At 37.4% G+C, this 57671-nt stretch carries 58 protein-coding genes and 1 pseudogene (1 of these 59 running past the window's edge); 39 read left to right on the top strand and 20 right to left on the bottom strand.

All coding sequences use genetic code 11. The features are described 5' to 3' along the window. Positions 1-155, bottom strand: partial view of a sensor domain-containing diguanylate cyclase gene (locus PZE06_RS13040; RefSeq protein WP_191963716.1) — the start only. 1303 nt of this gene lie to the left of the window's left edge; the window shows 155 of its 1458 coding nt (coding positions 1-155); its start codon is at positions 153-155; its stop codon lies beyond the left edge, outside the window. Positions 156-389: 234 nt separating this feature from the next. Here PZE06_RS13040 and PZE06_RS13035 point away from each other — a divergent pair, with 234 nt between their 5' ends. The 4 genes from PZE06_RS13035 to PZE06_RS13020 all read left to right on the top strand — a co-directional run bounded on the left by PZE06_RS13035 (position 390) and on the right by PZE06_RS13020 (position 4951). Beyond that, on the top strand, positions 390-1538 hold the full coding sequence (locus PZE06_RS13035) for a thiolase family protein (protein WP_150916013.1): 1149 nt from the start codon (positions 390-392) through the stop codon (positions 1536-1538). 39 nt (positions 1539-1577) lie between these two features. Further along, positions 1578-2348 (top strand): 3-hydroxyacyl-CoA dehydrogenase, encoded by a 771-nt coding sequence (locus PZE06_RS13030; RefSeq protein WP_150916015.1) that lies wholly within the window; start codon positions 1578-1580, stop codon positions 2346-2348. A 315-nt stretch (positions 2349-2663) separates the two neighbouring features. Then, positions 2664-4034, top strand: coding sequence for an aldehyde dehydrogenase (locus tag PZE06_RS13025; protein ID WP_150916017.1), 1371 nt, complete (start codon positions 2664-2666; stop codon positions 4032-4034). Positions 4035-4093: 59 nt separating this feature from the next. Then, positions 4094-4951, top strand: a complete 858-nt coding sequence (locus PZE06_RS13020; protein WP_150916019.1) for a hydroxymethylglutaryl-CoA lyase — start codon at positions 4094-4096, stop codon at positions 4949-4951. Here the strand turns inward: PZE06_RS13020 and PZE06_RS13015 are convergent. Together PZE06_RS13015 and PZE06_RS13010 are read right to left on the bottom strand one after the other, a co-directional pair. Then, positions 4948-5403, bottom strand: coding sequence for a CBO0543 family protein (locus tag PZE06_RS13015; RefSeq protein ID WP_225315211.1), 456 nt, complete (start codon positions 5401-5403; stop codon positions 4948-4950). The two genes, PZE06_RS13020 and PZE06_RS13015, sit on opposite strands and share 4 nt — an antisense overlap. Further along, on the bottom strand, positions 5330-6466 hold the full coding sequence (locus PZE06_RS13010) for a DUF2515 domain-containing protein (RefSeq protein WP_150916021.1): 1137 nt from the start codon (positions 6464-6466) through the stop codon (positions 5330-5332). Before PZE06_RS13010 ends, PZE06_RS13015 begins: the two co-directional genes overlap by 74 nt. A gap of 97 nt (positions 6467-6563) precedes the next feature. Between PZE06_RS13010 and shc the strand changes: the two genes are divergently transcribed. Then, on the top strand, positions 6564-8462 hold the full coding sequence (shc, locus tag PZE06_RS13005; RefSeq protein WP_150916023.1) for a squalene--hopene cyclase: 1899 nt from the start codon (positions 6564-6566) through the stop codon (positions 8460-8462). A 28-nt stretch (positions 8463-8490) separates the two neighbouring features. Here shc and PZE06_RS13000 read toward each other — a convergent pair whose 3' ends face one another. Next, positions 8491-9228, bottom strand: a complete 738-nt coding sequence (locus tag PZE06_RS13000; protein WP_150916025.1) for a hypothetical protein — start codon at positions 9226-9228, stop codon at positions 8491-8493. Between the two features lie 362 nt (positions 9229-9590). Between PZE06_RS13000 and PZE06_RS12995 the strand changes: the two genes are divergently transcribed. Together PZE06_RS12995 and PZE06_RS12990 are read left to right on the top strand one after the other, a co-directional pair. Further along, on the top strand, positions 9591-10610 hold the full coding sequence (locus PZE06_RS12995; protein WP_150916027.1) for a zinc-binding dehydrogenase: 1020 nt from the start codon (positions 9591-9593) through the stop codon (positions 10608-10610). A gap of 190 nt (positions 10611-10800) precedes the next feature. Beyond that, entirely contained in the window at positions 10801-11982 is a 1182-nt protein-coding gene (locus tag PZE06_RS12990; protein ID WP_225315213.1) for a CapA family protein, read from the top strand. 12 nt (positions 11983-11994) lie between these two features. Here PZE06_RS12990 and speE read toward each other — a convergent pair whose 3' ends face one another. Further along, positions 11995-12873, bottom strand: coding sequence for a polyamine aminopropyltransferase (gene speE, locus PZE06_RS12985; protein ID WP_483314063.1), 879 nt, complete (start codon positions 12871-12873; stop codon positions 11995-11997). A gap of 50 nt (positions 12874-12923) precedes the next feature. Then, positions 12924-13187 (bottom strand): DUF1292 domain-containing protein, encoded by a 264-nt coding sequence (locus PZE06_RS12980; protein ID WP_150916030.1) that lies wholly within the window; start codon positions 13185-13187, stop codon positions 12924-12926. Positions 13188-13311: 124 nt separating this feature from the next. Here PZE06_RS12980 and PZE06_RS12975 point away from each other — a divergent pair, with 124 nt between their 5' ends. Next, a complete protein-coding gene (locus PZE06_RS12975; protein ID WP_150916032.1) occupies positions 13312-13818 on the top strand; it encodes a GNAT family N-acetyltransferase in 507 nt (168 codons plus the stop codon). A 201-nt stretch (positions 13819-14019) separates the two neighbouring features. Here PZE06_RS12975 and PZE06_RS12970 read toward each other — a convergent pair whose 3' ends face one another. Together PZE06_RS12970 and PZE06_RS12965 are read right to left on the bottom strand one after the other, a co-directional pair. Then, positions 14020-14328 (bottom strand): spore coat protein, encoded by a 309-nt coding sequence (locus PZE06_RS12970; protein WP_150916034.1) that lies wholly within the window; start codon positions 14326-14328, stop codon positions 14020-14022. After that, on the bottom strand, positions 14321-14530 hold the full coding sequence (locus tag PZE06_RS12965; RefSeq protein WP_150916036.1) for a hypothetical protein: 210 nt from the start codon (positions 14528-14530) through the stop codon (positions 14321-14323). Before PZE06_RS12965 ends, PZE06_RS12970 begins: the two co-directional genes overlap by 8 nt. Before the next feature lie 147 nt (positions 14531-14677). On the opposite strand from PZE06_RS12965, the gene PZE06_RS12960 reads away from it, so the two are divergent. The 6 genes from PZE06_RS12960 (at position 14678) to PZE06_RS12935 (ending at position 18939) form a co-directional block, all read left to right on the top strand. Further along, positions 14678-14899 carry a spore coat protein gene (locus PZE06_RS12960; protein WP_150916038.1) on the top strand — a complete coding sequence of 74 codons (222 nt, stop codon included), beginning with the start codon at positions 14678-14680 and terminating at the stop codon, positions 14897-14899. A gap of 14 nt (positions 14900-14913) precedes the next feature. Then, on the top strand, positions 14914-15276 hold the full coding sequence (locus PZE06_RS12955; protein ID WP_150916040.1) for a spore coat protein: 363 nt from the start codon (positions 14914-14916) through the stop codon (positions 15274-15276). A 23-nt stretch (positions 15277-15299) separates the two neighbouring features. After that, positions 15300-16445: a zinc-dependent alcohol dehydrogenase gene (locus PZE06_RS12950; RefSeq protein WP_150916042.1), complete on the top strand. Its 1146-nt coding sequence runs from the start codon at positions 15300-15302 to the stop codon at positions 16443-16445. A 392-nt stretch (positions 16446-16837) separates the two neighbouring features. Next, positions 16838-17218, top strand: coding sequence for a hypothetical protein (locus tag PZE06_RS12945; protein WP_150916044.1), 381 nt, complete (start codon positions 16838-16840; stop codon positions 17216-17218). Beyond that, a complete protein-coding gene (locus PZE06_RS12940; protein WP_225315214.1) occupies positions 17202-17717 on the top strand; it encodes an endolytic transglycosylase MltG in 516 nt (171 codons plus the stop codon). Before PZE06_RS12945 ends, PZE06_RS12940 begins: the two co-directional genes overlap by 17 nt. A 982-nt stretch (positions 17718-18699) precedes the next feature. Continuing rightward, positions 18700-18939: a hypothetical protein gene (locus PZE06_RS12935; RefSeq protein WP_150916046.1), complete on the top strand. Its 240-nt coding sequence runs from the start codon at positions 18700-18702 to the stop codon at positions 18937-18939. A gap of 344 nt (positions 18940-19283) precedes the next feature. Here the strand turns inward: PZE06_RS12935 and PZE06_RS12930 are convergent, their stop codons facing one another. Beyond that, complete coding sequence (locus tag PZE06_RS12930) at positions 19284-20090, bottom strand: S1C family serine protease (RefSeq protein ID WP_150916048.1); 807 nt, start codon at positions 20088-20090, stop codon at positions 19284-19286. Between the two features lie 337 nt (positions 20091-20427). Here PZE06_RS12930 and PZE06_RS12925 point away from each other — a divergent pair, with 337 nt between their 5' ends. The 11 genes from PZE06_RS12925 (at position 20428) to PZE06_RS12875 (ending at position 30879) form a co-directional block, all read left to right on the top strand. Then, positions 20428-21429 (top strand): LLM class flavin-dependent oxidoreductase, encoded by a 1002-nt coding sequence (locus tag PZE06_RS12925; RefSeq protein ID WP_150916050.1) that lies wholly within the window; start codon positions 20428-20430, stop codon positions 21427-21429. Positions 21430-21601: 172 nt separating this feature from the next. Further along, positions 21602-22603, top strand: a complete 1002-nt coding sequence (locus tag PZE06_RS12920) for a glycosyltransferase (RefSeq protein WP_095306340.1) — start codon at positions 21602-21604, stop codon at positions 22601-22603. Between the two features lie 18 nt (positions 22604-22621). Then, the gene (locus PZE06_RS12915) at positions 22622-23677 is read left to right on the top strand and encodes a DUF1835 domain-containing protein (RefSeq protein ID WP_150916052.1); all 1056 of its coding nucleotides are present in this window, start codon (positions 22622-22624) and stop codon (positions 23675-23677) included. Between the two features lie 654 nt (positions 23678-24331). After that, entirely contained in the window at positions 24332-24892 is a 561-nt protein-coding gene (locus PZE06_RS12910) for an RNA polymerase sigma factor (protein WP_150916054.1), read from the top strand. Continuing rightward, positions 24882-25640, top strand: coding sequence for a hypothetical protein (locus tag PZE06_RS12905; protein WP_095306133.1), 759 nt, complete (start codon positions 24882-24884; stop codon positions 25638-25640). The genes PZE06_RS12910 and PZE06_RS12905 overlap by 11 nt, the downstream gene beginning before the upstream one ends. After that, positions 25627-26505 carry an ABC transporter ATP-binding protein gene (locus tag PZE06_RS12900; RefSeq protein ID WP_095306132.1) on the top strand — a complete coding sequence of 293 codons (879 nt, stop codon included), beginning with the start codon at positions 25627-25629 and terminating at the stop codon, positions 26503-26505. Before PZE06_RS12905 ends, PZE06_RS12900 begins: the two co-directional genes overlap by 14 nt. Next, complete coding sequence (locus PZE06_RS12895; RefSeq protein WP_150916056.1) at positions 26505-26696, top strand: hypothetical protein; 192 nt, start codon at positions 26505-26507, stop codon at positions 26694-26696. The genes PZE06_RS12900 and PZE06_RS12895 overlap by 1 nt, the downstream gene beginning before the upstream one ends. Then, positions 26693-27760, top strand: a complete 1068-nt coding sequence (locus tag PZE06_RS12890) for a hypothetical protein (protein ID WP_150916058.1) — start codon at positions 26693-26695, stop codon at positions 27758-27760. The genes PZE06_RS12895 and PZE06_RS12890 overlap by 4 nt, the downstream gene beginning before the upstream one ends. Positions 27761-28091: 331 nt before the next feature. After that, positions 28092-28931: a hypothetical protein gene (locus tag PZE06_RS12885; RefSeq protein WP_150916062.1), complete on the top strand. Its 840-nt coding sequence runs from the start codon at positions 28092-28094 to the stop codon at positions 28929-28931. 224 nt (positions 28932-29155) lie between these two features. Then, positions 29156-29521 carry a YybH family protein gene (locus PZE06_RS12880; RefSeq protein ID WP_095306129.1) on the top strand — a complete coding sequence of 122 codons (366 nt, stop codon included), beginning with the start codon at positions 29156-29158 and terminating at the stop codon, positions 29519-29521. 869 nt (positions 29522-30390) lie between these two features. After that, positions 30391-30879 (top strand): DinB family protein, encoded by a 489-nt coding sequence (locus PZE06_RS12875; protein WP_095306128.1) that lies wholly within the window; start codon positions 30391-30393, stop codon positions 30877-30879. An 84-nt stretch (positions 30880-30963) separates the two neighbouring features. On the opposite strand, the gene PZE06_RS12870 is transcribed toward PZE06_RS12875, so the two are convergent. Beyond that, positions 30964-32157 carry a chromate transporter gene (locus PZE06_RS12870; RefSeq protein WP_095306127.1) on the bottom strand — a complete coding sequence of 398 codons (1194 nt, stop codon included), beginning with the start codon at positions 32155-32157 and terminating at the stop codon, positions 30964-30966. A 16-nt stretch (positions 32158-32173) separates the two neighbouring features. Beyond that, the gene (locus PZE06_RS12865) at positions 32174-32482 is read right to left on the bottom strand and encodes a PadR family transcriptional regulator (protein ID WP_095306126.1); all 309 of its coding nucleotides are present in this window, start codon (positions 32480-32482) and stop codon (positions 32174-32176) included. Positions 32483-32875: 393 nt separating this feature from the next. Between PZE06_RS12865 and PZE06_RS12860 the strand changes: the two genes are divergently transcribed. From PZE06_RS12860 to PZE06_RS12805, 12 genes and pseudogenes are all read left to right on the top strand, one after another. Further along, positions 32876-33220, top strand: a complete 345-nt coding sequence (locus PZE06_RS12860) for an ArsR/SmtB family transcription factor (protein ID WP_150916110.1) — start codon at positions 32876-32878, stop codon at positions 33218-33220. A gap of 12 nt (positions 33221-33232) precedes the next feature. Then, positions 33233-34531, top strand: a complete 1299-nt coding sequence (locus PZE06_RS12855) for an arsenic transporter (protein WP_150916064.1) — start codon at positions 33233-33235, stop codon at positions 34529-34531. Positions 34532-34552: 21 nt separating this feature from the next. Then, the gene (arsC, locus tag PZE06_RS12850) at positions 34553-34972 is read left to right on the top strand and encodes an arsenate reductase (thioredoxin) (RefSeq protein WP_150916066.1); all 420 of its coding nucleotides are present in this window, start codon (positions 34553-34555) and stop codon (positions 34970-34972) included. A 93-nt stretch (positions 34973-35065) separates the two neighbouring features. After that, positions 35066-35431, top strand: coding sequence for an arsenite efflux transporter metallochaperone ArsD (arsD, locus tag PZE06_RS12845; protein ID WP_150916068.1), 366 nt, complete (start codon positions 35066-35068; stop codon positions 35429-35431). A gap of 16 nt (positions 35432-35447) precedes the next feature. Continuing rightward, complete coding sequence (arsA, locus tag PZE06_RS12840; RefSeq protein ID WP_150916070.1) at positions 35448-37217, top strand: arsenical pump-driving ATPase; 1770 nt, start codon at positions 35448-35450, stop codon at positions 37215-37217. Between the two features lie 7 nt (positions 37218-37224). Continuing rightward, positions 37225-38181: pseudogene (locus PZE06_RS12835) on the top strand (NAD(P)/FAD-dependent oxidoreductase). A gap of 14 nt (positions 38182-38195) precedes the next feature. After that, positions 38196-38624, top strand: a complete 429-nt coding sequence (locus PZE06_RS12830) for a protein-tyrosine phosphatase family protein (RefSeq protein ID WP_150916072.1) — start codon at positions 38196-38198, stop codon at positions 38622-38624. A 22-nt stretch (positions 38625-38646) separates the two neighbouring features. After that, positions 38647-38922, top strand: a complete 276-nt coding sequence (locus tag PZE06_RS12825) for an iron-sulfur cluster assembly accessory protein (protein ID WP_150916074.1) — start codon at positions 38647-38649, stop codon at positions 38920-38922. After that, positions 38916-39140 (top strand): hypothetical protein, encoded by a 225-nt coding sequence (locus PZE06_RS12820; RefSeq protein WP_150916076.1) that lies wholly within the window; start codon positions 38916-38918, stop codon positions 39138-39140. Before PZE06_RS12825 ends, PZE06_RS12820 begins: the two co-directional genes overlap by 7 nt. Before the next feature lie 29 nt (positions 39141-39169). Continuing rightward, complete coding sequence (locus tag PZE06_RS12815) at positions 39170-40600, top strand: IS4 family transposase (RefSeq protein ID WP_026585316.1); 1431 nt, start codon at positions 39170-39172, stop codon at positions 40598-40600. A gap of 247 nt (positions 40601-40847) precedes the next feature. Next, positions 40848-41738 carry a Vgb family protein gene (locus tag PZE06_RS12810; RefSeq protein WP_150916078.1) on the top strand — a complete coding sequence of 297 codons (891 nt, stop codon included), beginning with the start codon at positions 40848-40850 and terminating at the stop codon, positions 41736-41738. Positions 41739-42054: 316 nt separating this feature from the next. Then, positions 42055-42852 carry an HAD family hydrolase gene (locus PZE06_RS12805; protein WP_150916080.1) on the top strand — a complete coding sequence of 266 codons (798 nt, stop codon included), beginning with the start codon at positions 42055-42057 and terminating at the stop codon, positions 42850-42852. A gap of 309 nt (positions 42853-43161) precedes the next feature. Here the strand turns inward: PZE06_RS12805 and PZE06_RS12800 are convergent, their stop codons facing one another. From PZE06_RS12800 to PZE06_RS12760, 9 genes are all read right to left on the bottom strand, one after another. Then, the gene (locus PZE06_RS12800) at positions 43162-43641 is read right to left on the bottom strand and encodes a staygreen family protein (RefSeq protein ID WP_150916082.1); all 480 of its coding nucleotides are present in this window, start codon (positions 43639-43641) and stop codon (positions 43162-43164) included. 119 nt (positions 43642-43760) lie between these two features. After that, a complete protein-coding gene (locus tag PZE06_RS12795; protein WP_150916084.1) occupies positions 43761-44531 on the bottom strand; it encodes a hypothetical protein in 771 nt (256 codons plus the stop codon). 324 nt (positions 44532-44855) lie between these two features. Further along, the gene (locus tag PZE06_RS12790; protein WP_150916086.1) at positions 44856-46259 is read right to left on the bottom strand and encodes an alanine/glycine:cation symporter family protein; all 1404 of its coding nucleotides are present in this window, start codon (positions 46257-46259) and stop codon (positions 44856-44858) included. Between the two features lie 111 nt (positions 46260-46370). Continuing rightward, the gene (locus tag PZE06_RS12785; protein ID WP_150916088.1) at positions 46371-47645 is read right to left on the bottom strand and encodes an MFS transporter; all 1275 of its coding nucleotides are present in this window, start codon (positions 47643-47645) and stop codon (positions 46371-46373) included. Further along, positions 47646-48125 (bottom strand): ArsR/SmtB family transcription factor, encoded by a 480-nt coding sequence (locus tag PZE06_RS12780; RefSeq protein WP_225315215.1) that lies wholly within the window; start codon positions 48123-48125, stop codon positions 47646-47648. It lies immediately after the preceding gene. Between the two features lie 381 nt (positions 48126-48506). Beyond that, positions 48507-50951 carry a DNA topoisomerase IV subunit A gene (gene parC / locus PZE06_RS12775; protein ID WP_150916090.1) on the bottom strand — a complete coding sequence of 815 codons (2445 nt, stop codon included), beginning with the start codon at positions 50949-50951 and terminating at the stop codon, positions 48507-48509. After that, on the bottom strand, positions 50948-52927 hold the full coding sequence (gene parE / locus PZE06_RS12770) for a DNA topoisomerase IV subunit B (RefSeq protein ID WP_150916092.1): 1980 nt from the start codon (positions 52925-52927) through the stop codon (positions 50948-50950). The genes parC and parE overlap by 4 nt, the downstream gene beginning before the upstream one ends. 415 nt (positions 52928-53342) lie before the next feature. Then, positions 53343-53756, bottom strand: coding sequence for a CoA-binding protein (locus PZE06_RS12765; protein WP_150916094.1), 414 nt, complete (start codon positions 53754-53756; stop codon positions 53343-53345). 191 nt (positions 53757-53947) lie between these two features. Beyond that, positions 53948-55666, bottom strand: a complete 1719-nt coding sequence (locus PZE06_RS12760) for a glycosyl hydrolase family 18 protein (RefSeq protein WP_150916096.1) — start codon at positions 55664-55666, stop codon at positions 53948-53950. Between the two features lie 435 nt (positions 55667-56101). On the opposite strand from PZE06_RS12760, the gene plsY reads away from it, so the two are divergent. Continuing rightward, positions 56102-56686 (top strand): glycerol-3-phosphate 1-O-acyltransferase PlsY, encoded by a 585-nt coding sequence (plsY, locus tag PZE06_RS12755; protein ID WP_150916098.1) that lies wholly within the window; start codon positions 56102-56104, stop codon positions 56684-56686. A 515-nt stretch (positions 56687-57201) separates the two neighbouring features. Continuing rightward, entirely contained in the window at positions 57202-57477 is a 276-nt protein-coding gene (locus PZE06_RS12750; protein ID WP_150916100.1) for a hypothetical protein, read from the top strand. Positions 57478-57671: the final 194 nt, after the last annotated feature.

Raw genomic sequence — 57671 nt, 5'->3', positions numbered from 1 at the left:
GCGAAAAAATAATAAATATAAAGGATTGTAAGGATGATAGAGACAACATGTAATCTCTTTAATAGCTGGCTGCTATTTTCATGGATAAAATCAAGAGGCGCTTTCTTTCTGTGTATTGAGATGAAACGCTTTAATTTGTTTAATAAATTTTGCAAGTTTCTCCATCCTTTTTTCGCAGTCTTACAATATTTTAGCATATACAGAATAGAATGAAATCTTTTTTGAAATATTGTTGTCCAGATGATATTTACTAGATTAATAAAATTCACTATCTGGTTAATTTACAGAAAATTTAAATTAATCATGTTATAATAAAGGTAATGCTGTTGAATAAATTTCAAGTGGGAGCTGATATTCCGTTAGTAGTCAATCATTAAGGGGGATATTCTATGAGAGAAGTAGTTATTGTCGAGGCAGTAAGAACGCCATTTGGAAAAAGAGATGGTGTGCTAAAAAATGCACGTCCTGATGAGCTAGCCGCCCTGGTTTTGCAGGAAGTAATCAAACGAGCTGGTATAACTAAAAATTTAGTCGATGACGTTATTTTAGGTTGCGTCTCACAAGTGGAAGAGCAAGCTGTAAACATAGCTCGCACTGCTGTTCTTATGGCAGGTTTTCCTATTGAAGTACCTGGTACAACGATTGATAGACAATGTGGTTCCGGGCAGCAGGCTGTTCATTTCGCTTCACAAGCAATCTTAAGCGGAGACATGGACATTGTCATTGCCGGCGGTGTGGAAAGCATGACACGAGTACCAATGAATTCAACGAGAAAGGAATCTGTTTGGAGTCCGATGTTAACTTCGCAATATGAAATGATTCATCAAGGCCACGCTGCTGAGCGAATTGCGGATAAATGGAATTTAAGCCGTCAGGAGCTTGATGAATTCGCTCTGCAAAGTCATCAAAGAGCAGTGAGCGCTCATGATGAAGGATTCTTTTGCGATGAAATTATGCCGATAGAAGTGAAGCTTGAGGATGGTACAAAACAGTTAGTGGACCTTGATGAAGGCCCAAGAAGAGATACATCTCTCGAAAAACTGGCGTCACTTAAGCCTGTATTTAAGGAAAATGGTAAAATTCATGCTGGGAATTCCAGTCAAATGAGTGATGGAGCGGCAGTACTGTTATTAATGTCTAAAGAAAAAGCGGAAGAACTGGGTCTTAAACCAAAATGTAAAGTACTTGCACGCACTGTTGTCGGCTCTGACCCTACATTAATGTTGACAGGTCCGATTGAAGCAACAAAAATGGTGCTCAAAAAAGCTGGGCTATCCATTGAGGACATCAATACTTATGAAGTGAATGAAGCATTTGCACCAGTGCCGCTCATTTGGTTAAAGGAATTAGGAGCAGATCAAAAGAAGCTAAATCCAAACGGAGGTGCGATTGCGTTAGGTCATCCACTTGGAGCAAGCGGAGCTAGACTAATGATCACATTGATGAATGAGTTAGAACGAAGTGGTGGTCGCTTTGGTTTGCAGGCAGTTTGTGAAGGTGGAGGCATGGCGAATGCAACCATTATAGAACGATGCTAGAAGTGAAAATGCAGGCTCGTTTAGGGGGAGTTACGTGTTATGAAATTGAATAAAATGGTCGCAATCGTAACAGGTGGGGCTTCTGGATTAGGAGAAGCCACTGTCACAAGAATTATCGAAGGTGGAGGCTTTGCTGCAATCATGGATTTGGCAGGTGATAAAGGTAAAGCACTAGTAGAGAAGCTTGGTTCGGATAAGGTCCTTTACATAAAGACAGATGTGACCGATGAAGAGCAGGTACGTGCAGCGTTAAATAAAACGGAGGAAAAATTCGGAAATATTCATTCGGTCATTAATTGCGCAGGCATCGGGCTTGCGAGAAAAGTATTGGGAAAAAAAGGACCACACGATTTATCAACATTTTCGAAAGTAATTCAAGTGAATTTAATCGGAACCTTTAATGTACTTCGATTGGCTGCGGAGAGGATGAGAGCTAATTCACCGAATGAGGAAGGCGAGAGGGGGGTAATCATTAGTACAGCTTCTGTAGCAGCTTTTGAAGGGCAGATTGGTCAAGCTGCGTACAGTGCCTCTAAAGGTGGTATTGTAGGGATGACCTTGCCGATTGCACGGGAATTAGCTACGTATGGCATTCGTAATGTCAGCATCGCTCCAGGTTTAATTGATACTCCTTTATTTGCATCCTTGCCGGCTGAAGCAAGGGAGGCGCTTGGTGCCATCGTTCCATTTCCATCAAGGTTAGGATATCCTGCAGAGTTTGCCATGCTTGTCACTAGCATTATCGAAAACCCGATGATTAATGGCGATACGATTCGGCTTGACGGTGCGATCCGAATGCAGCCAAAATAAAGTTGTAGGCTTTGTCACGATATTACTCACAATAAGGAATAAAAGACAATCAAGATGACAAATGAAATGATGCCATCTTGATTGTCTTTTATTTACATTTTGGAGACGAGCGGTATCCTTGCATATTTGCTCGAATACACTCAGATTCGTACTCCTCCGAAGTAACCTTGCGTACTTATCCTTACTCACTCATGATACGGATATTCCCCTATAAATTCCTTGTTGCAAGAGATTTTGCACATGAATTGGTCAATTATTTGGTAATATCATTATGAAGATTACAATGATGATAACGTTTTAGGAGAATGAAAAGAAATGATAAATTACAGCGAATTACTATCAAAGCAAAGAAATTATTTTCAAACAGGTGCAACAAAGAATCTAGCTTTTCGAATAAAGGCTTTGCAAAAACTCAATCAAGTGATTCGAGAAGGCGAGAAAAGGCTTATTCAAAGCTTAAAAGAAGATTTAAATAAATCTGAATTTGATGCGTATTCAACTGAGATCGGCATTGTTTTAGAAGAAATCCGCTATACTTTGAAAAATATCCGTTCCTGGGCAAAACCTAAAAAGGTGAAAACACCGCTCACCCATATTGGTGCTAAAAGCTATATTTATCCTGAACCATATGGTGTAGCCTTTATAATTGCTCCGTGGAATTATCCCTTTCAGTTGGCTGTTGCTCCGCTAATCGGGGCTATTGCAGCAGGAAATTGTGCCGTTATAAAGCCGTCAGAGCTCACGCCAAGAACTTCATTAGTGTTAGCTGAGTTAATAAACAGCCATTTTCCGGAGGAATACATTGCCGTTGTCGAAGGAGGGAAGGAGACGAGTGAAGCTCTTTTAAAAGAAAACTTCGATTATATCTTTTTTACTGGGAGCGTCCAAGTTGGCAAGATAATAATGGAAAGCGCAGCTCAACATTTGACGCCAGTCACCTTGGAACTAGGCGGTAAAAGCCCATGTATCGTCCACGTGGATGCCAATTTAAAGCTTGCCGCAAAAAGGATTGCATGGGGGAAGTTTATGAATGCGGGTCAAACCTGCATCGCTCCAGATTATGTATATGTAGATAAAAAAGTGAAGGATGAGTTTTTAGCGTATTTAAAAGGAGCGGTGAACGAGCTTTATGGTCAAGAGCCATTGAAAAATGTAAATTATACAAAAATCGTGAGCGAGCGACATTTTAAAAGGCTCTGCTCATTTTTATCCGAAGGAAAGATTTTCTATGGAGGAAAATCATCAGAGGAGAAATTAATGATTGCTCCAACCGTTCTTACTGATATTACATGGGATCATTCTGTGATGGAGGATGAGATTTTCGGACCAATTCTTCCTGTTCTAGAGTATCGCCAGTTATCAGAAGCAGTAGAAGAAATACGGAATCGCCCAAAACCGCTTGCTTTCTATTTATTTACTGAGAGCAGCGATGTTCAAGATCGGCTTCTGAAACAAGTCTCTTTCGGGGGAGGTTGTATAAATGATACGGTCTATCATATTGCAAACCCATACCTTCCGTTTGGTGGAGTGGGAGACAGCGGTATTGGGGCTTATCACGGAAAGGGGAGTTTTAATACTTTCTCCCATGAAAAGAGCATATTAAAGCAAACGACTTTATTTGACATTCCCCTACTTTACCCTAATTTTAAGAATGGCTTAAAATATATAAAGATGGTTTTTAAATAGTGAACTTGGTGCATACATTTGTAATAGTTGGACTTTTCTAGTTTAAGGAGGGTTATCCATTGTATGTACCAAAAGAGGTGGAAATTATTGAAGTCGGTCCCCGTGATGGTTTGCAAAATGAACCGATTCCGATTTCAAGCGCGAAAAAGAAACAATTAATTAGAAGGTTAGCAGATTGCGGCTTTTCTAGAATTGAAACGGCGTCATTTGTTCATCCAAAATGGGTTCCACAAATGAGTGATGCGGAGGAGATCGCTCGATTTTCACAGGAGCTTGGATTGACTTATCTTGCTCTGACACCTAATATGAAAGCACTTGAGCGCGCGATTTTTGTTCATGTTCCGCAAATTGCTGTTTTTATAGGGGCGAGTGAGACGTTTAATCGCAAGAACATTAATCGTTCTATTGATGATTCGTTAACAGAATATAAGCGCTTGATTGAGCGGGCTAAAAAAGCGGGAATGTTTGTTAGGGGCTATGTTTCAATGGCTTTCTTCTGTCCATATGAAGGAGCCGTTTCATTTGAGCAGGTGCGAAATGTTTGCAAACCATTGATAAAATATGGTGTTGATGAAATAGATATTGGGGATACAAATGGTCAAGCAAATCCGAGATTAGTGTATGAACGTTTTTTAAAGCTTCGGGAACTGTTTCAAGAAACAAGTTTTGTAGCACATTTTCATGATACAGAGAAAATGGCTTTGGCTAATGTAATCGCAGCATTACAGGCAGGGGTTACGAAATTTGATAGTTCGATCGGAGGACTAGGAGGATGCCCATTTTCACCAGGTGCTACAGGTAATGTGGCAACAGAAGAATTAGTTAATATGTTGGAAAAAATGGGCTGTGAAACGAACTTAAATGTCGAGCTGCTTAAGCAATTAAGTTCGTTTGCTAAAAGCCTTTCCAGCCGTTAACTATTTTTAATTTGCTTGTCTAATAGATAGTGGAATAGTAGCACAAAAATAAAATAGATTGTGTATCCATAAAAAGAGTAATAGTGCTGCCAATCATCATGATGAGTAAAAAAGCCGATAGACTCCGCAAACTTTTCAAAGGCAGCCATTAAGGTGCTGATCGTGATCATGAACATCATTTTTAACCATTTATGTAGCCTTAAAGAAATTAGAATGAATAGTGTAGTGAATAGTGGAAGGCCTATTAGTGTAAATACAATATTGATCGTAAAGATAGATGCGAAAGGTCGCATTGGGAATGAGTATAACCCGATACCCGTAAACAATAAATCTAAATAGGTGCCAATTAAGGTAGCTAATAATATCGTTGCAAAGATACTAACCGAGAAGTGAAACCGCTTTTTTGGCGATGGCGGCGAGTTCAAGTCTTTCAAGGCTTTTACAGTAGTCATTTTCGATCTCTCCATTTTCAATTTTTTGATCGTCTAATAAATAGTAGACAACTTTCCAGCTTTTATACCAATCTCCTAGTTCAGCACTTTCATGTGTTTGATTTTTCCAGGCAACAGTTAAATAAGGGCTATAAAAACGGTATGCCCCCGCGATTAATTGGCAGCCTTTTAATCGTCTTTTTAATTCAGTGCCGGGGACAACTTCTTCAATTGAATTAAAAATATCTGGCCAATAATCCTTTCTTGAGCCAGTATGAGGTGTTTGTTTTGCCCATTGTAACACTTGCCTCAGGCGCTTTTTGTCTGCGTATAAGATTTTATAGAGTCTCTTTCCTAAGAGAATGCGTTCATGCAAGCTTTGAAAATGATGAAGTGTTTCCCCAATGAGTTTGACACGACCTGAAGACGTGAAGGGGAAAAGAATATGATTCATGGACAGGATGTCCTGTAGCATAAATTCCAAGGAATCAAATACCTCTTTTTTGAAAGTTGGATGATGAATCACTCTTTTTTCTAAATAGCTTTGTTCATTAATAATTAACGATATCGTTAAAATGGAAGGATCATGGTAGTACCAAAAGTCATTCCAGATGGTTTCCATGAATTGCGAAACATGAAAAAAGGGTAGTAGATAAAAGAGATTCTTTCCAATTCTTAAGCTTTCCTCATATAGCAGAAACTGTGGATAGGCATCTTGAAAGATTAGCCAATTACCTCTTTCTAAAAAATTGAAAAAATTTAATGCTTCCTTGCGAGAAAGCAGCCTAGTGAGAAACCCTCCTTTTAAATCAGTCATATTCCAGCCTCCATTTCTGGAAACCATATGTCCTAAAAAAGCCCAATGGATTTCAGGATGTTTTAAATAGAAGTCTAGATAGGCCTTTGTTCTTGTCACATTATTTACATTCAGTTCTTGTGTTTGAAGTTGAATTTTTTCAATGATTTTCTTTTCGTTTAAAGAAGGAGTCTGAGGGAATTTTTTCGATTTTGCCCGCAGTTCTTTCTTAATGCGCTTTAAAGATTGTGGAAGGGAGCTAGGTTCGTTATTGAAGAGCTTTCCCAAATTTCAACTCCTCCTTTATTTTGGCTGCAGATTGAGGCGAATGTTCAGAACAGTGTGTGAATATGTATTATAGAAAACGACTTCCTCTATTGGAGTGATGGGATTGAAAGAAAGGATCCATGATGGGATTAATTATTTAGTCAATATCCTCAAACGGGAGCAATCGGAATCAGGATCATGGGAGTACCCATTTGAAACAGGAATTTCAACAGATTGCTATATGCTTATTTTATTAAGATCATTGGAGATTGATGATGAAAACTTAATCAAGGAGCTTGGGAAAAGGATTTTAAGTAGGCAGGAAGAGAACGGAGCCTGGAAATTATTTTACGATGAAGAAGGAGACGGCAATATAACAGCTACATTGGAAGCCTATTATGCATTATTATATTCTGGTTATTATGAGAAAAATGATAAACGTTTGAGGGCAGCTAGAAGATTTATAGTTGCTAACGGCGGTGCGGATAAAGCTCATTTATTTACAAAGATTATGCTGGCGATTACTGGTCAATATAAATGGCCTGATTTTTTTCCTATTCCGTTGGAATTTATACTTCTTCCAACTTCTTTTCCTATCAATTTCTATCAGCTATCTGTTTTTGGTCGTGCGAATTTATTGCCAATTATGATATTAGCGGAGCAAAAATTTGTTTTAAAAACAGAGAGAAGCCCGGATTTGTCAGAGCTGTTTCTCCGAGAGGAGGAGGAAACGGAAGATTACTCGGAAGAATGGCGCGACTTTACTTCGCTTGTTACTGCTGGACTTGAAAAAATAGTCGGCTTGCCAAGCCAGTTAAAAAAACGGGCCCGAACAAAAGGGAAACAATATATGCTTGCCCATATAGAAAAAGATGGGACTTTTTATAGCTATTTCAGTTCAACATTTTTGATGATCTTTGCGTTACTTACGTTTAATGATAAACGTCTTCAACCGATTATCAAGCGAGCTGTGAACGGACTAAAGGGCATGAGAACAACGATTAATGGATATACCCATATGCAGTATACAACCGCTTCCGTATGGAACACTTCCTTAATTAGCTACGCACTGCAAGAGGCAGGTGTTTCAAGCGAGGACGAAGTTGTTGTAAAGGCTAACCAATATTTAATACAGAAGCAGCACCACTTATACGGAGACTGGGTCATTCATAATTCAAACGCTTCTCCTGGAGGTTGGGGATTTTCGAATATTAATACGATTAATCCAGATGTCGATGATACGACTGCTTCCTTGCGGGCGCTCGCACGCTCTGTAACGACCAATTTCAGCCATCGTCAAGCATGGGATCGAGGCGTTTTGTGGCTCTTATCGATGCAAAATGAGGATGGGGGCTGGCCTGCATTTGAGAAAAATACGAACCGTTCATTTTTTAAGCTGTTGCCGATTGAGAAGGCAAAATTTATTTTGACTGATCCTGCCTCGCCTGATTTAACAGGTCGAACCCTTCATTTTTTAGGAGATTTTACAAATTTAAAAGCACCCCATCCTGCTATTCAAGCTGGAGTTCGCTCGATTCTGAGAAATCAAGAAAAGGATGGCTCATGGTATGGACGTTGGGGAATTTGCTACCTTTATGGTACATGGGCAGCGATTACTGGGTTGACAGCCGTAGGTGTGTTGCCGTCGCATACGGCGATTAGTAAAGGGATCGAGTGGTTAAAAAGGATTCAAAATAAAGACGGTGGTTGGGGAGAATCTTGTAAAAGCGATAGCGCAGGCAAATTTGTTCCACTTGCGAGCACTCTTACCCACACAGCTTGGGCTGTTGATGCCCTTATCGCTGCTTCTGAACAACCGATGAAAGCAATTGATAAAGGGATTGATTTCTTACTTAATCATTTGGAGCGAGAAGACTGGACAACGGCATACCCGAAGGGACAGGGCATGGCAGGAGATTTTTATATTCACTATCACAGCTACCGTTACATTTATCCTCTGCTTGCGCTTAGTCATTATAAAAATAAGTATATGGCTTTAGGTCATAAAAACATATGATGAAATGTTTTTATGACCTGAAGTGTGATTAACTTTTGACGATTTTTGATGGGTTGTTTATTTTAAATGGAACTGGTTCAGAAACAAGATATTGTTCTTCAACATCTTTTCCATTTGGGAGTTTCTTTTTGACGATTTTTCCCGCAAATTCGAGCTTATCTCCTGGAGACAGTTCGAATTTTTTTAATGTTTTCGAGTGGCTGCACCAAGCTAGTCCAATTTCGATCACCGGTTCTTCTTCGATGCAGACGTTTTTTAAGATGACAACCTCATCATTTTCTTCATTAAAATGGTTCCAGCTATAGGAAAATTGTTGCACCTCTGCTGTGAAATGCACCTTTTCTTGCGGCAGCTCGATTTTTTTAGTTGATTTCTTTTCCTTTTGAGGTGTTATTTCATTTGCTGTTATCGTTTTTTTACTACTTGGTGATTTAGTTTCCTTCTTTGAAACAGCGCTCGGTTTTTCAGAATCAGCAGTTATCGATCTTGTAAAGCTTGGAGACTGCATCTCTTTTAAATAGGCTGGATGAATGCAACTTAAGGCGCCATTTTCAAATTCGATCACAATGGTATTGTAATCTTCATTATTGCCATAGATCTCATAGCCCTTTATCGTCACTTTGCATTCTTGTTCACTAGTCTTATACCAAAATTCTCTTTTCACTTCTTTGGTCGTTGAAAGTCCCCATTCCTTCACTTTTTCAGTATAATGAGCATCATCTGCAAAGGTTTGAAATTCTCCTTTTGGTGGTAATAAATTGGTCATTAATAACACATCCCTATATGAAATCTTCATTTGGTTTTTTTAAGCAATATTCCATATAAATAGATTATCATGAACTTCTAATGAATCAAATCAAAGGATTTAGTTGGTGAAAAAATAGGGGAACTAGTAGACGCTTGTAATGGTTTTAAACCGTTAACAGGAATCTATTTAATAAACAATTGGAGTATTTGGTTCGCATGTGCCCAAAATCGTTTAAAAAAATAATCTAATTGAACAAATCTATAATCTATAAAGTAGACGACTTTTCATAATATCGCCTTAGTAAGGGCTTCCAATTTTCATCCATATCTTTATCAACTATGTTACGATTATGATTAGATTAATATAAAGGAGAGATCGCGTTGAAAGCATTTGTATTAAAAGATAAAGTTAAACCTGGTACAGGTACTGCAAAGCTGTATTATGAAGAAGTAGAGACTCCGAAAGCTGGAGCTGGTGAGGTTGTTGTCCGTTTAAAAACAGCTGCATTGAATCGAAGAGATGTCTTTATCCGTCAAGGTCTTTATCCAGGCATTCGTGTTCCCTCTATTCCTGGTTCAGATGGGGCGGGAGTTGTTGCTGAGATTGGTGCAGATGTTAGAGGGGTTGAGATAGGAGATGAAGTGGTGATCAACCCTAGCATTGGTTGGGGTGAAAATCCTAATTATCCAGATGCAAACTTTTCCGTTTTAGGAGTTCCAATCAATGGTACATACGCTCAATATATCAAAATTCCGGCGGAAAATGTATTTCCAAAGCCTGAGCATCTAACATGGGAAGAGGCAGCAGCTTTGCCGTTAGGTGGACTTACTGCATATCGAGCGACCGTAACGAAGGGAAGGGTGCAAGCGGGTGAAACGGTCATTATTCCCGGCATTGGGGGTGGAGTGGCCACATTGGCATTACAAATTGCCTCTGCTTTAGGGGCATATGTATATGTAACATCCAGTAGCGATGAAAAAATCAATAAGGCGATGAAGCTTGGCGCTACAGGTGGCGTGAATTATCGCCAAGACGATTGGGTTAAACAATTGTCGACAGTATCAGGAGGGGCAGATCTTGCGATTGATTCCATTGGAGGAGATACGTTGAAGGAGCTGATCCATTTAGCCAAACCGGGAAGTAAAATCGTTTCCTTTGGTGCTACACTAGGTCCTGTAAATAATCTTCTCATGCCGCGCATCTTTTTTAAACAACTGACAATTATGGGGACAACAATGGGGAACCGTAATGAATTTATCGGGATGCTGAATCTTTTCAACGAGCATAAACTGAAGCCGGTTGTCAGCGAGGTCTATCCACTGGAAAAAGTAGAGGTAGCTCATGAGCAAATGGAAGCAGGCGGCCATTTTGGAAAAATTGTTTTAGAAATTCCCCAGTGATTTTAAAGGGAATCATTTCGAGTTCGTATTTTGCAGTAATGGAGAAATTTTGAAATTTTATCATTTCTTTCTTTTTATGTGCTTGTTTGGGTGGTAGAATGTATGTGTTAAAGTTCATGTGAACAAAGTCGAATTGGATAAAACTAATTCTATATGTAAACACCACATTAAAAAGGGGAAATTGTTTAAAATGACAAGCAGAAAAGAGAGAAATCAGGAAAAAAAGCGTTCTAAATTAAGGTTTGCACCTTATTATATAGCTTTTATCATTCTCATCGTTGTTGGCGGCCTTTTCTTCTATTCGTTTTTAGCGAAAGAAGATGAGCGAACATCAGAAAAAGGTGTAGTAAGAGAAATAGGAGGCAATGGTAGTATTCCGCAATCAAATAAGCAGCCTCTACCGAAAGAGGAGCCAATTGTAGAGACAACGATTAAAATTAGTGCAGCAGGGGATTTTACGCTTGGCACAGATGAATCATTTGGTTATCATGGGACGTTTGTTCATGAGGCCGATCAAAATGGCCTCTCTCATTTTGTCGGGGGATTGAATGATATATTTAAAAATGATGATTTATCAACCGTAAATTTAGAAACAACGTTAACAAATGCTACGAGAAAAGCTGAGAAAAAATTTCGCTTTAAAGGGGATCCTTCCTATGCAAAAATCCTAACACTGGCTGGGATTGAAGCAGTAAATCTTGCGAATAATCATATTCATGATTACTTGCAGCAAGGATACGAGGACACAATTACTACATTGAAAAATGAAAATATCGGTTATTTTGGTTATGAACATAAATACGTCACGACCATTAAAGATGTAAAAGTAGGGGCATTAGGTTATGAAGGTTGGGCGGACACGACAGAAATTCGCAGTCGTATTACAAAGGATATTTCTGAATTGAGAGAGCAGGGTGTTGAAATTATTTTGATCCATTTTCATTGGGGAGTTGAGAGAGAATATGTGCCAACCCAATCGCAGCAAACTTTGGCTCGTTTTACCATTGATAATGGAGCCGATCTAGTACTTGGCCATCATCCCCATGTTGTACAAGGCATTGAAGAGTACAATGGAAAATTTATCGTCTACAGCTTAGGTAACTTCATGTTTGGTGGGAATCGCAATCCAAATGATAAGGATACATTTGTATTTCAGCAAACCTTTCATTTAGAAAACGGCAAGTTAACGGATAAAAAAGAAATTAATGTAGTTCCTTTTTCTATCTCATCTCAAACGAACCGTAATGACTATCGTCCAACGATGCTTGAAGGGAAAGAGAAAGAGCGGGTCAAACAAAAAATAATTGATGTTTCAAATCGAATAAAAGGTTCAGAATGGCTCCAGTACGAAGTGGAAGAACAGGTAGAGTAGTTTCTACCTGTTCTATTTTTTTCTTTCTAATTCTTGTTGCAAAAACTGTGGTAATGAAAAACATGCGCTTAAAATCGATTTATTTACGTAACGTGTTTCTTTTGTAGGGCAAATTTCAGGATTAAGCCTTTGATATTTTTTTGAACCGATCGTAAAGCTCCATAGCCCCCCTGGGTAGGTTGGAACTACAGCTGTGTATAACATTGCTGCAGGGAAAATGTCACTAATTCTTTCGTAGCTTTGTTTCATCGTCGCTTGATGAAAAATGGGTGACTGGCTTTGACAAACCATTAATCCATCATCTTTTAATGCAGTAGCGATATTTTCGTAAAACTCTTTCTCAAATAAGGCGGTTGCAGGTCCCACAGGATCAGATGAATCAACGATGATCACGTCATACTCTCCAGCTCTTTCCCTTACAAAATGAACGCCATCTTCGTAATAATAATGAACGCGCTCATCTGCCAAGTAGTCAGATACCTCTGGTAAAAAAGTTTTGCTTGCATGCACAACCCTTTCGTCGATCTCTACCATCTCAACCTGCTCCACCTGCTGATAGCGACAAACCTCTCGAGCAACACCACAATCGCCTCCACCAATGATTAGAACCTTTTTTGGATCAGGATGAATGCAAAGAGGAATATGGGAGATCATTTCGTTATAAATATAACCATCAATGGAAGTGGTTTGCACAACACCGTCTAAGACAAGCATTTTTCCAAAATCATAAGAATCTGCAATCATAATGTCTTGAAAGGGAGACTGCTCTTCAAAGATAATCTTTTTAATGCGGTAACTTATCTTCAAATTCTCCCTTTCATCTTCAGTAAGCCATAATTGACCGTCCTTTTCAGTTAAATATTTCTGAGCTAAAAACCCCATTAAAATCATCCTCCATTTGTGTATGTATACAAGAAAGTATATCATACGAGGACAAATCATTAATCAGCAGGGCTGGCTTCGACGGCAATTTCATAGGCATCTAATACATTTATAGTTTCATCATGATCGTTAATCCCAATTAAGTACTGGTTATTGTCTTCGTCTGTTCGGACCTCCATGACGATTGTGTCTTCTTGATCGTGTTCAGCCCGAAGAAGGGCATAAGTTTTATCATTCATATCAAATAAAGCCTCAACAGCAAACAATATTTCCGAACCATCTTCCTCTACTACTGTAATATAATCTCTCAAATCATCACCCATTTTTCCACCTCCAAATCATCGACATTATTATTTCCGGACAATCATTATTTCATGTTTGAACTATGCCTTTTTTTCTTGATATGATGTAACATATTGATGTTTAGAGAAAGGAAGATTGGAAAATTTGATACGCAAAGGAAAAAGCGAGGACCTATATACGCTGATGGAGATCGTCAAAGAGACTGTAAAGATAATGGAAGAAGAGGAAAATGATCAGTGGAACGAAACTTATCCAAATATGGAAATATTTGCAGCAGATGTTCAAAACTCTTCTTTATTCGTTATGGAAGAAAACGGGGAAATTATCGGTTCGATTACAGTTGACCGCAATGAACCTGTAGAATACGGACAAATTTCATGGAGGTATTTTGGTCCTGCCTATACGTTTCATCGTCTAGTAGTTAATCCTTTTGCTAGGAAGAATGGAGCTGCAAGCAATCTTATCAGGTATGCAGAAAAAGTAGCTATTGAAAATGGAATCCCTTATTTAAGAATTGATACATATTCTTTAAATGTAAAGGCGCAGCGCTTATTTACTAAATTGGGCTATCAAAAAGCTGGCGAGATGTCTTTTCATGGAAAAAAACTACCGTTCTATTGCTATGAAAAAAGATTGGAAAAGAAACGTTAAACTGGCCTGAAGAGATAAAGAAAAATGAATAACCATTAATTAGAGCTGTGTCAGAGTCTGTATGTTTGATTATGACACAGCTTCTTTCGTTTGAAATGAATGATTTTTATTCGTTGTATATATCTCTTGTGCTTTGAATGCAGTAAGCTTCAATAAATTTTAATTTATCAAGCCGCCAGTAGGTTTCTTGAATAATCGGTTTTATTGTTGAGCGCTTTCCGAAAGCTTTAATGCAGTCTCAGTAATTTGTAAATCTACCTCGAGTTGTTCACTTAAGTCATCGGGATGATAAATGCCTCTCTCAATCATAAAATTTGTTATTTGTTCATGTGTTTTGACAGCATTTCTTAACTCTTCCCGCAGTCCTGCCCGCAATTCTGGCGTTGTTGTTTCTGTTATCGCGAAAGCAAGGTTGCGAATCCCAGCTTTTGTTGAAATAAGGAAATCTGTAGCAATCACTTTATCAGTCATTGCGCCCATCCCCATCACTGTTTTCATGAAGTTATTCATTTCTTTGGCTCCTATCTGTTAAATAAGCTTGTAGTTTGGTAATAAATGCCGTTCCAGCCGTCACTTCCTGGGCAAGAATAGCTTTTAATTCTGGATCTTGAACAAGCTTATTCATGGTTGCTGATTTTGTCAGAGTTAAATTTTTAAAAACTAACAGTTCATGCACTTCTAAGGTTTCATGCAGAGCTAAATATTTAGTCATTGTCTGTCTCCTTTCCATCTTGTTACTAATATTGCTTTTCTGTTTGAGCAATTATTCATTATTCGTTAATGGGTATTAATTACCAAAAACTTAAATGGTAAAGTCACTTATTGATGGGGAAAGTAACGATGTGTAGGGGGTGAGAATATGGACAGTGAGGCAAAAGAGGTGTTAGCTTTTCATGAAACAATGGAGACCCATGAATTACTTAATTTTAAAACGATTTGTTTAGTCAAAGCAAAGCTCATGCAAGGCTTGTGTTTCGATAATGATTTAAAAGCTCTAATGGAAAAAGACGTTCAACTATCGATGCAAGCCATTCAAGAATTGAAAGAACATTATGCAGGCGCACGTACAACGCTTACATGAAATGAGGTGGAAAAATGAATGAAGACTATTTAGATCCGAAGTATGCAGAGGGAATGCCGAAGATGGCCGATTCCTCAGTTGCACTCGATTTTCTATTAACGATTAAAACAGGAATTCGTTATTATGCGGTTGCGTTAACGGAAACAGCGAGCAGCACGCTAAGGGAAACATTATTTAAACAGTTGGATGCGGCAATTGATCTTTATGAAGAAACCGTACAACTTTTACTAGAAAAAGGCTGGCTCTATCCTCATGATCTTGGAAAGCAAATAGAGCTTGATCTTAAATCGGCTGATATGGCTCTAGCAATCGCTGAGATGGAGTTATTTCCTCGCGATACGGATCGGCTTGGTACATTTGCAACTCCATTTAAATAAAACGAAATAAGGGGTGAAAAAGAATGAAGGCTGTTACATATCAAGGAATAAAGGACGTAGCCGTTAAAGAAGTCAAGGATCCGAAGATAGAGAAGGCAGATGATATTATTGTTAAAGTGACAAGCTCGGCTATATGCGGCTCGGACCTCCATTTAATTCATGGAATGGTTGCTAATATGCCGGAAAATTTCATCATCGGTCATGAACCAATGGGAATTGTAGAAGAGGTCGGTCCTAAAGTGACAAATGTAAAAAAAGGTGATCGAGTTATCGTTCCTTTTAATATAAGCTGTGGTCATTGCTGGTACTGCAATCAAGGTTATACAAGTCAGTGTGACGAAGCTAATCCGCATGGAGATATGGGTGCATATTTCGGCTATTCTGAAAACACAGGAGGGTATGCAGGCGGACAAGCGGAATATTTACGGGTTCCATATGGGAATTTCACCCCATGGCGATTGCCGGATGATTGCGAAGTGGAAGATGAACAATTAGTTCTCCTCTCTGACGCAGCAACAACTGCTTACTGGAGTGTTGAAAATGCCGGTGTTAAAGAAGGAGACACGGTGATCATTCTTGGCTGCGGCCCCATTGGATTGCTAGCGCAAAAGTTCACTTGGTTAAAAGGAGCAAAGCGAGTAATCGCTGTTGACTATATTGATTATCGATTGCAGCATGCTAAAAAAACGAATAACGTTGAGATAGTCAATTTTGAAACGGAAAAGCAGCATATTGGCGAATATTTAAAAGAAATGACTCACGGAGGTGCTGACGTAGTCATTGACTGTGTTGGCATGGATGGAAAAATGACTCCTCTTGAATTCCTTGCAACAGGCATGAAACTGCACGGTGGTTCGATGGGAGCGATTGTGACAGCGGCACAGGCGGTTAGAAAATGTGGCACTATTCAACTGACAGGTGTATATGGGATGCGCTATAATGCTTTTCCACTTGGGGATATTTTTCAACGAAATGTGGAATTAAAAATGGGACAGGCACATGTAATCCCAATTATACCGCTGCTATATCAAATGGTAAGTGATGGGAAGGTGAATTTAGCAGATATTGTGACCCATAAGCTTCCGCTTGAACAGGCAAAAAAGGGTTATGAGTATTTTGATACAAAAACAGATCACTGCATTAAGGTCATCCTAAAGCCTCACGGGTAGTAGAGAGAGTCATTCTCCCTACTACTTTTTTACTGATGATTTTTTCGTTTGCTTCATTTTTACCAAGTCTTTTATAAAGATTTTTGGTATATTCCGTGTGAAATTTTGGCTTCATACGTAGATTTTAGTTATGCTGCTATATGATCATTCCACTGTATCTCTCAAGAAAAATCCCATTTGAACGATTCAGCAAGTATAAGTAGACAAGCACTCATTTTATCAATGATAAAGGGCACAATATTTTTCTTTTACATCATTGCTTAGCTCTTATTTTTCAATTTGCTTTATTCTAGACTTTTGAAGCATTTTGTAGAAATTAATCGAAATCTTGTCCATTTGAAGGTATAATGTTATCTTGGCGAGATTAGTTTTATTAAGGAGGATTAAGATCGATGGAATGGGCTTTAACTGGGCTATTTATTGCAGCAGCATTGTTACTTATGTTTTCAATGTACAAAAATAAGCAGGCTTCAAAGAATAAGCAGCGTGAAATTGACACAGTCTACATGTCGATGATGGAAGAAATTAACAAGCTTCAAAACCAGATTCGAGACTTAGCTCTAGAAAATGAAGTGCTTTCACAGAAAGTAGGGCTCAGTGAAGAAGAGCGACAATTACAACGAGAATTACTGGATTTATATAAGAGAAACTATACAATCGAAGGGATTGCAACGAAGCTTCAGCTCGAGTCAGCTCAGGTTGAAGATTTACTCGCTCCATATATATCATCAAAAAATGAAGGGAGAAGGGTAGCGCATGCGAATGAAAGCTAATTTGCTTAATAGTTTTGCTGCTGGTCTTCTCGTCAGTGCTGGTATTTGTGGAATTGTTTATTTTTCTCAGAAAGCTCCTGTTGAAAAAAACGAGCAAACCACAGCAAAGACTCCTACAGAAGAAGAGATGAAGGAAAGCCTATCGACCGCAGGGTATATTATCTTAACTGATTCAGAGTGGGATGAGCAAATCGCCACTGTGGAAAAAGAAGCACAAGCAAAGGTTCAGAAAGAGCAAAAAGAACAAGACGGGCAAGCGGAAAAAGCTGAGAAGAATGAAAATGAGAATGTAGTCTATCGAACAATCGTTAACGTCGCGCCAGGTATGACCAGTATTGATGTTGGCAATGCGTTAGTTCAAGGGAAAATAATTGATAGTGCGAGAACATTTTTTGACGAAGTTGAAAAAAGAGGACTCTCTAACGATTTAAAGCCTGGAACGTTTGAGTTGGACAGCAATATGACTTTAGATGAAGTAATGAAAATCATTTTTAAATAACCTTTGGGGCTATTTTCCATTTTTTTAAAAGTGCAACTTTTTTGTTGCACTTAATTTATGCTAAGATTTCTTAGCATGCTAAGCTTGAAAACAGGAATAAAGATGCATAAGAAACAGAACATATATTCCATTTTTTATGTTATAATGGATAAGCAATAGTAAGAAACTCAAGGGTGGTCAGCTCATCCCCAATTGAAAGGGGGTGATGCTGTGACGGTATTTGAAGCATTGATGTTTGCGTGTGCCTTTGCAAGCTTAATCATCGCTGTCCTGTCATTTAACCAAAAAAAATAACCCACCCTTGAGCTGACCGGCCTAGGTGGATTATCCTGAAAAAGCTGATCCCCCTTGAAAGGGACCTACTATTGTACTGACCGCTACGTGTTACCAGCACTAGCGGTTTTTTTAATAACATTAAGACAGTTTTATTATACCTGATTCATTTAAAAAAGAAAATAGGAGTGTTTTCGCTAACTTTGTGTATAAACAATCGTATTCCACTTGTTCATGAAAAACAACATGAAAAGCTGTTCAAAACGGTCAAAATAGGAATAGGCTTGTCAACAATAAAGAAGAAAATTTATACTCTCACGCTATCGTTAATTATGTTGTGATAATTTTCTTCCCATAAAATGAATGTGAATTTTGTTAATGGGGAGGCATTTTAATTAAAAAATTAGAAGCTGAGCCTAAAAAAGACGAACTTTCGAATCGTTCTCATTATTTAATAGCGCATTTTCGGTGATTTCTAGTTCCAGTAACTGATCTGGATAATGCAATTCTTTTAGCGCTGATTTCGCACTAGGACCGTGTCAAAATCATTTTAAACGAAAAGGGCTTGCCAGGTTACCATCATTTTATTAGCCGTTCAAAAAAGATGAAAGAGAACTAATAATAATGACTAGATGTGATTTTTGCCACAATGATTTTGCCTTCATTATGCTATTCTTTTCTTATATTTAATAATAATGGAGGTTATGACATGAGCTGTGGATGTTCAAGTTTAAATGATGGAAAAGCTGTAGTTGATCACGTAAAGAGCAAGGGCAAAGCTCAAGAGGCGACAAAAATCGTCCATGAAATTAACTGTGAATGCGGAGAGACATTTATTTTTAATAAAGTAATTATGAATTGTCCTAAATGTGAAATGACCTATGCTGTTACTCCTTGTAGTTCAGGGGATATCAATAATATTAAGAAAGCTGGAATAAAATACGCATAATTAGAGATACAAACTAGAATGATTTTGTCCGCTAAAATTTCAATTCAAAAAGCAAGAGGAGTAAAACAATCGTTATTGAACTGCCCCGTAAACGTCAGATTGTATCTAACATTTACAGGGCAGTTCATATTTCCTCTTGCTTTTTAAGCTTTATTTGTATGGATGGAGCATTTCTGCTAGTAACATATTAGAGCGCATGCCACAACTCCAAAGCGGATGTGAATCCATCCTGTAAAAGATGAGTAAAAGCAATCGCCCCCAACTCTTTACTTTGCATTCGCAACTAATTTCAAAAAAACCTCTCATCCTATGATAATTTCCTGCAACTTAGGCTTTTTTAGGGACTAGTGAGATTCCAGCATTTCTTTTAAGTGATAGGAGGGAATTGCCAAGCCAACACGCTTGTCGAGTTTATCTGAAGAGATCGTTGCAAATATAATGGCAATCACTTCTCCCTCTTGATTGATGACAGGACTGCCGCTATTGCCTTTATAAATTGGTGCATCAATCGCCATCGTTGGAACATCCCAATCTTGAAGCTGTATACTGTCTACAATCGTTCCTTCATTAGCAATTTGCGTAAAAGCGAGGGGGTTACCAATAAAAGTGATTTTGTCGTCAATAAAATCCTCCCAATTCTGTTCTCCAGACACGTGAAGAGTAGGCAAGTTTGTCGCGTCAATCTCTACGAGAGCAAGATCTAGTTCAGGTTTACGGGCAATTACCTTGCCAAGATAAGATCCTTCTTCTTTAAAATGAATTTGAACGGTGTCTGTATGCTCAACTACATGATCGTTTGTCACGATCAGACCGTCAGCATCAATATTGAAGCCTGTCCCCTTTACTCCATCCCATTCAATCGTTACAACTGATTTTTTAAATTCACTTACTTCTTCTGTTTTAGATAGTCTTTGAGAAACTTCAAGGAATCGGATCGCCGGAATATTGACGACATTAAACCATATTTGTAACGTGCTGATTAGTAAAGAAAAAGCCAGAATGCTTCCGATGATCTTCATTATCAATGAGCGTCGTTTTTTTCTTTGCTTTTTTTCTTTTTCCCACTGTTCATCTACTTCTTCGTTAAAAAATTCCTCCCAATCTATCTCTTCTTCCTGTTTTTCAATTGATTCTTTCTGCTCTTTGTCCATTGAAACCCTCCTGTTTTAAGGAGCCCTTTTCCTTTAGTATAAAGACAGTTCTCATCTAAATAAAGAAATATGGGAAAAATGGAGAATAAGCATTTCATTTTCTTTCTGGAACATCAATTGGTAGTATATAACTAAATTCATTTCAATAAGTGATGTTTAGCTAATATTCTTTTATAGAAATGAATGCTGAAAGGACTTTTAAAATGAAAGCTTTGTTATTTGTAGGTGCTAGTTATTGACTTATTTTTTCTATCATGGATTAGGTTACAAAAAATGAGTCAACAATCGTTTTAGCAAAAGTATGGTTTAACAAAGCTAAAAAGAAAGGAACGTAACGATGGCGAATATAAATATACCTATATCTGTGTTGAATCTAGCTCCTATTCGAAAGGGACAGGGGGCAAAAGAGGCGATTGAAGCGATGGTTTCCTTAGCCCAGGCAACGGAAGAGTTCGGATACTCAAGATACTGGATTGCTGAACACCATAATACTCCAACATTAGTGAGTTCGGCTACTTCAATCCTCATTAAACATACCCTTGAGCATACAAAAAGCATCCGCGTTGGTTCCGGTGGAGTGATGCTTCCCAATCATTCACCATTAGTCGTTGCTGAGCAATTTGGAACGATGGCAACTATTTATCCAGGGCGTTTGGATTTAGGATTAGGTCGGGCACCGGGAACGGACATGATGACTGCTAGTGCCTTGAGGAGATCAAAAAACGATTCCGTCTTTACGTTCCCAGAAGATGTACAAGCATTATTAACATATTTTGGCCCTTTAGAAAATCAAGGCTATGTAAAGGCGTATCCAGGTGTTGCAACAAATATTCCGATTTACATTCTTGGTTCGTCTACAGATTCAGCATATTTGGCAGCAAAACTAGGATTGCCATATGTGTTTGCTTCCCATTTTGCACCGAGATATATGGAGGAAGCGATATCGATATATAGAGATCGATTCCAACCGTCAAATTATTTGGACAAACCTTATATGATGGTATGTTTGAATGTGATAGCAGCAGAAAGTGATGAAGAAGCAAAATTTGAATCGACAACCATGCAGCAATTTTTCTTGAATGTTGTCCGAGGAACACAAACCCCTTTAAGTCCTCCAGTTCAAACGATGGATGGGCTTTGGAGCCCACATGAGGAGCAAATGGCAACCTCTATGTCGAGTGTTACACTAATGGGGGGCAAACAGTCGATTAAAGAACAATTGACAGCCTTCCAAGAAAAGTATAATGTGGATGAGCTTATGGCTGTCTCCTATATTTATGACCCAGATAAGCAAAAGCGTTCTTATGAAATTTTAAAAGAAGTGGTTTCAGGGAATTAAGCTGCTCTTAAAGTAGGGGGCAAGATTTCGTCTACTCTGCTGTTTATAATGCTGGCAAAAATGAGTATCTACAGGTTTATTTCTATAAATAATTGTAGTTATGGTGAAACCTTCCTGTTCAATAATGAGGAAGGTTTTATTGTTTAAATTGAAAAATGAGGTGTTTTTAAAGTTGACAAAAGTAGGGTTAGTCATGCGAAAAATCCAATTTACTGAAGCGCAAGGACCACGAATTTTTGCGGAAAGACTTCAAGCGCTAAGCGCTGAACTAGGTGTAGAAGTTGTTTTTATTTCACCGCAAAGACATGTTAGTGGATACGATTGGATTCCAGGCTATGAGCATGAAAAAGGTGATCTCGTCAATTATGACATTGTTCTTGAGCAAATTGAATCACATAAGATTGAACATGTTATTTACACTGTTTCTGGTTTTACTTATTTAAAGATGTTTTTAAAAAATAGCGTTCTTTTTCCCCATAGCTTTCCTGATCCTGCTCTAACGGGGTATGAAATGATGAAGCCGTTTTATCAAATGGTCGATAAGGCAATTGTTCAAACTGAGTTTTTGAAAAGGGAAATGTCACGCAATTTTGGTGTTGAGGATATCTCAGTCATTCCGATAGGTTTTAATGAAGAGCTGGCCAATAAATATTATGATCCGAGTTTAGTCGTCGATAATCGAATTTTATGGATTGGAAGAGACGAAGAAAATCGCCGCCCGGATTTAGTAATTGATTATGCCCGTAACAATCCAGATAAAGAAGTATTTATGGTTTTTGGTGGTGAGAGATACCGAAGTACGATGAAGAAATATAATATTCCAAGTAATGTTAAATTACAATTCGCATTAACACAGGATGAGGTTTTTAAATTGATGAATTCTGCTAAAGTTTATTGGAGCAGTTCGAAATTTGATACGTTTGCCATGCCTTTAACTGAAAGCTTAGCGATGGGAAAAATCGTTGTGAAGCCAGAGCACCCTTGTTATGATCATATAAGTGCCAACCACTCTTTCTCAGGAAATGAGAAAAATTGGTTTGAGTTAGTCAATATGGCAGCAGCACTCCCGCTTAAGACATCAACAGGAAATCGAGACTATGCCTTTGATGCTTTTTCCAGCACCGTCATGAAAGAAGGATATCGCAAGTTCTTTAGCGAATGGTTAAAAGACTAAGTGCTAGGAGTGATTGAGATGCATTCAAGAGCTGAATATCCTTATATATATTTTCATAGTGCGCCTGATATCGTTTTTGTTTATAAAATTGAAACAAACGATTATATAACCATTTCTAATATGCATCAAGGTGGTGATTGGAGTACATATAAGTTGTGCGATTCTTTTGAGGAATTTAACCATTTCGAGGTAGAGCCCATTCAAGGACGCGGATATTTCATCAGTATGGATGATTTACACCATGTCGTTCAAGCAATCAATCGCTATATCCAAAAATATCGCGATACAGCGAAGGATTTGCACCCATATCATCTTGTTTCGTCTGAATCGGGAGCTGGAGCATTAAAATATTCATTACAGAGTCCGAAAAAAGTAATTGGCTTCCCTGATTTCTTGGCGATCGGACCACTGTGGAAAATGAATGAAGCGAGGGGACATGCAGCGCGATTTGAATGGCTAAGGGAAAATATTAATTATGAGGATGAAGATTTTGAACTTGAAGAAAAAGTAAAGAATACGTTGAGAGAGATTGAAGATATTCCAGCTGAGGCTCCTCTTTACATATGGTATAGCTATAATATTGAGGAGCAAATATGTTTGCGCTATTTTCTGAAGCTATTAAACAAAAAGGAAAACGACATCATTCTGATTCATTCGAATCAACAGCTCCATACATCACAACTGGAGCCAGAGTCCTTGCAAGCAATATTTGCAGAGAATAACGATAATGCGCCTTTAACCTTTGCAGAGCGGCATTTCTTACAGGAAGAGTGGAATCGCCTTACGGAGTCAACAGAAGTGCTTCATCTGTGGAAGAATAATGAAATTACACATGTTTCTGAAAACTATTATGATCGCCATTTGATGAAGATGCTGCAAAAGCTTCATGATGATCAAGAGAAGAAGGGTTTTATAAATGCAGGATGGTTGTTGGGAAATATGGTAGATGAATTAGGAGACAACATTAATCTATTTTATTTAGAATATCGGCTTCGCTATTTAATCTATAGTGGACAGCTTGCGTTAAAAGGGATTCCGAAATCGATGAGGCATTATAGTGTGATGCTGCGGTGAATTTTCTTGAAGAGGATATGGTCCTCTGAGGTAACGTTTTTTACATGTGTAGCTTTAATGGTTTGGCAAAGAATTCATTTAAAAAAGGAAGAAGAAGTGGACTAAACTCAATTTCAGGTAGTAAAGTTAAGAGCTAGAAACTTTTTAATCAAATAATTGTGTCTAAAAAGAATGAGTCCACTATGTATATTTTCTGGCTTACATAGTGGACTTTAGTCATCTAGAAGACTTTCGATTATTTCCTTATATTAGAACTTGTGTTCTTGTTTTTAGAAATGAAATAAATAACAGGTGCGAAAAGGATAAGAAATATAGAAATAATAACTACAAAAGGAATGATACCGTAAAAATATAAAATAAAACCTAATGTAATGAGCGTAGTTGCTACATAAAGTGTTTTCGCCATCATTACACCTCCAATTTTCTTTCTCCAACCAACATTTTGCAACATTGTAGCTTCATTTTTATTCCTTTCAATCGTAAAATCCCATTTATAACTATTATACTGGAAAATAGTGTTAGCCGCATTGTTTAAATAAAAATAAACTTTACGATTTTGAAAAAAATTAGGCAAAATTAAAACTATTGCTGATTATTTTACGAATATATAGATATAAGCTTATAAAACTGACTTTTAAAATAGAGTGGTGAAATATGGAAGAGGATGTAAAGCTGATAGAGAAGGTGAAAAAAAGGGGAAGTGAGACAGCAGCGAATCAGCTTGTTTCTAAGTATTACCGTGAAATCTATCAATACGTTTTTAAACAAACTCTTGATCAAGAGCAATCCTATGATTTAACACAAGAAATTTTTATAAATATGCTTCAGGGGCTGCATCAATTTGAAGGAAGTCGAGCCTCATTCCGTACCTGGCTTTATAAGATCGCGACTTATAAAGTAGTAGATTATTTTCGTTCGAAGTATTATAAAACACATCGTCTTTCCATTGATATTACAGATATGGATTTTGCCATCAATGAGGATTTCACTTTAAACCTTGAACATGTGGAAGAAGTTGCAACTATTTTAGAGATTGTACATCAGCTTGAAACATCACTACAACAAATATTTCGCTTAAAGCTCTTTGCTGATTGTACATTTCAGGAAATTGCGGCGATCCTGAATATCCCAGAATCGACTGTGAAAACAAAATATTATCGATGCTTAAAATTTGTGAGAAAAAAAGTGGAAGGGGAGTGTGAGGATGGAGAATAAGAAAAAACTCTCGCTACCGGAAAATGCGAAAATAGAGGAGGAAGTCAATGCAATTGTCATGAAGGGATTGGTTGTACCAGAGCCATTCCATAAACTTCTGCTTAATATGTCTCGTACGATAGGATTTCGTTTCCTTTTTCGAGAAAAAAAGGAAATGACTGTTGTAACGTTACTTATGATGATTTTATTCGTGACTGCCCAAGAGCAAGCTAGTGAAACTACTAATTATTATGGGGTCATCATGCTGCTTTCGCCAATTTTATATGGTCTGCTTTCGATCATTCCTTTGTTGAGTAGCTATATGAATCATACAACTGAAGTGGAAATGACGTGTACGTATAACTTATATCAGTTAGCTGCGTTTCGGATGATTGCTTTCAGTTTATTTTGCTTTCTACTAAATACAGTTTGGGTATTCTTTATGGCAATGAAGCTTTCATCGTTTGCGTTTTTACAAGGCTTTTTAATTGCCACAACTTCACTATTTTTGTTTTCTTTATTGTTTTTATATGCGCTTTCCTTTTTCAAAAGCTTATTAATAAAAGTGGGCGTTATGTTTGGATGGATGGGTTTAAATCTTCTTTTCCTTATTTTTGATTCTATTCGTTATCAGCAATTGTTAGAATCGATCCCTTGGTATTTATACGGAGGCATTATCGTGTTGACTTTTTATCTGTATGTAAAAAAATTAAACAATCTCATGCAAGATCATAAAAAGAGAGGAGTAATTGATTATGTTAACGGTTAATAGTGTTGATAAGAGGTTCGGTAATTTTTCTGTGTTGGAAAATATCGAGCTTGAATTTTCAAACGGGATCTATGGGCTATTAGCCCCGAATGGAGCAGGAAAAACGACCTTAATTAAAATGCTAACAACATTACTTCGCCCTTCTGCTGGCGAAATTTTATACGAGGGTAAAGATATTTATGGGATGGGAGAAAACTATCGACAATTAATCGGCTATCTACCTCAGCAATTTGGATATTATAAAAATTATAATCCCCAGCAGTATTTAGAGTATTTAGCAGCATTAAAAGGAATTCCAAGAAATGAAACGAAAATGAAAATACCTAAACTATTAAAATTGGTTGCTTTAGAGGATGCAATTAAAAAGAAGATGGGAAAATTCTCTGGTGGAATGATTCAAAGGGTCGGCATCGCTCAAGCGATGTTAAATGATCCAAAAATTCTTATTCTTGATGAACCGACTGCGGGATTAGATCCAAAAGAAAGAGTTCGGTTTAGAAATTTATTATCAGATTTAGCTAGGGAGCGCATTGTTATTTTATCTACGCATATCGTGTCAGATGTTGAATCGATAGCAAATGAAATAATTATGATTAAAAGGAAGAAAATTCTATATAAAAGCAGTATCGATCATATTTGTAAACAATTGAATGGCAAAGTATTTGAAACAGAAATGGACTTTAGTGATGTTGCCCGTTTTCGTAAAGAATTTTTGTCCCTTGCTGAGAGACAAGAAAACGGCAAAATGAAGATTCGTTTTATTGCGGAATCAAAGCAATATAAGTATGGAGTGAGTGTCAAGCCAACATTGGAGGATGTTTTTCTTTATCAGTATCAAGACGAAGGTGCAGGAGTGACCAACTAATGCCAATTTGGATCTATGAATTACGCAAAGTGTTTATGTCTCCTGTGATTCTAACATTATTGCTTCTTTTTACCGCATTTAATTTTTTAATCATATTTCAGAATGCCTATATAAAAGAAGAATTGCGAGAGGTTAATCAAATCGCCAGCACTTATGGGACTAAGATTGATGATGCTATGCTTGCTAAATGAAAGCTGATTATGAAGGGCAATTGAAGGAAGTAAACGATATCGCCAAGGAAAAAGTTTCGAAAACGTATGCAACCATGAATGAATTGTTTTCAGATCAAAGCCTGTATGTAAACAGCGTTTTCTCTGAGGAAGAGTTGCAGCTTTTTGCGACCACTTCCTTGTTTGAAATGTATTATGTAAACAGCCTTCATATAGATGAAAACTTTCAGCAACTCGATCCAATTGCTTTCGCTGAAATGGAAATAAGAAAATATGGTTTAAGTGGTGGTGCTGCTCAATTAATTAGAAGCCAGTATGCTAGGTTTAGCGAGCGTTATGCAGATGTTCTACAAAATAAAGAATACAAGCATCTATTTCCGGCACAAAACGAACTCGGCACCCATGAATTATTGTTTAAAACGGTTTTTAAGGTATTTTTACTAGAAGGGGTGATTTTGACGGTACTGGTGACAGCACATGTTATGAATTTTGAATTCGAAAGGGGCACCTATCTTCTTACATATGCGACGAGAAGAGGACGTGCACTGGCGGTTGATAAAATATGGGCTGCATTAATGGCCAATCTCATTTTATTTGCCCTTATCCTCACAACAGGGCTCGTTCTTTATTTTAAGTTATTTTCTTATAAAGAATTTTGGCAAGTACCGATTAGTTCCTTATTTAATGCAGGTCAAAACTGGTTTATGTCATGGTGGAATTTCACGTTTTTACAATATTTACTTGCTACGGTGCTTTTAGCCATCCTCTTAATAATTCTGTTTACATTTATAACGGTTATTTTAGCAAGGTGGATTCGTAATAGTTATTTAGTATTCTTTATTTTTTTTAGTCTTTTTGGAAGTATTTTTGCTATTCAAGGTCTATTTTCAAGCGAGCAAGTTGCGTTGATTTTGAGTTTTTTTACCCCTGTTAATCTTGTATTAAATTCTTTTATTTGGTTTATGTATCAGCCATTAACAGTTAGCGCTTATTTCGAAGTCATTACGGTTGGGGCGTGGCTACTCCTCGTGCTGGCAATCACGTTTATTTGCCAGAAGAGCTTTCAGAAATGCGATTTAAAGTGAAAGGGGTGTTGTAAATTTGCAAATTTTATTACAAGAGATGAAGAAAATCTTTCATCCTATTATGATATTTATTTGTATTTTCATTAATTTACTTATGTACTATTTGTTTATAGAATTTCATATTACTCATTTTCCTAATGGACGACCGGCTCTTGATCATTATCGCATAGCTACAGAAATGGTTCATCAGTATGGTGCTGAACTTGATCAGGAGGAATTTAACCATTTTAAAGACATTTATTAAGAAGAGATTCATAAAGCGGATAAATGGATTCAAGCAAACGATGAATTAAAAGAATTAGGCATTGTTTCATATGAGCAGTTTCAGTCAATGGAAGCTAATCATAAACAGTTTGAAACAATTAAAAATGATCTTATTTTCGAGCAAGAGATTGATCTGTTTTGGGAGATTCCTGTAAGAGAAGAGTTGCTTGAGAACATGGAAATGGTGGAAGAGTACTATGGTTATAGACATCTATTGACAGAGCCAACTGAGAAAGAGGAGCTGAGAATTAAGGAAATTGTTAGCAGCCAAGCGGTCAACTCTATTTTCCCTGCATTTCCTGTAGAGGATAATTTTTTTGAAATTAGCAAATATATTTTAATCACAATCCTAATAAGTGTTATTTTTATGATTTCTCCCATTTTTATAAAGGATTATAAAAACAATTTGATTGCCTTACAATACACCTCTAAAACAGGGAGACGGCTTTTTCGATCGAAAGTAGCAGCAGGAATGCTTTCAGCTTTTATGATTACAACTATTCTAGTTGCAGTTTATTACAGTATCTACTCCACAAATGAGGTAGCGATGTTTTTAAATAGTGGAATCAATTCATTTATGGGAAGTATATATTGGTATGATTTAACGTTTCAACAATTAATCATGATGACGATCATACTTACGTATGTGCTAGTACTCAGCTTTGCTCTTTTAGCCATTGTGGTTTCGAATATTTGTAAAAATTACATTTCGCTTATTGTGCTACAATTGCCAATCTTTGTTACTATCTGTATATTAATTACTAGAGGATATTTACTAGGGGAAGCGTTCCTCATACAAAATTCTCAAATTTATTTATATGCTCTATACTTGCTTTTTGTGTTAATCCCACTATTACTCTGTTTATGGAGACAAAAAGTAGAAGCGAAAATCGATATAACCTATTAAATAAACAGTTGATATCGTTATTAATGTAAAAGGCTTTGTTATAGGTTGATGTTGATTTTGGCTCATTTTTTCTCTGATTCATGAAGCGATAGAGAAAACTTGTTTTCTTACATCGCTTCATGAATCAGAAGACCTTTCAGTATAACTGTTGCACACGAAATGAGCCAAGGATCCTTTAACGAACCATATTGTTTAACAAAGCTAAATAAAAAGGGGTGTTCAAGATGAATTATGTAGATGCATTAAAACAATATATTACAGCGACGAATACGCATGATTTTGCCAATGTAAAAAAGCTTTTGCATCCAGATGCTGTTTATTGGTTTACAGATAAAACATGCACTACCATGGAAGAAATTAGGGCATATTTCGAAAATGCGTGGGAGCTGATCAAGGAGGAGGTCTATTCTGCAAATGATGTCAAATGGATTTCTGTAAATGATCACAGTGCAACCTGCCTTTATCAATATCATTATGAGGGCTACTTAAATGGGAAATACGTGAAAGGAAGCGGGCGTGCAACAAATGTCTTTATCAAGGATGAACATGATCAGTGGAAGCTGCTCCATGAGCATTTAAGTAGTTTGTGAGAAACGATAAGATGGAGCTAACATCATAAGCTCCTTTAGTGCTTCAATTTAAGTCGCGGGGCTTATGGCAATATGAGAATTAAAATATTTGTCATAAATATGGGGGAGAAAATTGACTTATCAAGCGGATAGCGAAAAAAGAGTTTTAACCATGTCATTTGTCTTGTTAATTTATACAGTTTTAAATTGAAAGCAATGGGAAAGAATTTTGTATTTACAGATTTTAATTCTTATTTTTGTTACAATTGCTCTATTTCTTAAATTTCAGGTAACAATAAGAGAAAAATGTTTAGTCTATCAAGTTTCGGTTTTTAATATACCGATTTACTAAAAGACTATAACAGTCACTCAAATTAATAAAATACAATTAATTCGTGGTGGTTGGATACAAAAAGGCGCGATTATTCAAACAAAAAAAGGTTTTAATCTTCGTATCATTCGTTTCCGACCTACGTATATATGTTCCATTTAAGCGATTTCGCTACTCAAAATTCGATTGCTGTTGTCAAGACTAGTGATTATGTGAGCTTAGAGAAATAAAAAGGATATATTTTCCTCTATTTATCTGCGTATCTCAAGTTAGAAGGATGGCTTATTGAAAAAAATTAATAAGTGGGATAATGATGAAGAAGACGAGTAAAGATTGTATTAATGTAATTACAAGATCATGTGTCCACTTTTTGTTCTGTTCGGAATAGCGGTGAAGAAGTCTATGAAAGATCAGGAAAATAACCCAAATAGATAAGATCGATAAGATCATTTCAATAACGGATAAATCAAACAAATTGAATGCCCCCAATCTTGTCACAGCTCAAAAGGAACTGAAGATTTCTTTATCTGAATTTTATAATAAATGAGGAGGGAATGATTTGCAAACTTTTTTTAACTACAATTGGATGGTAAGAAAAGAATGGTATCAATTATGTGAACAGTTAAATGAAGAAGATTTATTGAAACTCCGTGTGGGAGGAATGGGAAGTATATTACACACCTTTTTTCATATTATTGATGTGGAGTGGAGCTGGATTCGAATGCTAGAAGGCAAACCTGATGTTCAGGAGAACTTCGACGACTATAAAAGCTTAAAAGAAATTCGCACTTTGGACGAGCGATATCATTCTGAAGTCTCAGCTTTCGTGAGAGACTGGGATGCGAGCAAGGAAAATCGGATTTTGCGTCTTACCTTAAAAAATGGAAAGGATGTTAGCCATACTTGGGGTGAAGTGGTACGACATATTATTGCCCATGAAATTCATCATATTGGACAATTATCAATTTGGGTAAGAGAAATGGGGATAGAGCCAGTATCGGCAAATGTTATTGGGCGAGGACTCTCGGCTACGCTTGATTCTCTATAAAGCGGCAGTAGAAAAACTTAAAAAATGATGAATAAAAAACCCGTGCAGATTTATGGAACGCACGGATTTTTTAGTACCAAATGATTAAAGAATGGTCATCAAGGAGCCGCCCAATGCTCCAGTTATGACAATGACCCATGGTGGTAACTTCCAAAACACCAGCATGCTAAATAAAACAGCAGCAAAGGCAAAGTCAATTGGCGCTAGGATCGAACTCGTCCATATTGGATGATAAAATGCGGAGATTAAGATTCCAACAACGGCTGCATTAACCCCCATTAATGCTCCTTTTACTTTGGGATTTCGGCGAAGAGCATCCCAAAAAGGCAGTGTTCCAAGGATGAGTAAAAATGCAGGGAGGAAGATCGCGACTGTTGCGAGCAGTCCACCTTGCCAACCATTTATAACGGCACCAAGATAAGCAGCAAAGGTAAAGAGCGGTCCAGGTACTGCTTGTGCTGCTCCATAACCGGCTAAAAATTCATCTTTACTTAACCATCCCGTTGGTACAAACTCACGTTCAAGTAATGGTAGTACAACGTGGCCACCTCCAAAAACAAGGGAACCAGAACGGTAAAAACTATCAAACATGGCGAGCCAATTTAGAGATGTTACTTCTCTTAAGATAGGTAACAGGAAAAGAAGCCCGAAAAATAATGTTAAACATGTAACAGCAAATCCTTTCGAGATAGGAAAATGAATGTTTGAATCTTGGCTATCTTGATGATTTTTATATAAGATGAATCCTATTAAAGCACAAATGAGGATGATCCCCACTTGTGTAAAAGCGGCTTGCCATAATAATGTGGCAACGAGTGCGAATAAAGCTAATGCTTTTCTTTTTAAGTCAGGTGCTAAATTTTTAGCCATCCCTAAAATCGCGTGTGCAACGACGACAACTGCTACTATTTTTAGCCCATGAATCCAACCGGCTTCACTAATATTGAGCCCTTGGAGGAGTAACGCAAAAATAATTAATGCTAGAACTGAGGGGAGAGTAAAACCGATAAAAGAAACGATTCCTCCTATAATTCCCGCTCTCATTACACCGATTCCGATTCCAACCTGGCTACTAGCTGGTCCAGGAAGGAACTGACATAATGCGACTAAGTCTGCATAGCTTTTTTCATCCATCCATTTTCTTCTTTGAATGTATTCAGTATGAAAATATCCTAAGTGTGCTACTGGTCCACCAAATGATGTAAGCCCTAATCTAGTAGAAATGAACAGGATCTCAAGAAGTGCTTTTATCCTGTTGTTCTGCTGGTTTTGTGTCATAGAAATCTCCTTTTTGTTAGTCCTTAATTTCTTTAAAAAGTTCATATGCTTTATTGCGTGCTTCCGTTAAAACTAAACGTCCTTTTTCAGTGATTGTGTAATATTTTCTAATTTTCCCCTCCACATTTCTCTCTTCTTTTAATAGTAGCCCGTCACTTTCCATCGAATGTAAAATAGGATAGAGGGTTCCAGAACTGATGTTATATCCATGCTGTTTTAGTTCATCAAGCATCCAAACACCATAGATCGGATGCTCTTTCGCATGGTGTAAAATATGAATTTGGATGAAGCCGAGAAATAATTTCCTCAATATTTTCTCTTCCAACTTCGCACCCCCGATTGCGAATTTCAATATCGAAAGTCGATATCGAAAACTAATTTTATATGATGTTCGTTATTGTTTTCAATAGCATTTACAAAACCTTTACAAAATTTTATGATTATTTTTTATATGAATGTCCTGATTTTGGTTTTATTATATGTGAAACCAATATTTTACACACTTTTTTCGTGCAGCTATAAAGACCCTCTCGAAGTGATGTGAGTAACTAAGTTATTTTTATACTTTCATCGTAGTGGAGAGGAAGTATACGGTTTAACAAAGCTTTATGAAAAAGATTGAAAAATATATATAAGCATATTATTATATAACTTAAAGCTTATATAATAAGAATTGACTGTAACAACAGAGTAAATTATGGCTCTATTATGGAAGGTGATGGGGATGGGTAAAATAGAAATGGAGAAAGCAGCACATATTTTAAAGCTTTTAGGTGATAAAACTCGTTTAACGATGGTGAAAATATTAAACTCGCACGATTGCTGCGTCTGTGAATTTGTCGCGATGTTTCAAATGAGTCAGCCTGCCATCAGTCAGCATATGAGAAAGTTAAAGGATGCTGGGATTGTTGGCGAGACGAAAAGAGGACAGTGGGTCATCTATTCTTTAATTAAAGATGGTGACATGTATCCATTTGTACAAGCTATTCTTGACAATCTTCCTGATCAAGAATATAGATTACAGCTGCTTGAAGAAAAAGGGTTACGCATTTCTTGCGATTAAGGGGGAACAATTTTGACATCAGTGTTTTTAGCTTCCACGATTTTTTTAGTAACGCTTATTTTAGTGATATGGCAACCGAAAGGGTTATCGATTGGTTGGTCTGCCTGTGCCGGAGCTGTTTTAGCTTTACTTGTAGGAGTGGTTGATTTTCAAGATGTTTTAGACGTCACATCGATTGTTTGGAATGCAACACTCGCTTTTATTGCTATCATTATGATTTCATTAATATTAGATGAAATTGGTTTTTTTGAGTGGTCAGCTCTTCATATGGCGAGAGCTGCTAAAGGAAACGGAGTTCTAATGTTCGTCTATGTATCTATTCTTGGCGCATTAGTGGCTGCCTTTTTTGCAAACGATGGTGCCGCACTCATTTTGACTCCTATCGTTTTGGCAATGGTTAGAAATCTAAAATTTAACGAAAAAATGGTTTTTCCATTCATCATTGCTAGTGGATTTATTGCAGATACGACATCACTTCCGTTAGTCGTAAGTAACTTGGTTAATATCGTTTCAGCAGATTTTTTTGGTATTGGTTTTGCAGAGTTTGCTTCAAGGATGATTATTCCGAACTTCTTTTCATTAGCAGCAAGTATCTTGGTTTTATATCTATTTTTCCGTAAAAGTATTCCAAAACAATATGATTTGTCCCAATTGAAAAAGCCAGTTGAAGTCATTCGAGATGAAAAAATGTTTCGATTATCTTGGGTTGTGTTAGGAATACTACTAATTGGCTATTTTGCTAGTGAATTTACAGGAATCCCTGTGTCCATTATCGCAAGTATCGTCGCAATCTTTTTCCTTTTCATGGCTAGAAGAAGCCATGCTGTTAACACTCGTACCGTTATTAAAGGTGCGCCTTGGGCGATCGTCTTTTTCTCAATTGGAATGTATGTTGTTGTTTATGGATTAAGAAATGAAGGGCTAACCAATATCTTAGCTGATTTGATTCAAGTAACTGCTGATCAAGGGTTGTTTGCAGCCACTGTTGGAATGGGATTCATAGCTGCGATTCTTTCTTCCATTATGAATAACATGCCAACCGTCATGATTGATGCATTAGCTATTGCAGATACAAATACAACTGGTGTGATAAGAGAAGCACTTATTTATGCCAATGTCATTGGGTCAGATTTAGGTCCAAAAATTACACCAATCGGTTCTCTTGCAACCTTGCTATGGTTGCATGTCCTTTCACAAAAAGGGGTTAAGATATCTTGGGGAACCTATTTTAAAACAGGTATTGTTTTAACCATTCCAACACTGTTTATTACATTAGTTGGTTTATATATATGGTTGTTATTCATTCACTAATTAATAAAGGAGAAATACATTATGTCTAAGAAAACAATTTACTTTTTATGTACAGGTAATTCTTGCAGAAGCCAAATGGCTGAAGGATGGGCAAAGAAATATCTAGGTGATGAGTGGAACGTGCACAGTGCAGGGATTGAAGCACATGGATTAAACCCAAATGCTGTAAAAGCTATGAAAGAAGCCGGAATTGACATTTCAAATCAAACATCTGATATTATTGACCCTGAAATTTTAAATAATGCTGATCTAGTTGTTACATTATGCGGGGATGCTGCCGATAAATGCCCGATGACACCTCCTCACGTTAAACGCGAGCACTGGGGATTTGATGACCCAGCTAAGGCGGAAGGAACAGAAGAAGAAAAGTGGGCTTTCTTCCAACGTGTACGTGATGAAGTGGGAGACAGAATCAAACGTTTTGGTGAATCTGGAGAATAATACAATTAAATAACCAAGAGAGGTTTCTCTTGGTTTTCTTCTTATCTTAGTATAAGTATATGCTTATTTAATATTATAATTGGAGGTTTTAAAATGAAAAAAGTTGAAATCTTTGACCCTGCAATGTGCTGTTCAACAGGAGTATGTGGTCCCAGTGTAGATCCAGAATTGACAAGAGTGGCATCTGCCGTTTATTCATTAGAGAAAAGAGGCTTCGATATCAAACGATATCAACTAACAAGTGATCCTGATAAATTCGCTGAAAATAAAGAAGTAAATAGCGTTTTACATGAAAAAGGACCTGATGCCTTACCTGTTATTTTAGTTAATGATCAGGTTGTTAAAGTTGGGAGCTATCCAACAAACGAGGAATTTGCAGAATGGTTTAATGTAAAACCAGAAGAATTAAATGAAAAACCAAAAGCTCGCCTTTCTATTGATTTAAATTCACTGAAATAAGAAAGAAGGGGAAATAATGTTTCAATCTTTCCATCCAAAGAATGTAGTCAATACGCCATTTCTTTTTTTAACTGGAAAAGGCGGGGTAGGGAAAACATCAACGGCTTGTGCAACGGCTGTTGCATTAGCTGATAGTGGAAAAAAGGTTTTATTGATTAGCACAGACCCTGCTTCTAACCTGCAAGACGTATTTGAAATAGAACTAACAAACTCACCAAAAGAGGTTCCAGCTGTTGAAAATTTATATGCGAGTAATTTAGATCCGGTAAGCTCAGCAAGAGCTTATCGTGAAAAAGTTGTCGGTCCATATCGCGGAAAACTTCCTGAATCTGTTGTTGCCACAATGGAAGAACAATTATCGGGAGCCTGTACAGTTGAGATTGCTGCATTTGATGAATTTACAAATTTGCTCACAAATACCGAAGTCGTTAATCAGTATGACCATATTATTTTTGATACTGCCCCAACAGGTCATACACTGCGTCTTTTACAGCTTCCAACGGCTTGGAATGGATTCTTAGAAGAAAGCACACATGGTGCTTCATGTTTAGGCCCTTTATCAGGGCTAGCTGATAAAAAAGATCTTTATTCGAGCGCAGTAGAGGTTCTTTCCGATCCAAGCAAAACCACTTTACTGCTAGTAACAAGGCCTGATGTTTCTTCTCTAACAGAAGCAGATCGTGCAGCAAAGGAACTGAAGGAGATTGGTATAAAAAACCAGATTCTCATCGTTAATGGTCTTCTTCAGGCACATCTTGAAGAGGATGAAGTATCATCGACCTTTTATCATCGACAAAGAAAAGCATTACAGCAGATACCAGAAAATTTAAAGCAAATTGTCATTTATTCGTTACCGTTTGTATCCTATTCCCTAACAGGTTTGGAAAATCTAAGATATCTATTTAAACAATACTCCATGTCATCAACGGAATTAACCCTAGAAGATGGAACTGATAATCTTCCAATATTGGATGAAGTGATTAATGATTTCTCATCCAATAATACAAGGTTGATCTTTACGATGGGGAAAGGTGGAGTAGGAAAAACAACGGTAGCTTCTGCGATTGCGGTTGGTTTGGTTGAAACAGGTCATCGAGTTCACCTAACAACAACAGATCCCGCTGCTCATCTAGGTTACCAATTCCAAAGTGAACAATTGAATCAAAATTTAACGATTAGCAGCATTAATCCCAAAGATGAAGTCGAGAAATATAAGGCAGAAGTTTTATCTAAAGCAAGCAGAGATTTAGATGAAGCTGGACTTGAGTATTTAGAAGAAGATCTTAATTCACCTTGTACGGAGGAAATAGCAGTATTTCGAGCTTTTGCAGAAGTTGTAGCTAAATCCGAAAATGAAATAGTCGTTATTGACACAGCCCCAACAGGACATACCCTCCTGTTGTTAGATGCTGCACAGTCGTATAGTAAAGAAATTGCTAGATCAACAGGAGAAGTTCCTGCAAGTGTAATAAAATTGCTTCCTCAAATTCGAAATCCAAAAGAAACAGCAGTTGTGATTGTCACACTTGCTGAAGCAACACCTGTGTTAGAAGCATCTCGATTACAAGATGATCTCAGACGAGCAAATATAGACCCAAAATGGTGGGTAATTAATCAAAGTCTATCTGCTACAAATACGAAGGATCCTGTATTAAGAGGGAAAGCCATAGCAGAAAAAAAGTGGATTCATGAAGTTAATAAAAATCTAGCTGAAAAATGTGCGATTATTCCATGGCTACAAGAAGAAAAAATTGGGTACGAAAAGCTAAAAGACTACATTAATTAATCTGCAGGTGAATGGATATGGAAAAGGTTGTCATTTAGGAACGGGTCCAGCAGGATTAACAGCTGCTATTTATTTGGCGCGTGCAAATATGAAACCTCTAGTTATTGAAGGAGATCAGCCAGGAGGACAATTGACATTAACAACAGAGGTTGAAAACTTCCCTGGGTTTATAGATGGCATTATGGGACCAGAACTGATGGATAACATGAGAAAACAAGCAGAGCGTTTTGGAGCTGAATTTAAAAGAGGTTGGGTTACGGATGTTAACTTATCTCAAAAACCTTATCGCTTGCAAGTTAGTGGTTTAGGAGAAATTGAGACCGAATCCCTTATCCTTTCGACAGGTGCTTCTGCAAAACTTCTAAATATACCAGGAGAGAAAGAAAACATAGGCCGAGGTGTTAGTTACCTGTGCCACTTGTGATGGATTTTTCTTTCGAGGTAAAAAGGTTATCATCGTTGGCGGGGGGATTCTGCAATGGAAGAAGCAAATTTCTTAACGAAGTTTGCAAGTGAAGTGATTGTTGTTCATAGAAGAGATGAACTTCGTGCTTCAAAAATCATGCAGGATCGTGCGAGAGAAAATTCAAAAGTATCTTGGGAACTTAATAAAACACCATTAGAAGTAATTGCTGGTGAAAATGGAGTTAAAGGACTAAAAGTTAAAAATAATAAAACCAACGAAGAAGAGATTATTGAAACTGATGGAATTTTTGTTGCTATTGGACATACACCAAATACAGCATTCTTAAATGGTCAAATAGACACAGATGAAACGGGCTATATCAATGTGGTACCTGGTACGACTGATACCAATATACCTGGGGTCTTTGCCTGTGGAGATGTTCAAGATAAAAAATACCGTCAAGCGATTACGGCTGCGGGTACTGGCTGTATGGCAGCTTTAGATGCTGAAAGATATCTAGAAGGAAATGCTGTACATGATTGGAGTAAATCTTTATAACCGGAGGATGAACAATGACAACTAAGAATTATCATGAATTATTTAAAGAGCGTATTTATATTGGTGGTGCAGACGATGTCCAAGATTTGATGGGAAATGAAAAAGTAGATATTGTCTTTGATCTAAGAGCAGAAGCACCTGCAAATGAATCGAAATATAATCGTGTTCATAGTCCAATCGTTGATAATGCAGATCATCAAGATGAATCCGTTAAGAAATCCATCGATCGGGTAGTAAATGCGTATAATGAAGGGAAAAATGTGTATTTTCACTGCCAAGGAGGGAGCAATCGGACGGGAACGATTGCGATAGGAACACTACTAGCTTTAGGAAAGGCTAGCAGCATTGAAGAAGCAGAAGAAATGGCTAAAACAGCAAGACCGAAAATTAATGTAAAACCAGAGATGAAAGAAACTTTAACAAGAATCTTTCCAAATGCATAATAAAGTTTAGGAGGAGAAATAAATGAAAATCACAGATGGTGCTAAGCAATTATTAGAAAATGTGTTAAGTCAAAATGGTGCAGAGGGAATCCGTCTATACTCAGTAGCTGGTTGCTGCGGGCCGCAATTTGCGATTTCCCTGGATCAACCAAAGGAATCTGATAAAATTGAAACCATTAATGGAATTAAAGTTGCATTCGATTCACAAGTTACCGGTACGGAGGAATTAACTTTAGACAAAGAAGAAAATCAAGACGGGGCTGGATTAGTTTTATTAGGCGGCAGTAACTGTTGCTAAAAGGAAAACCATTTAAAATTAAAATTAGGGTAATAACTATAGGTGGAACTGTCATTGTGGCAGCTTTTTCTTTTTATCTAAAGTTTAAAAATCAGGGATTTATATCCCAAAAAAATGGATTACCGTATAAAATCCGCGTTTTGTCGGCAGGACCCCATGCCCATCAAGCGAAGTTAAAATCATACCCTCAAAATGAAAAAACGCTATGCTTATCGTAAGAAGTTTACGAGAAAGGATGGCGTTTTTGATGAATCCTATCATTTCAAATGAACTGAATCTTTTTGCACAAGAACTACAATACTTTTTATCTCCAGTAGTCTTACAAGATATCGCCAAACAAGTTGGCTTTGTACAGCGATCTAGTAAGTATCAAGCAAACGAACTCATTGCCCTTTGCGTATGGCTTAGTCAAGAAATCGCTAGCACATCACTTACACAATTGTGCAGTCAGTTAGAAGCTTCCACTGGGGTACTGATGAGCTCAGAAGGACTGAATCAACGCTTTAATCCAGCAGCTGTCGCATTTCTTCGAGAAGTCTTTACTTCTCTTCTCACACAAAAACTCTGTTCAAATCAATCGCTTTCTGTACACATGATCTCTACTTTCAATCGTATCCGTATTTTAGATGCGACAGTGTTTCAACTGCCTGATCATTTCGCCACTGACTATCAAGGTTCAGGTGGGAGTAGTAATACGGCAGGCGTGAAAATCCAATTGGAATATGATTTACTTAGTGGTCAATTTCTTAACGTGCAGCTTGGACCAGGAAAAAATAATGATAAAACATACGGTACCATCTGCCTTGAAACCGTAGAGGCGGGCGATTTGTGTTTGCGTGATCTTGGTTACTTCGATTTAGGAGACTTACAAGCCATTCATGATAAAGAGGCTTACTATATCTCGCGGTTGAAGCTGAATACACGCATTTATACCAAGAACCCTGAGCCAGAATACTTCAACAATGGCACGTTAAAAAAGCAAACAGAATACATCCAGCTTGATATGACACAAATGATGTCTGGTCTAACCCCTGGTGAAACGATGGAAATCCCCGAGGCATACATTGGCCAAAATCAGAAGCTTCCAGCACGTGTCATTATCCATCGTTTAACCGATGATCAAACGCAAACACGCCTGAAAAACCAAGCGATACGTGAAAAGAAGAAAGGCATTGTCATGAAGGATAAAAGTAAACGTTTAATGGGCATGAATGTATATATCACGAACACGTCGCTAGAAGAAGTACTGACGAATTACGTCCATTCATTGTATTCACTTCGTTGGCAGATTGAGATTTTGTTTAAAACGTGGAAGTCATTCTTTGAAATTGATGAATGTAAAAATATTAAAAGAGAACGCCTAGAGTGCCATTTATATGGACAACTCATTGGCATTCTCCTCTGTTCTTCTACGATGTTTCAAATGCGACAGCTTCTGCTTGAAAAGAAAAAGCAGGAGCTGAGTGAATACAAAGCGATTTATATGATTAAAGATTACTTTCCGTTACTGTTTCAAGCGATAGCAGTTGGCACAGAAGAACTTATGAAAATTCTGCATCGCCTTTATCAGCTGCTAAAAAAGAACGGTCGTAAATGTCATCGGTATAAGAAGATGACCGTCTTTGATATTCTAGGGGTTGTGTATGAAACGACGGTGAAGCATAGACAAGCTGCCTAGCGAAAAAATCGCGTTTTAATAGGCTTCTTTGGCATGCCTACTTTTCCATCACTCGCTAGTTTTAAAACAAGGATCATTTCGTATCTAGTAATTTACTTTGTTAGCTTGATGGGCATGCGGCAGGACCCCTTTTATAAAGATTAAGAAAGTCTATTTTTAGTCTTTACTAGATTTGTATTGCCTCCTATCTCGGAAAATGAGTATAGGGGGTTTTTTGTGTTAAAAAATTCTCAAAGGAGGGAATTATATGAGATTTGTGCAGGAAGAAATTAATATTTCAACTTCTAATTCAGGTCCTTATGGTATTGCTGTCACACAAAAAGGAAAGGTATGGTTTACCCAACATAAAGCAAATAAAATTAGTTGCCTCGACCAAGAAGGAGAGATGAAGGAATATCATGTTCCAACTGCTAATGCTAAAGTGATGTGTTTAACAATATCTTCAAAAGGAGAGATCTGGTTTACAGAAAATGGGGCAAACAAAATAGGAAGGATAACTGCTACTGGTATCATTAAAGAGTATTCTTTACCACACTCGAATTCAGCACCATATGGGATAACGGAAGGATGCAAAGGAGAGATTTGGTTTACGGAAATGAATGGAAATCGTATAGGTAAAATAACGGAGAAAGGTGAGATTTATGAATATGAATTACCCAATAAAGAGTCCTATCCTGCTTTCATTACACAAGGTCCAGATCGTTCACTATGGTTCACTGAAAATCAAAATAATGCAATTGGAAGGATAACTGAATCAGGTGAAATTACGGAATTCCAAATACCTACACCATCATCAGGACCGGTAGGTATAACAAAAGGGAACGATGATGCACTATGGTTTGTGGAAATATTGGGAAATAAAATTGGGAGAATCACCATTTCTGGTGAAATAAGCGAAATAAATATCCCCACTGCACATGCACGTCCTCATGCTATTACTCAAGGATTGGCTGGTGACTTGTGGTTCAGCGAATGGGGTGCCAATAAAATAGGAAGGATAACAAAAAATAATGTGATTGAAGAATACTTAATCCATACAACTAGTTCTGAACCTCATGGAATTGCATGTGATAATGAAGGCACCGTATGGTTTACGTTAGAATGCAATAAGATTGGAAGATTAAAATTAATGGTATGAAGATGGACAGTGTTATGGAATGAATAGACTGCTGGGATTAGACATTGACTTTTAATTCTTTATTAGAAGATGATTAAGTACTTTTTGTTAAGCGTTAGAGGAGCAAATGCTAAATATTGCTCCTCTAAACATTTCAATTTTTTAGTTTACATAATATACATTATAGGAAGTCGTGTGTAAAAAGAAAGACTCTGTCTCAATTCCAAAGTATACTTTAAATAGTGAGACAGAATAAAAATTATCCATTGAGGCTAGTTTTTTAACTGTTTGTTTTCTGTTATAGTATTCTATATGTTATATAGAAAGGAATTACACGATGAAATGCTTCTCTATTGATTTAGATGGAACTTTGTTAAATACTAACCGTGAAATCTCTTCAGAAAACTTACATGTTTTAAAGCAATTAAAAGCTCAAGGTCATTCTGTTATTATTAATACAGGTCGTGCTTATGATGATGTGATTCAATTTGCTGCACTTAAATCATTGCAGCTACCCATATTTACAATAAATGGTACGGTTATATATTCTGAGACTAAAGATGTATTATTCGAGGCTTCTATTCCTTTTTCTAGATATGTTGAGTTGTTTGCACTATTAAAGGAATTTGGTTTATGGGTTATGGTTTATACGAATCAAGGTGGATTTCCGTGTAGAAATCCGTATCTTCAAGGCAAAAATGATCAAGAAATCGAAGCCATTTTTGCGGATTATGATTATGGACAATTGCTCAATAAAAAGGATCTTGTCATTTATAAAATTATGGCTGTCTCTCGCCATGATCAATTGGATAAAATTGATGCTGTAAAAGCTGCTCTTCATGGTAAATGGCCTTTGACAATCGCTTCATCACATCCTAATAATGTTGAAATTACCTCGCCTGAGGCGAATAAAGGCGCAGCATTGTTGCGATATCAGAAATTAACGAATTTTCATTTTGACGAGATTTTTGCTTTTGGTGATGGCGGTAACGATGTGGAACAATTTAAAGTTGCTACTACTTCTATTGCGATGGCGAATGCTCCTGCTCCAATCCAGGAATACGCGGACATTATCACTAAATCAAACGATGACAACGGGTTTGCCTATGCAGTTCAAAATTTAATCGAATTCTAAAAGCAGCTTCCGAAAGCTGTTTTTAGAAATTTTATCAGTTAACATAATGTTATTATCGTTAATTAAATTTAATTAATGTATTGAGTAAACGAAAATGTGATTCATTTTATTAAAGTCGGATTTTATGTATATTGTTTTACTTAGAAGCTCTTTGTTTTTTAGTACCGAAGCAATCGTTTCTTGCATAACGCCTGCTTCCTCCCCTCCTTCTCCCCGCGCTATTTTTACTAATGTTTCAGTATGCTTGGAGGTACTAGAATAAATTACATAAACTGTAGTGAAAAACAAAAAACACAGGTAAACCCTGTGTCATGAAACGGATTCTTGCATTGCTGCAGTTAAATATTGTCTTGGTGTGCCGAAATATAGAAGTTGATGATAGAGCGGATAAATACTTTCAAATTGTATATAAATTGGTGAATCTAAGAGCCAAGGGTAATATTGGTATAAAGCTCTATCACCATATACGATCGATGTTAAAGCAAAGCTGAGCTCTTGCTGGAAAATCATGAACCGTATCTTTGAATTTTGCTCATCGTATTCTCCATTGCTCACATGTACTTTTCCGTTTAATACATATTGACCCATTCGCGGCACCCATTCGGCAATTACTTCATTATGAACGTTTGGATTGATGCAGCTTTCATCATAGCAATATCCAACTGTCAGAAATATTTCCCCTGTTTCTTCCGAATGAGTCATCGTATATTTTCTTTCGTCTACGGGCTTAAAAGGAGTAGCAGGCGGTAAAAATGTTACTTTTAAATTAGAAGGATTGAACTTGCTCATGGAAGGTGTCCCCCAAATGTTAAAGTATTGGTTAATGATAATATATGTTAAAAAATAACAAGGGTGACATGTGCCTAACATGAATGTCTAAATTTATCTTTGCCGCTGCTAATGAACCATTATTGCTCCATTTTAATATAAGGTGTTTCAATAACTTTTGTGGAAACAAGTGCCCATTCCCCACTTTTATACTCCCATGTTGACTCAATATTAGCGATCACATCTCCCTGGTGTGCACCGCTGATCGTCTGAACTCCTTTTAATCCTAATTTACTACCTTTTAGTTTGACAGGTTCAAGCTTGCTATACGACTGGACCATTAATTCAGTTGGCTCGTTTAAAATTCCGTTATAATAAAGCCCTGCATTTTCATAATCCTCTGCACGATTTTTTAAATTAAATTTATGTGACTTGTGATTATTATCAATATTAATCTTCGCCTTATAGCCATTTAAAAATTGACTTTGAATAATAAGTGGATCTGGAACAGTTAAATCGGTGATCCGATCGTCTTTTAAGGCATATAGATAGTGATTGCTAATTTCGCCACTGCCACTATTGCTGACAGAAACGAGCATGTCTTTGATACCGTCTTGATTAAGATCTTGAAACGTAAGATGTGGGCTAACCCCTTCTTCTAATTCAATTTGATGTTTGCCCCCATGATTGTCGACGACCTCAATCAAAAACCTTTTGTAGATATCATTTTCATCGTCCATTACTTCTCCTTTAACCAATATATTCTCCTCTTTACCATCTCCTGTTAAATCCTCGTGTTCTTCTATGATCGTTTTTACCTTTTCATTCTCATCTATCGCATAAGCACCTGTTATTGCTGTAATTGACATGAAAAATAAAGCGAAAATGACAACTAGAACTTCTTTTTTCATTATGTGAACCTCCTCTAATCTGTTATGATTAGAATGCCCATTTTTGGTAAAAAGATGCAAATCCTATGGAAAATAACAAAGATACGGGAGCTATCATATGTATAAATCTCCCTTGATTTAGTGAAGTATTTGGTTGGGGGTAAGTGGCTTTATTTGGGGTAGATGGTAAATATAACAGCCATGTTAACTTCTTGTGAGTAAGCATTTTTCTTTCCCATAAGAATACACCTCCTGAGTTACGTATTTTTTAAATACGATTCAGGAGGTGTTTTTTCCTCTTTCTTATTTAACTAGGTCTCTCCACAAGGATAGGTCTTTTTGTTCTTATTCTCTTACTTCTTCTCTTTCTTCCCAGGATTCGATTCCTTTCAAGCCAGGGATTGAATCTTTATAGAAGACAGGGTCTTTTCCTTGTTTTCTTTGCTGGCGATAATCAGTTAAAGCTTTAAAAGCGATATGACCAAGAAGGACAATTGCTGCGATGTTGATAAGGGCCATGATTCCCATAAACAAGTCAGCTAAATCCCATACAACAGCTAAATCAACAATTGATCCGAAAAAGACCATGCCAATCACAGCAATTCTGTAAATAAAGACAGCTGATTTATTCTCTTTAATAAACTCAATATTCGTTTCACCGTAATAGTAGTTTCCGATCACAGAACTGAAGGCAAAAAGGAAAATGGCAATCGCAACAAAAATGGTCGCCCAGCTTCCTAAATGTTGACTAAGAGCACTTTGTGTTAATTGGATACCGGTTTGGCCGGACATAAAGTTATCAGACAGCAAAATCATAAACGCTGTTGCAGAGCAGATAAGAATCGTATCAACAAAAACACCAAGAGTTTGAATGAGTCCCTGTTTAACAGGGTGTGACACACTTGCAGTTGCAGCTGCATTCGGGGCACTACCCATCCCTGCTTCATTTGAGAATAAACCACGTTTGATTCCCATCATGATCGCGGCACCAATACCACCACCGACCATTTCTTCAAGTCCAAAGGCATTGCGGATAATGAGTGAAAATAATGCCGGTACTTCCGTTATGTTTGTCATGACAACAAATAACGCGATTACGAGGTAAATCATGGCCATAATGGGTACGACAACCTGTGTGAAACGAGCAATTCTTTTAACGCCGCCAAATATAACAATGGCTGTTAAAAGCGCTAGTAATATTCCAACGACCGTTCGATTTGCACCGAAAGCTTCCATAAATGCAAGTGAAATCGTATTAGATTGGACGGAATTAAAAATGAGTCCGAAACAGAAAGTAATGATGATTGCGAAAATAATCCCCATAAAGCGGTTATTTAAGCCTTTCTCCATATAATATGCCGGTCCGCCTCTATATCCATCTCTGTCTTTAATTTTGTAAATTTGTGCAAGGGTACTTTCGACAAAGCTTGAACCGGCTCCTAAAAATGCGATTAGCCACATCCAAAATACTGCACCAGGCCCGCCTGCTGCAATGGCTGTTGCGACCCCAGCGATATTTCCCGTTCCTACTCTTGAAGCAGCACTAATACAAAAAGCTTGGAAGGAAGAGAGCCCTTTTTTTCCATTAGGAGTAATAGTTGCTTTGTCACCGAGTATTCGAAACATTTCTTTAAAATAAGACAACTGAACAAAGCCGCTCTTAATACTAAAGAAAAGTCCTGCTCCGATTAAAACGACAATTAAAATATAACTCCACAACAAATCATTTAAGAAATTAACTAATTCCATAAGTTCCCCCTAGTAGTAAAAAAAGTACATATTAATATCAAATCATATATTTGTATAAATATCAAAGTATAATTTTAAGTTATTCTAAAAAAATTTCTATTATTCGAGTTTTTATCCTTTTGCCGCAACAAAATTGTCATTTATTGTTCTGTTTAATTGTTGCATAAACTGTTTATTTTTCAATGAATGCCATGCAATTATGATGGTACTGCAGCCGCAAATCAAGAGCAGGAGCCAAACTGGGAGTGATTCAAGAAGAAAACCGAAAACGATAAATCCTAGTGGTGTCATACAGCTTGCTCCTGTTTCCACTAAAGACATAACACGACCTCGGTAGTTGTCAGGAGTATTTTTTTGTAAAAGAACCATTACTGGCATATTAATGAGCATAATAAATGCCGAAAGAAATATCACAAGAATAATGAGAAATGGAAAATAAAAAATATTTGAGAGTTCGCTTAAACCGGGAAAGTTTGGGACGCCGAGAAGGATTAACATGCTAGATAATCCGAATAAGCCTCCAAACACGCTTCGCTTTTTATTTTTAATTTCTCGTAATTGAGCTAATATGACCGACATGACAAGCATTCCAATGGAAAAGGCACCCTCGATAACTCCGAGCTGATAGGACTCCATACCTCTAATCGTTAAAACAAGATAAGGGAGAGCTACTGGGAAGACTGCAAACCAAAAGTTTAGAAACACTGCAAGGAAAATCAAGTTTTTAATAAATGCTTCTTGTTTAACATAGGTCAATCCAATTTTGAATTCAGTAAAAAAGGTTTCTTGCTTAGTCTCCTCTTTTTCTTTAGCAAATAATTGATAGTTTATGAAAATACTAGCTAATCCAGAGAGTGTAAAAGCAATGATGTTAAGGACCATGAAGGTTGAAATGGTTGTAAAGCCAAAAAGGACCCCACCTAAAACAGGACCAAGAATCGTAGAAATAGAAACGACTGCTTGATTTAATGACATGGCTTTTTGAATATAATTAGGACCAACCATATTGTGGATCGCTGACGTCACTGCTGTAGAATAAAATGTGTTAAGAGAGCTAAGAATAAAGGTAGCTAAAAATAACAGCCAAATTTGCTGTTGAAATGATGTAAATATAATAAAAATAAGGCCAAGCCATAACGCACAGGCGAAATCTGATATAATAATAATCTTCTTTCGATCCCAGCGATCACTTAATGTGCCTGCAATCGGTGCAAGTACAATTCGTGGCAGCACACTTACGAGCAATGTGATCGAGAAATTCAAGCTTGAACCAGTTTCTGCTAAAATAAAGAGTCCGATGGCAAATCCGTATATGGAGGAACCAAGCACGGCCGTTAGCTTTCCAATTAAAAAGAGGGTAATATTTCTTTTGACCGAGTTCGGCATTTAAATATCCTCCTCTTCATTTGGAAGTTTAATAAATTCACAATTGATTTCATAAGGGGTTCGCTTCTCCTCATTTTTTATTGAATTTTCTACATATTTTTCCAATAAAGCATCAAATTCTTTAATGAATTCGGTTAGTTCCTGATCGGATAAAGATAAAGGCGTTCCCCTTCTCATAAAATAATTTCTTTTTTCAGGAGTGAATTCATCTTTGAGTTTGAACTCAGTGGCTTTAGATCGATAGTACTTTTCTATGATCCCTTTGTTGTCTTTCGTTTCCACAAGCTCAATAATTCCACCGTTGTATAATTGTTGAATATGATAATGAATGCTTCCGTTTGATTTTCTTAGTTCGTCAGCGACTTGTTTTGCAGTCATAGCACGTTCATTCAATAAATAAATAATCTTTGCCCTAAGTGGACTTGAAATCAATTTTTGCTGATCTAACGTTATCTCCATCTGCTTTTTTTTATTCTCCATTTTTCATCACCCATTTCTTGAAGTTATTCCTTTTAAGTTTTGTTACTTGATTTAAAAATATTATACGTTCTAATTTTCTAGAATGCAATAATTAATTAGAATGATATAAAATAATGGGCTTCCTTATATTTTAATTTCTCCCTATGTAAATGGTTGATTTTGCAGTAGAAAAAATGAATCCAACTTTACTCGCTATTCTACATAAAGGCTGTGGTTGCTGATAATTTGAAAAAGTGGAGTCAATAAGGTAAGGGCAAGGAGCATAAAGCAAAAAAGGGAAATCCCCCTTTTATCCACCATAAAATCCCGAAAAACTTTCACAATAGAAAAAGCTGATATCAAAAAGGTTTCTAACGCCCTTTTGACACAGCTTTAAGAAATTTATATGTTAGGTTCCTCATTTTTTTCTGATATCGACTTCCAAATGGAATAAACCTTGCCGCTTTCACTCTCGTCAATGATGAAAGAGCCGTTTGTATAGCGATCATTATATCGCAAATCTGCTGCCTTAACACTTTCTACATGGCCTTTATCTGCTTGAACGAAAATTTCTTCCTCTTCCTTGGCGAGGACGGCGCCGATCACACGGTGCGGATTTGATTTCAATTCTCTCAGCATCACGACTCCGCGCTTTGCCCTTGACGTCAATTCAAATTCTGTTAATTTCATTTTTTTGATTGAGCCACGTTGAGTTACGATGACAACACTTTCTTCAGCTAAATTAGTAATGATATGGCCACTCGTCACATAATCCCCATCTTTTAAATTAATCCCTTTCACTCCTGCTGCACGGGCACCGACTAACGGAACCTCATCTTCAGTAAACCTTAATCCGTATCCCAGATAGGTTGTTAAAAAGAGTTCTGATTTGCCGTCTGTTTCGTGTACATTAATGAGTTCATCACCGTTTTTTAAATTGATGGCAACAAGTGGTTTGGAATATCTTTGTGCCTTATAGTGCTTTAATTCACTTTTCTTTATCATGCCATTTTTTGTAAAGAAAAGAAGATTAGCGTCTTTTTCAAACTCTTTTACAGGTAGGACCTTAATAATGGATTCATCGCGGTCAATTGGCACAATATTGGCCACATGTTGGCCGAGGTCCTTCCAGCGAATATCCGGTAATTCGTGGACAGGACAATATAAGTAATTCCCCTTATTCGTAAAGAGAAGGAGCACATCTGTTGTGTTCATTTCTAGCTGGGCTAAAAGGCGATCCGAGTCCTTCATCCCGAAGTCCTGTCCGTTTGAAGCGGCAAAGGAGCGCGGGCTTGTCCGTTTTACATAGCCTTCCTTTGTCACAGTAACAATCACGTCTTCACTGGCAATTAAAACCTCAAGATTGATTTTAATCTCTTCAATTTCTGCCTCAATTTGTGTTCGCCGTTCGTCTGCAAAGCGTTTTTTTACATCTTTCAATTCTTTTTTAATCACTGATAATAGCTTTCGTTCACTTGCTAAAATGGCAGAAAGCTCTTCCACTTTTTTAGCCAGCTCTTCTGCTTCCGCTTGCAAAGCAGTAATATCTGTGTTTGTTAAACGATAAAGCTGTAGCGAGACAATCGCTTCTGCTTGCGCTTCTGAAAATTGGAATTTTGCAATTAAATTATCCTTCGCATTTCGTTTATCTTTTGAAGAACGGATTGTAGCGATCACTTCATCAAGAATTGATAAAGCCTTCATTAATCCTTCGACAATATGCTGACGATCTTTTGCTTTTTGTAAATCATATTGTGTTCTTCTTGTCACGACCTCTTTTTGATGCTCGATATACGCATCAAGGAGATGGATGAGGCCCATCAATTTTGGTCTTCTATTATGAATGGCGACCATATTGAAGCTATAGGTGATTTGCAGGTCGCTATTTTTATATAAATAATTGAGAACACCATACGCATCCGCGTCTTTTTTTAGTTCGATGACAACGCGCAGGCCAGTGCGGTCGGTCTCATCACGCACTTTTGAAATGCCTTCCACTTTACGGTCTAATCGAAATTCATCGATCTTTTTTACGAGATTTGCTTTATTAATCTCATAAGGAATTTCGGTGATAACAATTTGTTGTTTGCCACCACGGGTCGTTTCGATCTCTGTCTTTCCCCGTACAATAAATTTACCTTTTCCTGTTTCGTAGGCTTTCTTAATTCCTTCAACACCTTGAATAATTCCGCCAGTTGGGAAATCAGGCCCTTTAATAACGGTCATTAAATCGTCCACCGTTGTTCGGGGGTTTTCCATGCGCATGATTACGCCATCAATTATTTCTCCTAAATGATGCGGAGGAATATCTGTCGCATATCCGGCCGATATTCCGGTTGAACCATTTACAAGAAGATTAGGATACATCGCAGGAAGAACAGTTGGTTCATTTGCTGTATCATCGAAGTTTGGAACAAGATCAACCGTGTGTTTCTCAATATCCCTTAAAAGCTCCGCAGCGATCGCGGATAGTCTTGCTTCTGTATAACGCATTGCTGCAGGCGGATCGCCATCAATGCTTCCGTTATTTCCGTGCATCTCAACGAGGAGATTGCGAACTTTCCAATCCTGGCTCATCCGCACCATCGCTTCATATACAGAGCTATCACCGTGAGGGTGGTAGTTGCCGATGACATTTCCGACCGTTTTTGCGGACTTTCGAAACCCTTTATCGCTCGTATTCCCTTCAACATGCATGGCATATAGAATCCTTCTTTGAACAGGCTTTAATCCATCTCTCGCGTCTGGTAATGCCCGGTCTTGAATAATGTACTTACTATAACGGCCAAATCGGTCGCCAAGGACATCTTCTAATGGGAGGTCACGAAATTTTTCCACATTACTCACGATTCAGCAACCTCCTCTTCCACTAAAATATTCTCATTTTCAAGAATGCTGCCATCCTCTTCTAACCCAAATGCAACATTTGTTTCAATCCATTTTCGGCGAGGTTCAACTTTATCGCCCATCAAAGTAGTTACGCGTCTCTCTGCTCGCGCTGCGTCATCAATTCGGACGCGGATTAATGTCCTCGTTTCCGGATCCATTGTTGTTTCCCACAACTGATCCGCGTTCATTTCACCAAGCCCTTTATAGCGCTGGATCATATAGCCTTTGCCGACTTTTTTAATGGCATCATCGAGCTCGTCATCACTCCAGGCATACTCAATCACTTCTTTTTTGCCAGTTCCCTTGCTCACCTTATATAAAGGAGGAAGCGCGATAAACACTTTCCCAGCTTCAAGAAGTGGCTTCATGTAACGGTAAAAGAATGTCAGGAGAAGAACTTGAATATGTGCCCCATCTGTATCGGCATCTGTCATGATGACTACCTTATCATAATTACAATCCTCTACATTAAAGTCAGCACCCACTCCTGCACCGATTGCATGGATAATCGTATTAATTTCTTCGTTTTTGAAAATATCAGCAAGTTTGGCTTTCTCTGTATTGATAACCTTACCACGTAATGGCAGCACTGCCTGAAATTTGCGATCTCGTCCTTGCTTCGCTGAACCACCAGCCGAATCACCCTCAACTAAGTAGAGTTCGTTTCGCTGTGGATTGCGAGACTGTGCGGGGGTTAGTTTCCCAGAAAGTACAGCCTCTCCTTTTTTCCTTTTTTTGCCGCTCCGTGCTTCCTCTCGTGCTTTACGGGCAGCTTCCCTTGCCTGATATGCTTTTATCGCCTTTTTAATTAAGAGCGAGCTGATATCAGGATTTTCTTCTAAAAAGTAGGAAAGGTGCTCAGACACAACAGCATCGACAGCTGATCTTGCTTCGCTCGTTCCGAGTTTTCCCTTCGTTTGGCCTTCAAATTGAAGGAGCTCTTCCGGTACTCGAACAGATATAATCGCTGCAAAGCCTTCACGAATGTCAGCTCCATCAAGATTTTTATCCTTTTCTTTAAGAAGATTTACTTTTCGAGCATACTCGTTAAAAGCACGAGTCAGTGCGGTTTTCGCACCAACCTCATGGGTTCCACCATCCTTAGTGCGAACATTGTTCACAAAAGATAGAACGTTTTCAGAGTATCCATCATTAAATTGAAAAGCAAAATCTACCTCTATCTCAGAATTTACACCTTCAAAGCTAACTACTGGATGAAGGACATCCTTTTCTTCGTTCAAGTATTGAACAAATGCTTCGATACCATTTTCATAATGAAATTCTTCCTTCATTTCATTTCGTTCATCGATAATTTCAATTTTCATTCCTTTTAATAGAAAGGCAGATTCGCGAAGACGTTCGCATAAAGTATCATAATTGTAGGTCGTAGTTGAAAAAATCGTTCGATCCGGTTTGAAATGAATCGTTGTCCCTGTTTGGTTTGTTTTTCCTACTTTTTCAAGCGTTGTGACAGGAATACCGCCATTTTCAAAGCGCTGCTCATAAACAAACCCATCTCTTTTTATTTTGACAACGAGCCATTCTGAAAGTGCATTAACTACCGATGCACCGACACCGTGCAAGCCTCCACTTGTTTTATAACCGCCTTGGCCAAACTTTCCTCCTGCATGAAGGACTGTTAAAATGACTTCCGGAGTCGGCTTGCCAAGCTTATGCATACCAGTTGGCATTCCGCGCCCTTTATCTTGAACGCTAATCGAATTGTCTTTATGTATTTTAACGATGATCTGGTCTCCGTAGCCGGCTAGAGCCTCGTCAACAGAGTTATCGACAATTTCATATACTAAGTGGTGAAGTCCTCTCGAATCTGTACTGCCAATGTACATCCCGGGGCGTTTCCGAACTGCTTCGAGACCTTCTAACACTTGAATGGCATCATCATTATAATCGAAGCTTTGCTGATTTCTTGCCACTTACATACCCCTTTCAGTTGCTACAATCTTATATTTTTAGTTTAAAAAGAACGTTTCATTAACAACGATCAATGAACGAATTAATCGTGAATTAGTCGTTTTCACTCTTAGAACGAGTGTTCCTGATGTTTATCTTATCATATCAACGGGCTTTTTTCTTAAAGTTTTACAGAAAAGGAACAACAGCTTCAATCCCATAAAAAGAAACGTCTATGCCCTATTGTATATAAATATAACGATTTAGCAAATAGGTGACGAACAATTTACTTTTGTTTTCACTTGCACAATACGTTTATCTCGATAATGAAAGGAGTTCTCGGAAAAGGCGTTCCCCGCCATATATAGGAATAAAGAATCATTTTGAAAGGAAGTAAAAAACTGTCAAGTAACCCTGACAGTTTTTGCTAAAAAATGTTCATTTCGTTAATGCATGTTCGACTTTTATACAGCGGTCCATAATGACTGTATAACCTTTTTCTTTTAAAAATTGATAGGCATCTTCATTAACGACTCCGAGCTGAGCCCAGAAAATTTCAGCGTCAATTTCGGCAAAATCTTTTGCAATCTCCATTAAATGCTCAGGACGTCGAAAGACATTAACAATATCGACATGCCCCTCTATTTCCTTTAATGTTTTTACTGCTTTAACACCGAGAACTTCGTCTACTGTTGGATTGACAGGAATGATCTCATAACCTGCATCTTGCATCGCTTTCGATACCATATATGACGTTCTTTCAGGGTTTCCGCTTAGTCCAACAACAGCAATTCGTTTAACTCTTTTAAGGATTTTTCCGATTTCTTCACGGCTTGGATTTTCTATTGCCATTTTTTCATCTCCTTCGATAATGCAGTTGGTTTTTGGCTATGTTTCATAAGATGCTATGCAGTTCCCATGAAAAGGGCAAATCCTCCTTTTCATGCAGAAAAATAGTAGCCTTTGTTTGCAATGTAGTATCTCCTTCATTTTACGCTTTCAGTATAAAAAAATCATGTTATTGTACTTAGCTGTTCCAAAATTTATTTTTGCGTAACCTGTTCATTATCCATATTTAAGGCTAGCCAAGCTAATTCGTTAGCAAATGAACGCGACCAGCTGGCAATTCCAGCTAACTGATATTTTGTAGCCAACTCAGCTCTCTTTCTGAGTGAAAGCTCATCTTCGAGCCAAATTTTATAAGTGCTTTTCTCTTCATCAACATAAAGCTCAGCATAGTTTTGACCACTTGCCTCATCATAAGTAGGGGTCAGTTGATGAACATCTAACCATTCCTGTACTTTATCCATCGACAAAGCGGATGATGATACTTCGCCCGAATCTTTCACCTGCCATAGTCGTGCATACAACGGCACCCCAAGGATAAGTTTTTCGTTTGGGACAACTTCAAGAAGCTTTTGCAAGTTGTTCTCTACCCATGGAAGGCTAGCAACACTCCCAGCAATTGGAGAAGAACCCCAATGCTCGTCATAGGCCATTACTGCTAAATAATCGACAATATCCGCTAGCTTTTCTCGTTCGTAGAACTCGGACCAATTTCCATCAGCGATAAACGTAATATCCATCGATACAATAAGACCAGCTTCATGGAAATACGGAGTCGCTTCTCTTACAAATTGGGTTACGAGTGGGCCGTGCTCAGCTTTGACATTTTCAATGTCCAAATTTATGCCGTCAAGCTGATAAATTTGGCTGTAATGGAGCAAAGTCCTGATGATCTTTTGCCTGGTGTCAAAATCTTTAAAAGCTTGATAGGTTAAATCTGGATCAAATGCATTTGAAAAAAGTCCCCATACTTGATAGCCTTTATCTTTAGCCCATTCCACATACGGTAAAGAACCGAGGTTTTTAACATCTCCTGCTGCATTTTCCAATTCAAACCATGTAGGTGATACGACATTAACTCCTGGCATTTGCGGAAGGCTGCTTGGGTGTGGGGTTTTCGTATAAACAGCTTCCCAAGTTAGTTGAATTGGTCCTTCTATTTCAGGCAATGAAGCTTTTTTTTGTTCCCTTACGACCGTAATGATTTCCTTATCATGTGCACTAATTAAATTTTTGTGAACGTAACCGGCTATGCCATTTTCTTTACGTACAAGAAAATAGTCTCCTTCTTGGCCTTCGATAAAAATTTGTTCTCCTTTGCTAAGCTCAGCTGTGTAAGGAGATTGAAGACTAGCTTCCGTTCTAAGGCGCAACTTCTCATTATGAACATCCTTCTTTGTAACAGTACCATGAATAAATTCGTCCCCGTTTTGTTGTATCAAGACAGCATTTGAATTTGGTAGAATGGTTGATTGCAGAGGGAAAAACTTTATTACTGGCTCAAGCGCCACATAAAGTTGACCTGCCTCGTCTTTAATCGGTGAAAAATGAAGTTCCACCGGTTCTTCATTTACGTAATAGGTTAATGACTCTGAAGGCATTTGTACAACCTTGTCTGCTGTAGTAATAATAATCGAATTAGATTTTTCATCATAGGTGACACTGTCATCAATATGGTCTTGAATAAAGGTTAAAGGAATATAGACACTTTCTCCATCTAGAATCGCATTTCCCTTTTGTGTACCGTTTAAAATAATCGGATTTTCTCCGCTAAAATATTCTCGTTTTTCCTTTGAGGCGAAAGGGTAAAGAAGCAGTAGAATACTAGAAATGATCATACAAAATGCGAGCACTAGCCCTCCAATGATCCAGCCCTTCGAGATCGTTTTCTTTTGCTGATAGCTTACACGTACCATGAATGACTTTCCTCCTTAATCTCATCGTAACGAATTCTCTTCCACTTGAAAAGGAAAACCTCTCATAAGGATGAAATTTCAATGATTTTGACGAGGATTGTCGGAGAAAAAAAGAAAACAAACGATCAGAACTATTTTCAAAGCATTGTGAAATGGCTTCCTTGCATGGTACAATATTAAAACATTAGTAGTAGGTCATAATGACAACTAGAAAAGCATAAACTACCTTCAATTTCCCTGTTCCAACGATGCTTGCTAGGAATACTGAGCCGCTCTTCAGACCGGATGATCGATCGGACTTCTAAAGTGTAGAAATCTTCGCAGCATCATAATCATCCCATGAAGAAGAGGAGCGAAAGGAGTTAGCTGAAAGGTGTTTATGATAGACAACTGAAAAAGAAATTCAGCTTTTATGGCGAAGGAGAACAATATAATATGGTCATTATTGCAATCATTATTTTATCTTATTTACTTGGCTCCATTCCTTCTGGACTTATAGTCGGAAAAGCGAAAGGGATTGACATTAGAGAACATGGAAGTGGAAATTTAGGTGCGACAAACACCTTCCGTGTTCTCGGAGTCAAAGCTGGGATTATTGTTACTCTTGCGGATATTTTAAAAGGAACGCTTGCGACCGCTCTGCCCGATCTACTTCAATCAGACTTACATTTACATCCTTTAATTCCGGGAGTTATCGCTGTCATTGGGCATATGTTTCCTATTTTTGCTGGATTTAAAGGAGGAAAAGCAGTTGCAACTTCTGGTGGCGTGCTCCTATGCTATGCCCCCTTAATGTTTGTCGTAATTGTCGTTGTTTTCATTCTTTGTTTGTACATAACGAAATACGTCTCCTTATCTTCCATTGTTGCTGCTGTTGCTGCCTTAATATATGCATTCATCGATGGTGATCACGCCCTCATTATTGTTGTATCGATTCTCGCATTTTTTGTGATTTATCGTCATCGGGCCAACATATCTCGTATAAAAAATAAAACAGAGCCAAAAGTTAAATGGCTATAAAAGACATATACTCGTCTTTTATAGCTTTTTTTATTGGTTACCAATGTTAATGAGCAACATTTAATGGGAATCTTTTTTGTTATAGGTACCAACTTAGCACTGTAAGTCGTCATTAATCTGATTGAAAAGAGCTTAAGGTAGGGATAATTTCCTACTTCCATATTAATAGAATTGTGAGAAACCAAGGTCTCACTCGAAATGAACAAACATCGTTTTCGCAATTTAACAAAGATGAAATATTGTTCTTAATAAGATAAATATCGTTCTTTATTGATAATATTCTACAAATTTTGTATACTACAAGTATAAAAACTAAGGAAAATCTAAAATGATCACGCTTTTATCTTGATGTTTGAAAAGAGTTTGCCGCTTTAAAATTTACTTTAAATATACATAATTTGATGTTTTTCGCCATAGACATATACAAATCAAGTTTCATTTTCCTTCTCACTTTGGATTTTTTGTTTGTGGAGAAGGTGATGGGTTGATTTAAAATGATGAAGGATGGATGAAAAATGGAATACGATCAATATTTGAGCTTACCGTTTCCCTATATCTGTATTGACGAGAATTTAAATGTTATTGCAGCATCGGCAAACTTAAAATGTCCAAACAATATTAATGATTTCATTACAGCAGACAGCATCGATGATTTTTTGCAATTTATTGGAACACAAGAAATAGATTCAAAAGTATTTTTATTAAATTTTCAAGAGGAAGCATCTGCACCATATCGAATATATAAAAAAAGAGAGAACTATAAATTCCACTTGTTATTATGGTACCTATAGTTAGGACACTTGAAAAAGAGTGTTTTATCTATAGGTATTTTTTTATATACTTAAACTTACTAAATAGGAACTAGGGGACAACATGAGTAAAATAACATTTTCAACTACAGAGGTAAAAATGCTTCAAAAGAATCCAAACGTACAAAGTGTTAGCGAGAGATCTATTACATATACAGATTCATTTAAGAATAAAT

The organism is Robertmurraya sp. DFI.2.37 (genome assembly GCF_029211245.1).
GTDB classification, from domain to species: domain Bacteria; phylum Bacillota; class Bacilli; order Bacillales; family Cytobacillaceae; genus Robertmurraya; species Robertmurraya methanolica_A.
Note: the sequence above shows the minus strand (reverse complement) of the source record. Positions and strands in the feature narration are given on the sequence as shown.

Excerpts from the sequence above, each read along its gene's own strand:
- PZE06_RS12980 (WP_150916030.1), bottom strand. The coding sequence starts at position 13,187 with ATGGGTGATGATTTGAGAGATTATATTACAGTAGTAGAGGAAGATGGT.
- PZE06_RS12870 (WP_095306127.1), bottom strand. The coding sequence starts at position 32,157 with ATGACACAAAACCAGCAGAACAACAGGATAAAAGCACTTCTTGAGATC.
- PZE06_RS12900 (WP_095306132.1), top strand. The coding sequence starts at position 25,627 with ATGTTAACGGTTAATAGTGTTGATAAGAGGTTCGGTAATTTTTCTGTG.
- PZE06_RS12895 (WP_150916056.1), top strand. The coding sequence starts at position 26,505 with ATGCCAATTTGGATCTATGAATTACGCAAAGTGTTTATGTCTCCTGTG.
- PZE06_RS12950 (WP_150916042.1), top strand. The coding sequence starts at position 15,300 with ATGAAGGCTGTTACATATCAAGGAATAAAGGACGTAGCCGTTAAAGAA.
- PZE06_RS12970 (WP_150916034.1), bottom strand. The coding sequence starts at position 14,328 with ATGAATAACTTCATGAAAACAGTGATGGGGATGGGCGCAATGACTGAT.
- PZE06_RS12880 (WP_095306129.1), top strand. The coding sequence starts at position 29,156 with ATGAATTATGTAGATGCATTAAAACAATATATTACAGCGACGAATACG.
- PZE06_RS12960 (WP_150916038.1), top strand. The coding sequence starts at position 14,678 with ATGGACAGTGAGGCAAAAGAGGTGTTAGCTTTTCATGAAACAATGGAG.
- PZE06_RS12800 (WP_150916082.1), bottom strand. The coding sequence starts at position 43,641 with ATGAGCAAGTTCAATCCTTCTAATTTAAAAGTAACATTTTTACCGCCT.
- PZE06_RS12860 (WP_150916110.1), top strand. The coding sequence starts at position 32,876 with ATGGGGATGGGTAAAATAGAAATGGAGAAAGCAGCACATATTTTAAAG.
- PZE06_RS12965 (WP_150916036.1), bottom strand. The coding sequence starts at position 14,530 with ATGACTAAATATTTAGCTCTGCATGAAACCTTAGAAGTGCATGAACTG.
- PZE06_RS12790 (WP_150916086.1), bottom strand. The coding sequence starts at position 46,259 with ATGGAATTAGTTAATTTCTTAAATGATTTGTTGTGGAGTTATATTTTA.
- arsC (WP_150916066.1), top strand. The coding sequence starts at position 34,553 with ATGTCTAAGAAAACAATTTACTTTTTATGTACAGGTAATTCTTGCAGA.
- arsD (WP_150916068.1), top strand. The coding sequence starts at position 35,066 with ATGAAAAAAGTTGAAATCTTTGACCCTGCAATGTGCTGTTCAACAGGA.
- PZE06_RS12890 (WP_150916058.1), top strand. The coding sequence starts at position 26,693 with ATGAAAGCTGATTATGAAGGGCAATTGAAGGAAGTAAACGATATCGCC.
- PZE06_RS12990 (WP_225315213.1), top strand. The coding sequence starts at position 10,801 with ATGACAAGCAGAAAAGAGAGAAATCAGGAAAAAAAGCGTTCTAAATTA.
- PZE06_RS12780 (WP_225315215.1), bottom strand. The coding sequence starts at position 48,125 with ATGGAGAATAAAAAAAAGCAGATGGAGATAACGTTAGATCAGCAAAAA.
- PZE06_RS12945 (WP_150916044.1), top strand. The coding sequence starts at position 16,838 with ATGGAATGGGCTTTAACTGGGCTATTTATTGCAGCAGCATTGTTACTT.
- PZE06_RS12830 (WP_150916072.1), top strand. The coding sequence starts at position 38,196 with ATGACAACTAAGAATTATCATGAATTATTTAAAGAGCGTATTTATATT.
- PZE06_RS12760 (WP_150916096.1), bottom strand. The coding sequence starts at position 55,666 with ATGGTACGTGTAAGCTATCAGCAAAAGAAAACGATCTCGAAGGGCTGG.
- PZE06_RS12805 (WP_150916080.1), top strand. The coding sequence starts at position 42,055 with ATGAAATGCTTCTCTATTGATTTAGATGGAACTTTGTTAAATACTAAC.
- PZE06_RS12910 (WP_150916054.1), top strand. The coding sequence starts at position 24,332 with ATGGAAGAGGATGTAAAGCTGATAGAGAAGGTGAAAAAAAGGGGAAGT.
- plsY (WP_150916098.1), top strand. The coding sequence starts at position 56,102 with ATGGTCATTATTGCAATCATTATTTTATCTTATTTACTTGGCTCCATT.
- arsA (WP_150916070.1), top strand. The coding sequence starts at position 35,448 with ATGTTTCAATCTTTCCATCCAAAGAATGTAGTCAATACGCCATTTCTT.
- PZE06_RS12925 (WP_150916050.1), top strand. The coding sequence starts at position 20,428 with ATGGCGAATATAAATATACCTATATCTGTGTTGAATCTAGCTCCTATT.
- PZE06_RS12955 (WP_150916040.1), top strand. The coding sequence starts at position 14,914 with ATGAATGAAGACTATTTAGATCCGAAGTATGCAGAGGGAATGCCGAAG.
- PZE06_RS13030 (WP_150916015.1), top strand. The coding sequence starts at position 1,578 with ATGAAATTGAATAAAATGGTCGCAATCGTAACAGGTGGGGCTTCTGGA.
- shc (WP_150916023.1), top strand. The coding sequence starts at position 6,564 with ATGGGATTGAAAGAAAGGATCCATGATGGGATTAATTATTTAGTCAAT.
- speE (WP_483314063.1), bottom strand. The coding sequence starts at position 12,873 with ATGATTTTAATGGGGTTTTTAGCTCAGAAATATTTAACTGAAAAGGAC.
- PZE06_RS12930 (WP_150916048.1), bottom strand. The coding sequence starts at position 20,090 with ATGGACAAAGAGCAGAAAGAATCAATTGAAAAACAGGAAGAAGAGATA.
- PZE06_RS12815 (WP_026585316.1), top strand. The coding sequence starts at position 39,170 with ATGAATCCTATCATTTCAAATGAACTGAATCTTTTTGCACAAGAACTA.
- PZE06_RS13000 (WP_150916025.1), bottom strand. The coding sequence starts at position 9,228 with ATGACCAATTTATTACCACCAAAAGGAGAATTTCAAACCTTTGCAGAT.
- PZE06_RS12810 (WP_150916078.1), top strand. The coding sequence starts at position 40,848 with ATGAGATTTGTGCAGGAAGAAATTAATATTTCAACTTCTAATTCAGGT.
- PZE06_RS12765 (WP_150916094.1), bottom strand. The coding sequence starts at position 53,756 with ATGGCAATAGAAAATCCAAGCCGTGAAGAAATCGGAAAAATCCTTAAA.
- PZE06_RS12750 (WP_150916100.1), top strand. The coding sequence starts at position 57,202 with ATGGAATACGATCAATATTTGAGCTTACCGTTTCCCTATATCTGTATT.
- PZE06_RS12935 (WP_150916046.1), top strand. The coding sequence starts at position 18,700 with ATGAGCTGTGGATGTTCAAGTTTAAATGATGGAAAAGCTGTAGTTGAT.
- PZE06_RS12825 (WP_150916074.1), top strand. The coding sequence starts at position 38,647 with ATGAAAATCACAGATGGTGCTAAGCAATTATTAGAAAATGTGTTAAGT.
- PZE06_RS12915 (WP_150916052.1), top strand. The coding sequence starts at position 22,622 with ATGCATTCAAGAGCTGAATATCCTTATATATATTTTCATAGTGCGCCT.
- PZE06_RS12885 (WP_150916062.1), top strand. The coding sequence starts at position 28,092 with ATGGAAGCTAATCATAAACAGTTTGAAACAATTAAAAATGATCTTATT.
- PZE06_RS13015 (WP_225315211.1), bottom strand. The coding sequence starts at position 5,403 with ATGACTACTGTAAAAGCCTTGAAAGACTTGAACTCGCCGCCATCGCCA.
- PZE06_RS12785 (WP_150916088.1), bottom strand. The coding sequence starts at position 47,645 with ATGCCGAACTCGGTCAAAAGAAATATTACCCTCTTTTTAATTGGAAAG.
- PZE06_RS12795 (WP_150916084.1), bottom strand. The coding sequence starts at position 44,531 with ATGAAAAAAGAAGTTCTAGTTGTCATTTTCGCTTTATTTTTCATGTCA.
- PZE06_RS13025 (WP_150916017.1), top strand. The coding sequence starts at position 2,664 with ATGATAAATTACAGCGAATTACTATCAAAGCAAAGAAATTATTTTCAA.
- PZE06_RS12940 (WP_225315214.1), top strand. The coding sequence starts at position 17,202 with ATGCGAATGAAAGCTAATTTGCTTAATAGTTTTGCTGCTGGTCTTCTC.
- PZE06_RS12905 (WP_095306133.1), top strand. The coding sequence starts at position 24,882 with ATGGAGAATAAGAAAAAACTCTCGCTACCGGAAAATGCGAAAATAGAG.
- PZE06_RS13035 (WP_150916013.1), top strand. The coding sequence starts at position 390 with ATGAGAGAAGTAGTTATTGTCGAGGCAGTAAGAACGCCATTTGGAAAA.